The following is a 56437-nucleotide window of genomic DNA, read 5'->3' on the forward strand; positions in this document are numbered from 1 at the left end:
GCCGGCAGGCCAGAGGGGGGCGCTGTCCCGCATGCGTTTCCAGCTGGCACACGGGAACGACTCACCAAATTTGACCATGTGGACAAAAGTCGGACGCCGTTCCATAGTCCAGGCGTCTGACATTTCTTGAACGGCCGGCTCGACACGGCCGTCGAACAGAGGGGAATTTCAATGGAAAAAGATCACAAGTCGCAACGCGCCGGCTTGTCGCGGCGCAACGTGCTGGAACTCGGCGCGCTGGGGCTGGCGGCGGCCGTGCTGCCCAGTGCCGCCTTCGCCAAGGACAAGAAGCTGAAGGTGGCGGCGATCTTCGCCACGCCGATCGAGGAGCCGTGGGACAACCAGATCCATGTCGCGCTGCAGAAGGCCGAGAAGGAACTGGGCATCGAATATAAATGGTCGGAAAAGGTCCAGACCGCCGACTTCAGCCGCGTGATGCGCGAATATGCGAAGGGCGGCTACCAGCTCGTGCTGGGCGATGCCTTCGCCGCCGAGCGCGAATCGCGCCGCACGGCAAAACAGTTCCCGAAGACGGCCTGGCTGTTCGGCTCCGGGGCCGGGCCGGCCGAACCCAATTTCGGCGTTTTCGACAACTGGATCCACGAGCCCGCTTATCTCTCCGGCATGATCGCCGGCAAGATGTCGAAGTCGGGCACTGTCGGCGCCGTGGCGGCCATGGGCATCCCGGAAGTGAACCGGCTGGTCAACGCCTTCTTTGCCGGCGCCAAGGAGGTCAACCCGAACATCAAGAAGAAGGTCGCTTTCATCGGCTCCTTCTTCGATCCACCCAAGGCCAAGGAAGCGGCGGTGGCGCAGATCGATGCCGGCGTCGACGTCATCTATGCCGAGCGCTTCGGCGTCATCGAGGCGGCGGTGGAGAAGAAGATTCTTGCCATCTCCAACATGTCCGACCAGTCGAGCCTCGGCCCGGACACGGTCATCACCGGCCCGGTGTGGGACATGTATCCGACGGTCGAGCAGGCGATCAAGCTGGTCAAGGCCGGCGTTTTTACCGCGCAGGACTATGGCGACTTCTCGCGCATGGCCAAGGGCGGCTCCTATCTCGCGCCCTACCACAAGTTCGACAAGACGCTGCCGGCCGAGGTCAAGGACTTGGTCGAGAAGAAGAAGGCGGAGATCCTGGAAGGCAATTTCCGCGTCGACGTCGACGAGAACACGCCGGTTTCGGATTGAAGCCAGGGTTTCCCTCCCCCTTGAGGTCCCTTGAGGGGAGGGTGGCCCGCAGGGCCGGGAGGGGTCGCCCGCGACGCGCTTCATCCTTGTTAATCACAGGTCGAGGCGGCTGAGGCGACCCCTCCCGCCTCGCTTCGCTCGGCACCCTCCCCTCGAGGGGGAGGGGTATCCTGGAGTCTCCTTTGTCCGCCCCTCTGATCGAAATGCGCGGCATCACCAAGAGCTTCGGCGCCGTCAAGGCGAACGAGGGCGTCGATCTTAGCGTGGCACCCGGCGAGATCCTCGGCCTGCTGGGCGAGAACGGCGCCGGCAAGACGACGCTGATGAACGTGCTGTTCGGCGCCTATGCGCCGGATGCCGGCGAGATCCTGGTCGAGGGCCGACAGGTCGCCATCCACAGCTCGGCCGATGCTTTAGCCGCCGGCATCGGCATGGTGCACCAGCATTTCCATCTGGCGCCGCGGCTGACGGTGCTGGAGAACCTGTTGATAGGCATTCCCGGCAAGTCCGGCCGCATCGACCGCGCCAGCGGGCTGGCGCGGTTCAAGGAGATCGGCCGCCAGCACGGCTTAAACCTCAATCCGGAGCTGCCGGTCTCATCACTATCGGTCGGCGAGCAGCAGCGGCTGGAAATCATTAAGGCGTTGTTTCGCGGCGCAAGGCTTCTGATCCTCGACGAGCCGACGGCGGTGCTGGCGCCAACCGAGGTCGACGGCCTGTTCGCCGCTCTGCGTTCAATGGCTGCCCAGGGGCTTGGCATCATCTTCATCTCGCATAAGCTCAACGAAGTGCGGGCGCTCACCCATCGTTGCGTGGTGCTCAGGCATGGCAAGGTCGCCGGCCGCGTCGACCGTCCGGCAAGCACCACCTCGGCCGAAATGGCGAAGCTGATGTGCGGCCATGAGATCGTGCCGCCGGCAAAGGGGGCGTCGACGGCCGGCGCCTCCGTGCTGACTCTCGACGGCATTTCCACCTTCGGCCATGGCGGAACGCCGCTGCGCGATGTTTCGCTGTTCGTCCGTTCGGGCGAGATCCTCGGCATTGCCGGCGTCTCGGGCAATGGCCAGCGGGCGCTCGCCGATGTGATCTCCGGCATGCTGCCACCGCAGACCGGCACGATGACGATAGCCGGCAAAGCGGTTGCGCAGTTCTCGCCGCGCGAGCTACAGGCGCTCGGCCTCGGCCGCATTCCGGAAGACCGGATGACGACCGGCTTGGTAACCAATCTGCCGCTAGCCGATTCCATGGTGCTGCCGCGCATCGGCACGGAAGCCTTCAGCCGCAAGGGGCTGCTCAATCCGGCTGCGATCCGCACGTTCGCGGAAGCGCAGATCAAGGCTTATGACATTCGGTGTCCGGGGCCGATGATCCGGGCGGGCGCGCTCTCCGGCGGCAATCTGCAGAAGGCGCTTTTGGCGCGCGAGCTTGCTTTCGATCCCAAGGTGCTGATCGTCTCGCAGCCGACGCGCGGCCTCGACATCGGCGCCGCACGCTTCATCCACGAGAAGTTCCTGGCCATGCGCGGCAAGGGCTGCGGCATCATCGTGATTGGCGAAGACATCGAGGAATTGCTGATGCTCTCGGACCGCATCGCGGTGATGTATGAGGGCCGCATCGCCGGCACGCTTTCCGGCGCGGAGGCGACTGTAGCGAGGCTCGGCCTGATGATGACCGGCGCGGAGGGGCACGCCTGATGTTTCGCCTGGAAGCCCGGAGCTCGACGCCCGCCTGGTTCAATCTCGCGCTGCCGCTGCTGGCAATCGCCGTCGCGCTGGTGCTGTGCAGCGGCCTGATCGCGGTGGCCGGCGCCGGCGTGATCGACGCCTATGGTGTCATGTTCTCGGCCTCGCTCGGCGACAGCTACGCCATTACCGAAACGCTGGTGCGCGCCGCCCCGATGATCTTCACCGGCCTTGCGGTTGCGATCGCCTTCCGAGCCAAATTCTGGAACATCGGCGCCGAGGGCCAGTTGCTGGCCGGCGCGGTGGCAAGCTGCGCCATCGGCGCGATTCCGATGCCGGGGTACCTCGCCATGCTCCTGATGGCGCTGGCGGGCGCCGCGGCCGGCGCTCTCGTCGCGCTGGTGCCGGCGACGCTGCGTGTCAAATTCAAGGTCGACGACGTGGTCAGCTCGCTGCTGCTCAACTCGGTCATCTACTATGCGCTGATGGCGCTGATCGAGGGGCCGTGGAAGGATTCGTTCAGCGGCTATCCGATCTCGCCGCCGATCGAGGATTCGGCCAATTTCCCGGTGCTGATCGAAGGCACGCGGCTGCATCTCGGCGTCGTGGTGGCACTGATCGCAGCACCCCTTTGCTGGTTCCTGATCGCGCGAACCACGCTCGGCTTCAGGATACGCGTCACCGGTGAGAACCCGGAGGCGGCCCGCTATGGCGGCATCAACGTGCAGCGCGTGCTGCTCTCCACCGCGCTGCTGTCAGGTGCGCTGGCCGGGCTCGCAGGCGTCGGCGAGGTCGGCGGCGTGCATTTCCAGGTGATGAGCGACATCTCGCCGGGCTATGGCTATTCCGGCATCGTGGTCGCCATGCTGGCGCGGCTCAACCCGCTCGGCGTGGTACCGGCGGCGATCTTCCTGGCCGCGGTCATGACCGGCGCCGAGGCGATGTCGCGCGCGACCGGCGTGCCGGCGTTCCTGAGCGACGTCATCCAGGGCACGGCGCTGCTTACCATGCTGGTGGCGCTGCTCTTCACCGCCTACCGCATCCGCCGCGTGGGAGCGACGGCATGAGCGCGGTGTTCGAGCAGATTTTTCAGGTCGGCTTCCTTGCCGCCATCATCCGCATCGCGACGCCGCTTGCCTTCGCCACGCTCGGCGAGATGTTTTCGGAGCGCGCCGGCGTGCTCAATCTCGGCATCGAAGGCATCATGCTGTTGTCGGCCATGGCCGGGTTCACCGCGACCAGCCTCAGCGGCAGCTTGTGGCTGGGCGTGCTGATCGCCGTGCTGACCGGCGCGCTGATGGGCGCGATGCATGCGCTGTTCACGGTGGCGCTGGGCTTGAGCCAACATGTCTGCGGCATCGGCGTGACATTGTTCTCTTCCGGCCTTGCCTATTTCCTCTACCGGCTGATCTTCGGCCAGCAGTCGGTGCCGCCGAGCATCAAGGGCTTCCAGCCGGTGCCGATCCCGCTGCTGTCGGACATTCCGATCCTGGGACCGGCAGTGTTCAACCAGTTCACGCTGGTCTATCTGGCGATCATCGCCATCCCGCTCGCCGCCTTCGTGCTCTACCGCACGCCCTGGGGGCTGTCGGTGCGCATGGTCGGCGAGAACCCGCGCGCGGCGGATTCGGCCGGTGTCAGCGTGATCGCCACGCGCTTCCAGGCGGTGATCCTCGGCGGCGCGCTGATGGGGCTCGCCGGCGCGTTCCTCACCATGGCGCAGTTCAACGCCTTCACCTTCGGCGTGGTGTCGGGGCGCGGCTGGGTGGCGATCGCGCTGGTCGTGTTCGGCCGCTGGGACCCGTGGCGCTCGGCGGGCGCTGCACTGCTCTTTGCCTTCGTCGACGCGCTGCAGCTCAGGATGCAGGCGAGCGGCCTCGGCCACATCCCCTATGAAGCCTTCCTGATGCTGCCCTTCATCTTCACCATCATTGCCATGGCGGTGATGTCGCGCAACGCGGTGGCGCCTTCGGCGCTGCTGAAGCCGTTCCGCAGAGAGGAGCGGTAGGCTCGTCCGCCGCCAGCGCGCCGCCTCAGATGGCCGTAAAGGCGTTGTCGACGAAGAGATGCGCGCCGTTGACGAAGCTCGATTCGTCGCTGGCCAGGAACAGCGCCGCCTTCGCCACCTCTTCCGGCTCGCCGATGCGGCCCTGCTGCGCGGCCATGGCGGCGTCGGAAACATCGACGCCGAGCTTGCCGAGATCGGCCACCTCGCGCAGGCCATGCGGGGTGCGGATGAAGCCGGGGCAGACGGCATTGCAGCGGATGTTGCGGTCGCGGAATTCCACGGCGATGGCGCGCGCGAACATGTGGCAGGCGCCCTTGGTGGTGTCGTAGAGCACTTCATTCGGCGTCGCCGCCACCGCCGAGATCGACGAGGTGCAGACGATCGAGCCGCCGCCGGCGGCGATCATGCCGGGCAGCACCGCGCGCGTCATCAGGAACATCGAGCGGACGTTGACGGCATGCAGCCAGTCCCATTCATGCAAGGTCGTCTCCAGGAAGGGTTTGATGACGATGGTGCCGGCATGATTGAACAGCACTGTGACCGGTCCGAATTTTTCCGCCGCCGCCTTCGCGGCCGCTTCGACCTGGGCTTCATCCGAAACATCGGCCACGAAATGCTCGGCCGCATGGCCGCGCGCGCGGATCGCCGCGGCGGTCGCGGCCGCCGCCTCGCCGTTGCGGTCGACGATCGCCACCTTGGCGCCCTCGGCGGCAAACAGGTCGGAGGCCGCCCCGCCCATGCCCGTCGCGCCGCCCGAGATGATGGCGACCTTGCCCGCCAGCCTTCCAGCCATGTCTTTTCTCCGTTCTGTTCTGAAGGTCTCGTCTGCTCGGCCTAATGCTATCCTTGCCGCTCCAGATGGCCAAGCTCTGCCGGACACAGGACTTTTCGGTTTGGGAAGGCCGCTCCGATCGGCCGATTCCAAATCGTTCGGAGGCAGTGTCGCGCGCGCAGGCAGCCAGAATACCGGCCCTGCTAGAAGCATGAAAAACTACTGACTGCCAGAATCCGAGAACGTTTTCCCAAAAATGCCGCGAAAATAGCAATCGACAAAGTCTACTAACTTTATAGATTAATGGCCGAGACGGAGGCTCGACCATGTCCTACATCCAGAACGCTCAGCGCAAAGGCCAAAGGCTGACCGCCGACCAGAGCTGGAGGCCCGCCTATGGCGGCACCTTCGCCTATCTCGTCTTCGCGCTGGCGTTCGTGTTCACCGGCGCGGTGGTGCTGGGTCTCATTCCGTGACAATCGGGCCCTGACAATCGGGCCCTGACAGTCGGGTCCAGCAAATCAGGCACTTGCCGCATCGGGACCAAGGCCCCGCTGCCAACAATCCGAGTTGAGTAGCCAAAGCAGATGACTGGCCGAGCGCCGGGCGCGTTCGCGCGCCTGCGCGCTGGATCTTGTTCGAAGGTATGGAGCGGGGCAACCCAACGTGATGGAGGCGATGGCAATGCCGATCGAGTTCACGCATGTTCCCGGTAAGCCTGCCAATGGCAGCTTCTTCTACGATTTCGCCGAGACCGCGACCAAGCTGTCGCTGATCGAGGACGCCGGTTTCCGCAAGCTAGTGGTCGACGATCCGGCCGGCGTGCTCACCAATATGGACATCGCCGCCCAGACGCTCGACCGCACGGCGTCGCTGGAGGTCGTGCTGACGCATTGGGCCGGCGTGATCGAGCCGAACGTGGCGGCAAGACAGCTCGCCGCGCTCGACGCCAAGAGCGGCGGCCGCCTGTCGCTCCGGATGCTGAGCGAGCCGCTGGAGGACAGCGACGCCGAGGCCCGTCCCTTCGGCCACAGCGTGGTCTGGCAGCGCATCGACGAATATCTAGTGCTGTTGAAGCGCCTTTGGTCGAACGACAAGCCCTTCGATCACGAAGGCGCCTTCTACAGCGTGAGAGGCGGTTATGTGCCGCGCAAGGGCCCGCATGGCGCCGACCTCACCATCCGTCTCGGCGGGCAGTCCGGCACCGCGCTGAAGGTCGCCGGCCGGCATGCCGCCATCTTCGAGCTGGCGGCCGGCTCGCCCGAGGAGATCGGACAGCTTATGCAGCGCGTGCGAGGTGCTGCCGCCGAACACGGCCGCGCCGGCAAGCTGCGCTTCGCGCTGCCCGTCCGCATTCGCCCCGAGGGCTGGTCTGGCGCCTCCGACCACAAGGCGGTCGAGGTTGCAGGACCGCCGGCGCGGCTTGCGCTGACGCTGCTGCCCTATGCCGCCATGGGCATCGAGGAATTCATGATCACCGGCATCGACCGCCCCGGCGAGATTGCCCGGATCGGGCGCGAGACCGTCACGCTGATCGCGAATTCGCTGGCGCGGCGCGAAGCCGACACTCCACCGCCAGGAACGTTTGCGTCGCGCTCTTTCACCGCGGCACACGTCCGCTGACATTGCAGATCGATGTGAGACCGGTTCGGCGGCCGCCGGTCTTCATCGAGGATCGACGGGCGACGGCAGCTGCGAGACATAGTCGACGCCGTCCATGACATAGTCCGCGAAGAGGAAGTCGCGGATGCCGGCGATCCGGCCATTCTCCAAATGGATGAGGATGAAGTAGCGCGGCGATCCATCCGGACGATCCGGACTGGTGACCAGGATGGCGGGCCGGCCTTCGACCAGGCCGATGGTGAAATGCCAATGCGTCTCGTCGGAATAGCGGCCGAAATAATTGCCGACATATTCCTTGCCTTCGGCGCGAAGCCGATTGACCAGCTCCAGCTTCACGTCGTCGGCGAGCAGGCCGCGCAAGGCGTCGAAGTCCCGGGCGTTGAAGGCGGCGACATAGTCGCCGAGGCGCCGCATGTCATGCTGGTTGAGGGTCGGTCGCGGCAATGCCGCCCGCGGCGCGTCGGCGAGCTTGCGCAGGCTCTCACGGCCGCGTTGCAGCGCGCCCTTGATCGCCGTTTCGGTGGTTTCGAGGATCTCGCCGATCTCCTCAAGGCTGTGGCCCAGCACGTCCTTCAGCACGACGATGCATCTTTGCGCCGGGGGCAATTGCATCAGCTCGGCAAGGCTGGCCTCGGCGGCAATCCGCGCATCGATGGGGGAGCCTTCGTCGGCGATCGTATCGATCTCGACCTCGCTCTCCCTCGTCCGCGAGCGGGCCCGTTTGCGCAGGAAATCTAGCGCTGAATTGTGCGTGATGCGAAACAGCCAGGGCTCGGTCTTTTCGGGCATGTCGCCATTCCTGATCGCCACGAAAGCTTTGGCCAAGGCTTCCTGAACGATGTCCTCGCCATCGATGACCGATCCCACCATCCGTGAGCAATAACGGTGCAACCGGGCTCTCAAGCCGGCGGCTTCGCGCTCGAAGGCGCGAAGTCTGGCCTCGGTCGGCGCAACGGCATGGTCATGCGAACCGGTCACGCAGTCTCCATCTCTTTCTGACGCAATTCCGGACGGAAAACCGTTTCACACTTTTCCTGGAATTGCTTTAGTCTTCGATCCCGCCAGTGTGGGAATAGCTGGTGTGGCCCATCACGGTCTCGCCGGTTCCAAGCTCGAGAATCGTCTTCATATACTCGGCGAAGCGGGGGTCGCTGCGGAAGGCAGCGATGTCTTCGGCCGAGCGCCATTGCGAGATGTTGACCACCTTGCCGCCGTCGCCGCCGACGACCACGGACGAGGACAGCGAGCCTGGCTGCTTGCTGAAGAAGTTGCGCGTCCCTTCGGCCAGCGCCTCCGCGAGGTCCTGCTGCTTGCCGGGCTTGGCGGTGAAGACGTTGATCAAGGTCACTGCGGTCGACATGGCTTGGCTCCGTTTGTCCTGGTGGCGGAGGCCGTTGTGGCTTCCGCAATCGTCACAACCGTCAAGACGAACGCGATGCCGGAAACGGAACGGTGAATAGAGAAAAAGTCTCTGCGGTCGAGTGGTCCCGCGTCAATCCTTTTCCGCCGCTAAAGCATGTCTCCCGAAAATGTACAGCGGTTTCGGGACAAAGACATGCTTGAAATCAAAGACCTAAAGCAGGTCCCGTGAATCCTTTTTCACGCGACCTGCTTTGGCCGCGAGAGCGCGGCGATGACGGCCTCCGAGTCCGCCAGCGCGCCGAAGACGCCGTCCTCGACCGTCACCATGTGCAGAGCGGCTTCGTGCGCCCGGCTGTCGCCGCTGGCGGAGGCGTCCGCGATCGTCAGGCACTGGAAATTGCGGTCGCAGGCCTCGCGCAAGGTGGTGTGCACGCAGACGTCCGTGGTGCAGCCAGTGAACAGCAGGTGCGTTATGTCCCGCGCGCGCAGCACCAGTTCCAGATCGGTATAGGTGAAGGCGCCGTTGCAGGTCTTGTCGACGACGATATCGTCGGGCCTGACCTCTATGTCGGCGACAATCTGGAAGCCCGGGCTGGAGCGCAGCAGGATGTCGGTGCCTTCCAGTCCTGCCCGCTGGCGGCGCCATTTCTCGTAGGGCGTCATGCCGGCCATGTCGGCGCGGTAGCCTTGCCTGGTGTGGATGATGGTCAGGCCGGCGGCGCGGGCGGCCGCAATCAGCCGGTTCACGGCCGGCAGAATCGCCCTCAGAGGCGAGGGGTCGTAGCCTTTCCTGGCGAAGTAACCCGTCGGCGACAGGAAATCCTCCTGCAGGTCGATGACGAGCAAGGCGGTGTTCTGCGGCACTAACCTGCCGTCATAGGGGAAGTCGAATGGTCTCGCCTTGATCATCGTCTGCTGCCTCGATTGCCGACTGGCATGGTGGCTCAGCGACGGCGTTGCAGTCCAGACCTCATTGCGCCCCAGGCTGGCGGCCGGAGTGTCACCGCGATTTGTTGATCGGCAAAGTCACCTTTAGAGTTGACTAGTAAGCTCATGTTTTTTAGTCAACCGGCGTTGGCCGCCCGGCGACAGCCTGAGGCAGCGGCCGCTTGGAGACGGATGTTGACAGCAGCAGCTACCCAGACAGCCTTTCATGTCGACGCGGTGCGCTTTGCCGTTGGCGAGCGCACGCTGCTCGGGCCGGTCTCCCTCGAGCTTCAACGCTCGCGCGTCTATGGGCTGATCGGTCACAACGGTTCCGGCAAGTCGACGCTGGTCAAGCTCCTGGCGCGACAGCAGCCGGCAAGCTCAGGCGACATCCGCTTCGCCGAACGCCCGCTCGCAGGCTGGGGCGCGCGCGAGCTGGCGCGTGCGCTTGCCTACCTGCCGCAGACCACTCCGGCTGCGACCGGCCTCACCGTGCGCGAGCTCGCGGCGCTCGGGCGCTATCCCTGGCATGGCGCGCTTGGCCGTTTCGGACCGCAAGACAGAAGCCATATCGAGGAGGCGCTGGCATTGACCGACATGAGCGCGTTCGCCGACCGGCTGGTGGACGAGCTTTCCGGCGGCGAGCGGCAGCGCGCCTGGCTTGCCATGCTGGTGGCGCAGAATGCCGGCGTCATGCTGCTCGACGAGCCGATCTCGGCGCTCGACATCGCGCATCAGGTCGAGGTGCTCGGCCTGGTCAGGGACCTCAGCCGCAAGCGCGACCTTTGCGTCGTCGTGGTACTGCACGATCCCAATATGGCGGCGCGCTATTGCGACGAGTTGATCGCGCTGAAGCAGGGCCGGCTACTCACGCGCGGCACGCCCGCCGAGATCATGCAGGTCGAGGTGCTCAAGGACATTTTCGGCGTCGAGATGGGGGTGCTCAAGCATCCCGTCAGCGGCCAGCCCATCGGTTACGTGCAATGATGAAGCGAGGACGAGCCTTGTCCCGGAACAGATTGCTTGCGGCGCTGGCCGCGTTCGTCATTCTTGCGGCCGGCCCCATTTCTTCAGCCAGTATCGCATTGGCGCAGGAGCAGCCGGCAGCGCCGCCGGCGCCGGCCGCACAGCCGCCGGTGATACCGCCGGCAGCCGCGCAGGTGCCGGTCGAGCCACGCCCTCAGGCTCCGACCGCGGCGGCAAAGGCCCCCGCGACCCAGGCGCCAACCGCGACCGCGCCAACCGAGCCGCGCGTGCAGCCGGCTGCGGACAGCGCCGAGGGCGAAGCCGACATAGCGCTGGCGCTGCCGCATGACCTGTCGCCCTGGGGCATGTTCATGGCCGCCGACATCGTGGTGAAGGCGGTCATGGTCGGGCTTGCCTTCGCCTCGCTGGTCACCTGGACGATCTGGCTCGCCAAGTCGCTGGAGATCCTGGGCGGCAAGCTGAGGGCGCGCCGCGCGGCCACCGCGATCGGCAACGCCGCGACGCTGATGCAGGCCGGCCGCGCGCTTGGCCATGGCGGCGGACCGGGCGCGCTGCTGGTGCGCGCGGCGGAGGAAGAGCGCGCGCTTTCGGCGGGCGCGCTCGATCATGCCTCGGGCGACGGCCTGAAGGAGCGCGTCACCTCGCGGCTTTTGCGCATCGAGGCGGCCGCGGCGCGGCGCATGTCGCACGGCACCGGCCTGCTCGCCACCATCGGCTCGACGGCGCCCTTCGTCGGCCTGTTCGGCACCGTCTGGGGCATCATGAACGCCTTCATCGGCATCTCGCAGGCGCAGACCACCAATCTGGCGGTGGTGGCGCCCGGCATCGCCGAAGCGCTGCTTGCCACCGCGATGGGCCTGGTGGCGGCAATCCCGGCGGTCGTCATCTACAACGTCTTCGCGCGCTCCATAGCCGGCTACAGGCAGATCCTGGCCGACGCTTCCGCCGGCGTCGAGCGGCTGGTCAGCCGCGACCTCGATTTCCGAACGGTGCCGCCGGCAACCGCGATGGCGGCGGAGTGAGCGGCGATGGCGGCGCGGATTCGTGAGGCGGCCGGCGACGATCTCGAGGAAAGCCACGAGATCAATGTCACGCCGTTCATCGACGTCATCCTGGTGCTGCTGATCATCTTCATGGTCGCCGCCCCGCTGGCGACCGTCGACGTCAATGTCGACCTGCCGGGCTCGACGGCAACGCCGGCGCCGCGACCCGAGACGCCGCTGTTCCTGACGCTGAAAAGCGATCTCACGCTGGCAATAGGCAATGACAGCGTGCCGCGTGCCCTCTTTGCCGCCGTGCTCGATTCCAGGACCAAGGGCGACAAGCAGACGCGCATCTTCCTGCGCGCCGACAGAAATGTCGGCTATGGCGAGTTGATGGAGGTGATGAACCTGCTGCGCGCCGCCGGCTACCTCAAGGTCGCGCTGGTCGGGCTGGAGGCGGCATCGGGCGCCGGTGGCGCGGCCCCGGCCACCGGTGGAACCCTCGCACCGGCGACAAGCGGAAGCCCGGCGCCATGACACAAGCAATCGCCGCCTTGTCCTACCGGCCGCGTCTCGGCATACGCGAAGCCGGTCTGTGGACAAGTGCGGCCGCGATCATTCTCGCCGCGCATGTGGCGGTCGCCTATGCAGTGCAGGATCTCAGCTTCGCCGAGGTGCCGGACGGCGGCCCGCCACCGGCGCTGGCGGTCGAAATGGCGCCGCTGGCGATCCCGCCTGCCGTGCCGGAAGAAATAGCCATGCTGGACACGGTGACACCCGATCGGCCGGATTCGGTCGAGCAGATGGAAACACTGAGCGAAGCGAAGCCGGTGACCGACCCGGCGCCGGTCGTGGAAAAGGTCGAGCCCGTCGCCGAGCCGCCGGTCGATGCCGACAAGGCGGAGGAGGCCGAACCGTCGGAGACAGTGGCGGCGCTGAGCGAGCAGCCGCCGGTGGAAGAGGTTGTGCCCGACCCTGTCGAGACGGTCGCGCCCGACGTCGTCATTCCACTGCCGCGGCCGAAGCCTGTGGAGACCGAAATCAAAGCAAGCAAGCCCGTCGAGGCGAAGAAAAAAGCGGAAAAGAAGCCGGTCGAAAAGCCGAAGCAGAGGAAAAAGGAAAGGGCGGAGCCGCCGAAGGCGGTGACGACGGCCAGCATCGACGCCAAGGCCGGCGCGAAGCCCGCCGCGCCGCAGTCCTCCGACGCGGCGCCGCGATCCAGCGTCAGCCCATCGCGGTGGAATGCCAGCCTGCAGGCATGGATCAGGCGTCACACGCGCTATCCGAGCGCGGCGAAGTCAAGGCGGGCCGAAGGCACGCCCAACGTGACTTTCACGGTGGATGCATCGGGTCGGGTGGTCTCCGCCCGGCTAGCGCGGTCGTCGGGCGACGCGGACCTCGACCGCGCGGCGCTGGGCGCCTTGCAGGGTGCATCGGTGCCCACCCCGCCGGCGGAGCTCGGCGCCCGCGTCACCCGCACGGCGCCATTCGTCTTCAGCCTGCGGGACTAGGCCAGCGAGACGGATGGTGATAGGCGGCTGAACGTTCAGCTTTATTCTGGGATGCAGCGGGATCGTGCCCGCCGAAGAAGCATATGACGGTATTCACGCGCCGCACTCTTCTCAAAACCGCCGCTGCTGCCGGTATCGCCGGCGTCGGTGCTTCGACCATCGGCAGGTTGGCCGGCCTCGCTGCACCCGCGCCCGATCCGGTGGTACTGAAGACGGCCAGCATCGAGGCGAAGCTGACGGGGGCCGGTCCGACAAGGAACGTCCTCACCTATGGCAAAGCAGGCCCGCCGCCGGTCGTCAGGATGCGCAAAGGCGAGCCCTTCGCCGCGCGGCTCATCAACGGCATCGACGATCCGACCACCATCCACTGGCATGGCATGCGCGTTCCGAACAGAATGGACGGCGTGCCGTTCCTGGTGCAGCCCTATGTTTATCAGGGCGATCATTTCGACTACTCCTTCACGCCGCCCGACGCAGGCACCTTCTGGTATCACCCGCACTGCAACACGCTCGAGCAGATGGGGCACGGGCTGACCGGCGTGATCGTGGTGGAGAACCGAAACGATCCGGTCTTCGATTCCGAAGCGGTGATCAATCTGCGCGACTGGCGCCTCGGCGACGATGGTCAGTTCATCGAGCAGTTGCTGCCGCGCGATGCGGCGAAGACCGGCACCTATGGCACGGTGCGCACCGCCAACTGGCTCGACCAGCCGCAATATGACGCGCCCGCCGGCGGGCTGGCGCGGCTGCGGGCCGCCATCACCGACGTCACCCGCATCTATGCCTTCCGCGTCGACGGCGCGGAGGCCGCGGTCATAGCGCTGGACGGCAATCCGGTGCCGCAGCGTTTTACGCCCGACGCCTTACAGCTTGGGCCCGGGCAGCGGCTGGAGCTTGCCATCCGCATGCCCGACAGCGAAGGCGCGATCGTCAGCCTGCGCGACGTCCGGGGCACCAGGCCCAAAGTCCTGGCGACGCTGCGCGCCGTCGGCAAATCGTTCAAGCGCGATCTTCGCGATCTCGGCCCGCTGGAAGCCAATCCGGTGGCCGAAGTGGATCTCGGCAGCGCCAAGCGCATCGCGCTGGCGCTGAGCGCCACGGCCGAAAACGTGTCCGGCGACGGCATCTGCGGCTCGCTCGGCTACAGTTTCTGGGCGATCAACAAGGTGCCGTGGCCGGGCGACACGCCGGACCCGACCGCGCCGCTGGCGGAACTCAAGCTCGGCAAGAGCTACGTCATCGACATGGAAAACCTCACGCCGCATTCGCACCCGATCCACCTGCACGGAATGAGTTTCAAGGTGATGTCGTCCTCGACGCGCGCGGTACAGCCGCTCGTGTCCGACACCTATCTCATCCAGCCAGACGAGAAGGTTCAGCTGGGTTTCGTCGCCGACAACCTCGGCGACTGGTTGCTCCACTGCCACGTCGTCGAGCACCAGAAGACCGGCATGACGAGCTATTTCCGGGTGGCGTGAGCGCATGCAGCGGAAGGCGCTCTCGCCTTCGACTGGAATTCGCTGACTTCCTCGGGTTGACGCCTTTGCCCGCTTGCCTAGGTAGGAGGAGGGCGCTGGGGCGGCACGCAACTCCGACCGACGGCATGACATCCTCGCGCATTCGAAAACTTGCCCTTGTCGCGGCAGGCATCTCCGTCCTGTCGTCCTGCGTCATCCCCGACGATACGTCGCGGGTCGCGAAAGTGGACGTCACCACCGTTGCCGCCCGCAGGGAGATGGTCGGTCTCAGCGAGGCCGATGTCCGCATGTGCGCCGGCTTTCCGACCGCGACGGCCGATGCGGGATCGTCCGGCCAGATCTGGACCTATCAGCGCACCGTGCAGCGCGGCAATCTCAGCATCGCGGTGCCGACCATGGCCGTTGGCGCGATCCCCGCGGTCGGAGGGTCCGTCAACGTCGCGCCCGGAGGCTATTGCAACACGCAGATTCGCATGGTCGGCGGCCATGTGGCGGAAGTGGTCTATGCCGGCGACAACAATCTGCCTAACAGCGTCGATGCGCTCTGCGTCAGCACGGTGGACGCCTGCGTGGCCTATGCCCGCCAGCGCAATCACAAAGCGACGGCCGTCTCCCGGTGAGTGCGGTCAGGTCGGCCACGGAGTCTCCATGCCTTTGTGAGCCGCTTCGAAGCCCGCGAACTCCGATCTCATCCAAGCTGACGAGAAGACTGTCGGCCTCGGCAAACAACCGCGGGAACCCGTGGAGCAGCCCATTGCCGATTGCCGGTCTGCCGATGGCGCCGGCCGATCCCGTGGATTTCAGGCCTAAGGGGGCTGACAGACAGGCCCGAGCATGCCGGCAGAAAAATATGATCTAACGCTCATATGTGCAGCGGAAAATCAAAGTGATCGCCGGCCGCCCCAAATCGTCCCCAATCCGGAGGTTCTTCCGTCTCAACCCGGAGATGATGGAGAGCTCGATGAAATTGTCTGTTCTTGCCCTTGCCGGCGCCGTACTAGCACCTATGCCTGCGGTCCAGGCAGCGCCGATGATCGCGGTGCCGGATAGAGACATCCTCGTTCAAGAGGCGCATGTGACATGCGCGTACCTGACCGAAGACGGCTACTGCGTGCGATCGCACAAGAAGCACGAATACTGGAAGCCCAAACACCACTACCGGCAAATCTACCGCACCTATGAGCCGCAGCCGGACGAGTATTATTGGCGCTATCAGCGTCCGCAGCCGATCATCCGGGTTGTTCCCAGCTATCCGCCGCAGGATGAAGACAATTGGGACGATTGGGACGATTGAAGCGATCGGACGGACCGCCGTCCACGTAGCTCGCAACCCGGCGAGTTCTCGCCTACCAGCCGAACAGCACGGCCGCTCCGTTCTGCCCGTCGCCGGCCTGCGCGACGTCGGCGTCGGTATTTCTGCCGAACTGGAAAATGCCGAAGGAATTATCGTTGCCGTCCTGCCGCAAGGCAGCGGAGTGTCCGCTGCCCTCCTGTCGGATTATGCCGAGGTTGCCGGAACCGTCCTGACCTATGCCGGCACGGTTGTTCCGCCCGAACTGCCTGATATGGGCGCCGCTGCGCAGCCCGTTGTACAATGAATAGGCGCGCAGACCGAGATCCAGCGTTCGCGCATCTCGGGTCGTCCGAGGCGAGTAGTAAAACCCGATCGAACCGCCTGCTTTTGCCGGAGCGGAACCAAGGGGCACGCCGATGGCTGCGGCGAGCGCAGTGGCGTAGATGAGCTTTGTGATCTGGCGGTTCATGTTACGTCTCCTTGCGGGTTCGACCGTTGGTGAGGAACAGTCGCACAGCCAAGCTGAACCGCGACGGAAGGGATCGTTCAGCAGCCGTTCAAGACCTGGAGCGGTTCAGCCTTCGATAGATCGATGACGGCGCGAGACATGGCGGAAACGGCCGAGGGCCCCGGTTGCCCGAAGCCCTCCTTTCGATCGGCCGGGGACAGCCGGCGCTCAGGTCGCGCCAGGCACCTGCTTGACGCAACTGATGCTCGTCCCGCCCGCGGTCACTATCAGCTCGACGTCGTAGGCAGCGCCATTCGCCCCTACGCTTATCCGGCTGAGCGCCGCGGGATTGCCCGGACCGGCTTCGAAGGCGCCGCCCTGCCGGATGTCGGCGGAGCCGGACGTGCCGCCTCCGGAGACGCTGACCGTGTAGGTGCCGCTGGTGCCCTTGTCGGCATATACTATGGGCTCAAGCAGGATGGCGTCGCCCTGAATCGTATCTCGTATCTCGCATCGCAGCGGCCCGGAATACGAGCCGTCCTTGCCGGCCGTCGCGCCGGTCGCGCCGGCGGCAAGCACAGCCAGGAGCGCGGCCGATGCCGCTGCCGTTCGCTTGTCCAGTCTGGTCATGGATGATCTCCTCGCTATGTCAGGATGGTCGCCGGCAACGCCATTGCCGGCCGTCCATGGTTCAGGGGCAGTCCTGAACGAAGGCGGCGACATTGACGCTGCCGCCCTGGCTGATGTCGGCGTTGCACCCGTGGCCGACCTGGACGCCGGCGGCGATGTTGCCGTTGCCGTCCTGCGTTAGGATTGCCGTGTGGTTCGAGCCGAACTGGCCGATGCCTGCGGCGTTGCGGTTGCCGTACTGATAGGTCGCGCCGTGGTTGTTGACGCCCTGCTGCCCGATCACCGACAGGTTGCGATGACCATATTGCTGGCCGATCGCCGTGTTGAAGCGGCCATCCTGGTGGAAATGGATGCGGTTGCGGTAGCCATGCTGGGCGCCGCCGGCGGAATTGCGCCAGCCATATTGTTCGATGTTCACGTCGTTGGCCATGGCGGGTGCGACGGCTGCGTAGCCGACGGCGGCGGCAAAGGCTGCGGCGATGATTGATGAGCGGGTCATGGGACTTCTCCTTCGATGCGGCAGGGGACCGCGGGTTGAACGGCCCTTTGTAGGGAAGTCGTCCGGAACGGAGGCTGAAGGCTCCATTCAGCAAAAATTCATGACCGATTGGTTCGGACGTTTCGCAGCCGACGCAGCCCGCCATTCGGTTTGGCGAGGTCGCAATGCGTGAATACCTTGCCCGCCGAGGAGCCAGCCACAGGGGTGGAGGCGTCCGCTGGCACCGGACTCGGGCGCGGAAAAGCACGGTGACTTTCGGGCCACCTCAATTGCCAAAAAATGCTGGGTTTTCCTGTCCGCCGCGGCGGGCGCCGGCGGCGCGGCTCGCAAAATTCCGCTGGTGGAGCTGAGGGGGATCGAACCCCTGACCTCATCATTGCGAACGATGCGCTCTCCCAGCTGAGCTACAGCCCCGTTCCAGCGGATGGGCTTGTATCGGTCGCGGCGGTTTGATGTCAAGGCGAAACGGCTGCCTGGCGTCGAGGCGCAGAAACCGCCGGGCCTTGCCGGTTCCGCGCGCAATGGCTACATGTCGGCGACAATTTGGAGACCGGCATGATCGCCCTTATTCAAACCATCGTCATGGCGCTTGATATCTACTGGTGGATCATCATCGCCTCGGCGATCTTTTCCTGGCTTTATGCCTTCAATGTCGTCAACTCGCGCAACCAGTTCGTGGGCACGATCGGCAATATGCTCTACCGCCTGACCGATCCGGCGCTGCGCCCGATTCGGCGATTCATGCCCGATCTCGGCGGCATCGACATCTCGCCGATCATCCTTCTGCTAATCATCTTCTTCATCCGGCAGTTTTTGATCACCACCGTCTGGTCTTGGGTCGCCTGAACCGGGCCTGATGAGCACGCCGTTCCGTGCGCGCGATGACGGCATCGACCTTTACGTGCGGCTGACGCCGAAAGCGGCGGTGGATCGAATCGAAGGGGTCGAGACGGCGGCCGACGGACGCAGCCATCTCAAGGCGCGCGTGCGCGCCGTGCCGGAGAAGGGCGCGGCCAATGCCGCGCTGGAACGGCTGGTGGCAAAGGCGCTTGGCGTTCCGGGGTCGGCGGTGTCTGTCGTCGCCGGCGGCACATCGAGGCTGAAGACGCTGCGGATCTTGGGTGATGCGGCGGTATTGGTGAAGGGCGTCGAGGCTCTTTCCGATAGCTGAGATGACTCGCGCTACGGCGGCCGGTTCAACCGCATCGATCAGATATCGCCGGTCGGCGCTGCCCCTTGCCCTGCCGGGCATTTCTCCCCGTATAGTGACGGGGAGAAAGACACTGTCGCGTGTGATTTCGCCAATCGCCAGCGTTGCAGGAAAAGCGCCGAGATTGCGGCCCGCTCACTTCTCCCCGTTTACGGGGAGAAGGTGCCGGCAGGCGGATGAGGGGCAGCGCCGCGGTTCGAAATTGAGCAGCTTGTGGCCGAGCCACTTTGCCAGCCGCAGACAAAAACAAGACCGCTCAATCGCCCAGCGGCAGCCTTGGATCATCGACCTTCAGCGTGTTCACGCTCTGCTTGATGCGGCGAAGGTTCTCCAGGACTTTCGGCCCTCGCGATTCGGCAACCGCGGTGGCGATCATGTCTAGGATGGCGAGCAGGGCGTAGCGCGACGAGGTCGGCTTGTAGATGTTGCCGTCCTCGAATGACTGCAACAGGATGACCGTGTCGGCGACCTTGGCCAATGCGGAGTCCGGCGCGGTGATGGCGACGGTCGCCGCGCCATATTGCTGCGCGACCTCGACCGCCTCGATCACCGAGCGCGCATAGCCCGAAACCGAGAAGGCGATCAGCGTCGTCTCGGGCGTCGCGACGGCGGCGTACATGCGCTGCAACTGGCCGTCGATCTGCGCGAGCGCCGACAGGCCGAGGCGGAACAGCCGGTTCTGCATCTCCGTCGCCATCATCGAGGAAATGCCGCCAGAGCCGATGCAAAGCACATTGCCGGAACTGGCGATCCTCGCGGCAACGCTCACCAACACGCCCATGTCGAGGTTCTCGCTGGCACGCTGGATCGCCGCGATCGCCGCTTCGGTGATGGCCGAAGCGATGCGTTGCTCGCGCGCGTCGCGGCTCAGCGGTTCCGGCGACAGATACTGGCCGCCGATGGCGATCGCCTGCGCCAGATAGAACTTGAAATCGCGAAGGCCCTCGCAGCCGAGATTGCGGCAGAAGCGGGTGACGGTCGGCTCGCTGACGCCGACGCGCGCGGCAATCTCCGAGATCGCCGCCTTGGAGGCGAAGTCGAGATCGGAAAGCACGAGCCCGGCCAGCCGGCGGTCCGACTTGGTGCCGTCCTGCGAGATCAATTGCAGGCGGGTGATGATGTCGGCCGGCGTCTTCATGGCGTCATCTCATGTCTTCATCATCACAGGGGCAGGCCGGTCGCCTTGTCGAAGAGATGGATGTTGCGTGGGTCGACGGTCACCGGCAGGCGGTCGCCCGGCTTCACCTGAAGCCGGTCGCGGAACACGGCGCGCACCGTATCAGTGCCGACCGAGCCATAGACATGCGTTTCCGACCCGGTCGGCTCGACGACGTCGACATCGATCGCGATGGCGTCCTCGGCGGCGCCGATGACGAAATGCTCCGGGCGGATGCCGGCTTCGACCGTGTCCGCGGCGGAAGCGGCCTTGCCGGCCAGCGCCAAACGGCCGCCGCCCTTGGTCTCGAACCAGGACTTGGCGTCGGCGGTCCTCAGCGCGCCGGAAACAAAGCTCATCGAGGGCGAGCCGATGAAGGCGGCGACGAATTTGTTGGCCGGCCGGTCATAGAGTTCCAGCGGCTGCCCGACCTGCTGGATGCGGCCGCGGTCCATCACCACGATGCGGTCGGCCATGGTCATGGCCTCGATCTGGTCGTGGGTGACATAGACGATGGTCGATTTCAGCCGCTGATGCAGCGCCTTGATCTCGGTGCGCATCTGCACGCGCAACTGCGCGTCGAGATTGGAAAGCGGCTCGTCGAACAGGAAGACGGAAGGCTCGCGCACGATGGCGCGGCCCATGGCGACGCGCTGGCGCTGGCCGCCCGACAATTGCCTTGGGTAGCGGTCGAGATAGGAGAAGAGGTTGAGCACACCGGAGGCCTTCTTCACCTTGTCGTCGATCGCGGCACGCGTCTCGCCACGTATCTTCGGGCCGAAGCCGATATTGTCGGCGGCCTTCAGATGCGGAAACAGCGCGTAGGACTGGAAGACCATGGCGATGTTGCGCTTCTGCGGCGGCAGGTCGTTGGCGCGCACGCCGCCGATAATGAGATCGCCGGAGGTGATCGTCTCCAGCCCGGCCAGCATGCGCAGCAGGGTCGACTTGCCGCAGCCGGACGGGCCGACCAGCACGACGAACTCGCCGCTGTGGATCTCCAGGTTGATGTCCTCGAGGATCCCGTGCTGGCCGAAGGATTTCGACAGGTTGCGAAACAGGACATCGGTCATGGTCACGCTCCCAATATATCGTCGATGAAAGGCAGGTAGCCGGCCGTCAGCCCGGCGTCCACCGGCACCACCGCGCCAGTTATGCCGGAAGCCCGGTCGGAGGCAAGGAAAGCAACGGCTTCAGCCACCTCCAATGCGTTGACGATGCGGCCGAGCGGATAGAGCCGCTTCAGCCGGCCGAGGATATCAGGGTTCTTGGCCAGGCGATGGTTCCAGGCGGCGGTGCGGATCGAGCCCGGGCACACGACATTGGCGCGCACGCCGCAGCGGCCGAGCTCGACGGCGATCGACTTGGCATAGGCGTTGATGCCGGCCTTGGCCGCGGCATAGGCTGGATTGCCGAAATGCGCGATGGCGTTGACCGAGGAGATGAAGACGACGCTGCCCGAGCCGCGCGCGGCCATCGCCTTGACGATCGGATCGGCGAAAGTCATCACGCCGGTCAGGTTGAGGTCGAGCTCCTGCTCTATTCTGTCCGCCGTCAGCGCCTTCAAGGTCTCGGCGCGCGTCCAGCCGGCATTGTTGATCAGGATGTCCGGGACGCCGTCTTTGTCGAGCAAAGCGGGGATCGCCGCCTCGATCGAGGCGCGGTCGAGCAGGTTGAAGACGTGGCGCGACGCGATATGCGAGCTGGCCAGCGCTTCGGCCGACTGGTCGCAGCCGACGACGCGCGCACCGCGTTCGGCCACAAGCTGCACGATCGCCGAGCCTAGGCCGCCGCCGGCGCCGGTGACGACAACGGTCCTGCCCTCGAAATCGGCCTTCGACGCCACGATGCGCGCTCCTCCGCCCGTCAAATAGCGAAAGAACGCTACCCAACGAAATGTAATTAAGCAACATGATAAACTGCTTGCATCACGGAAAGCCATCGATAATGTAGGAAAGTCACATAAATACTGCGCCCCATCCGGCCAGGCGCGAATGCGCATCAACGGGAGAGATCAGATGAACCTTGCGAGATGGACTGTCGGCCTGTTGGCCGGAATGAGCATGCTGGCGCTTGCCGCGCCGGCGGACGCCGGCGAGGTGCGGGTCACCGTCGCCGAATACAGCGCCAAGACCGGCCCCTATTTCGCAGAGGTGAAGAAGGAGTTCGAGGCGGCCAATCCGGGCATCACCATCAAGTATGAAGTGGTGCCGTGGGATGTGCTGCTGCAAAAGCTCACCACCGACATCACCGCCGGCACCAATGCCGACCTTTCGATCATCGGCACGCGCTGGCTGATCGACTTTGTTCAGCAGGACGTCGCCGAGCCGCTCGACGGCTACATCACGCCCGAGTTCAAGGATCGCTTCATCGACACCTTCCTGCAGCCCTCGATCATGGAGGGCAAGACCTACGGCCTGCCGATCGCGGCTTCGGCGCGCGCCATGTATTACAACAAGGAACTGTTCGAGAAGGCCGGCATCGCCAAGCCGCCGGCGACCTGGACCGAGCTGCAGGAAGACGCGCGCAAGATCAAGGCGCAGGGTGCCTTCGGATTCGGCCTGCAGGGCAAGGAGATCGAAACCGACGTCTACTATTATTATGCGATGTGGTCGCAGGGCACCGAGATCCTCAACAAGGACGGCACGTCCGGCTTGAGCACGCCGGGGGCGCTCGAAGCCGCCAAGCTCTACAAGTCGATGATCGATGAGGGCCTGACGGAGCCCGGCGTCACCTCCAACAACCGCGAGGACGTGCAGAACCTGTTCAAGCAGGGCAAGGTCGGCATGATGATCACCGCGCCCTTCCTGTCCAACCAGATCAAGGAAGAGGCGCCTAGCCTGAAATACGGCGTCGCCGCCATTCCGGCCGGGCCGACCGGCGCGCGCGGCACCTATGGCGTCACCGATTCCATCATCATGTTCAAGAACTCCAAGAACAAGGACGAGGCCTGGAAGCTGCTCGACTTCCTGTTCACCAAGGAGCAGCGCGCCAAGTTCACGCAGGGCGAAGGCTTCCTGCCGGTGAACAAGGAAGAGGCGAAGATGGATTATTACGTCAACAACGCCGACCTCGCCGCCTTCACCGCGCTGTTGCCCGACGCGCGTTTCGCGCCGGTCATCCCGGGCTGGGAAGAGATTGCACAGATCACCTCGGACGCCATGCAGAAGATCTATCTCGGCAGCGCCGAGCCCGAAGCCGCTCTGAAGGATGCCGCTGCCAAGGCCAACGGCGTGCTGAAGAAATAGCGCGTATCTCCCTGCGCCCGTGGCGCGCCCCACCCCGTCGGGGCGCGCCACACATCTCCCGGCCTTTGAGCGTTAGAAGAAGTCCGTGTGCAATCATTTCGGGACAAGCGACAGATCGTTGACCTCGGCGCCGCCCATTGCCCTGCCGGGCATTTCTTCCCGTATAGTGACGGGGAGAAAGGGCTGGCCGCAATCTCGGCGCCGTTCTTGCAACGCTGGAGATTGGCGAAGTCATTGATGAGAGCGCCCCTCTCCCCGTCACTATACGGGGAGAGGATGCCGGCAAGCAGGTGAGGGGCAGCGCAAAACGTGCGTAAGGAATTCGAGGCCATTCAAGGTCCACCACAAAACGGTCCTAGTCAGCCAACGCAAAGCCGTATCCTGCCCTATCTGCTGACGCTTCCCAGCCTGTTTTTGGCGGCCGTGGTGATCTTCTGGCCGGTCTGGGACCTTGTCCAGATCTCGACGCATGATGTGAACCGCTTTGGCCAGCTGCGCGACTTCAGCGGCCTGACCAATTTCTGGGCGCTCGCCGCCGATCCCGATTTCGTCGCCGCCCTCTGGCGCACCGGCTTGTGGACCGTGCTGGTGGTCGGCGGCGCGCTGCTGTTGTCGATCCCCGTGGCGATCATCCTCAATACCGACTTCTACGGCCGCGGAATTGCGCGCGTCATCATCATGCTGCCCTGGGCGGTGTCGCTCACCATGACCGCGGTGGTCTGGCGCTGGGCGCTCAACGGCGAAAGCGGCATGCTGAATTCGGCGCTGATGAAGCTTGGTATCATCAGCCAGAACATCCAGTGGCTGGCGAGCGCCGAGACCGCTTTTCCGATGCAGGTGCTGATCGGCATCCTGGTGACGGTGCCGTTCACCACCACGATCTTCCTCGGCGGCCTGTCGTCTATCCCGGACGATCTTTACGAGGCCGCGGCGCTGGAAGGCGCAACGCCCCTCCAGCAGTTCCGCGAGGTCACCTTTCCGCTCTTGAAGCCGTTCATCAACATCGCGATCGTGCTGAACACCATCTACGTCTTCAACTCCTTCCCGATCATCTGGGTGATGACGCAGGGCGGGCCGGCGAACTCGACCGACATCCTGGTCACGCATCTCTACAAGCTCGCTTTCCGCATCGGCAAGCTCGGCGAGGCCTCGGCGGTGTCGCTGGTGATGTTCGCCATCCTGCTCGTCTTCACGATGATCTATGTGCGGCTCGCCATGCGGGAGCAACGCGCATGAGGAACGGCAAGCTGAGACGCTCCATCATCGCCTGGCTGCTGCTTGCGCCGCTGATCGTGGTGACGATCTTCCCCTTCGCGGTGATGTTGCTGACAGCGGTCAAACCGCGGACCGAAGTGCTCGCGCCCACCTGGTGGCCGAGCGAATTCCGCTGGTCGAATTTTGCCGACATGTGGGTGGCGACCGGCTTCGGCCAGGCGCTTCTCAATTCGCTCTATGTCTCGGCGCTGGCAACCGTCGGCGCCATCCTGATCTCGGTGCCGGCGGCCTATGCCATGTCGCGCTTCCGCTTTGCCGGCTATGGCGGCTTCCGCCAGTTCCTTCTGATCTCGCAGATGATCTCGCCGATCGTGCTGGTGCTCGGCTTATTCCGGCTGATGGCCACCTGGGGCCTGGTCGAGAGCACGACGGCGCTCGGCTTCATCTACATGGCCTTCAACGTCGCCTTCACGGTGTGGATGCTGCAGAGCTATTTCGACACGATCCCGCGCGACCTCGAGGAGGCGGCCTGGATGGAAGGTGCCGGCCGCTGGCTGACCTTGCGAAAAGTGTTCCTGCCGCTCTGCCTGCCGGCCATCGCGGTGACGGCGATCTTCACCTTCATCAATGCCTGGAACGAGTTCGTCGTGGCGCTCACCATGCTGCGCAGCCAGGAAAGCTACACGCTGCCGATCCAGGTTTTCTCCCTGGTCGCGGGCCGCTATACGATCGAATGGCACCATGTCATGGCGGCCACGCTGCTTGCGACCCTGCCGGTGGCGATCCTCTTCATCTGGCTGCAGCGCTACCTCGTCCGCGGGCTGGCGCTCGGGGCAGTCAAATAGCAATTCCAGGAAAAGTGTGTAGCGGTTTTTCGTCTGGAATTGCGAAAACAAATAGTTAGTCCACTGCACGGAGCGTTCATGCGCGTCTTCACCGCCTCGCTGGCGACGGAAACCAACACCTTCTCGCCGGTGCCGACCGACCGCGCCTCCTTCGAGATGGCCTTCTACGCCGGTCCGGGAAAGCATCCGGAGACGCCGACGCTGTGCTCCTCGCCGATCGTGGCGCTGCGCCGGCGCGCGGCAGGCGAGGGGCTGACCGTCATCGAAGGCACCGCCACCTGGGCGGAGCCCGGCGGCCTGGTGCAGCGGCAGACCTATGAGGCGCTGCGCGACGAGATCCTCGATCAGCTCAAGGCCGCCTTGCCGGTCGATGCGGTGATCCTCGGTCTGCACGGCGCGATGGTGGCGCAGGGCTATGACGATTGCGAAGGCGATCTGCTGGAACGCGTGCGTAACATCGTCGGGCCGAAGGTCGTGATCGCCTCGGAGTTCGATCCGCATAGCCATCTGACGCCGAAGCGCGTCGCGGCCTCCGACATCATGGCCTACTTCCTCGAATTCCCGCACACCGATTTCTACGAGCGCGGCGAGCATGTCGTCGACCTCGGCCTAGCCGCGGCACGCGGCGACATCAAGCCGGTGATCTCGACCTTCGACTGCCGCATGATCCAGGTGCTGCCGACGAGCCGCGAGCCGATGCGCTCCTTCGTCGACCGCATCAAGGCGTTGCACGGCAAGGACGGCGTGCTGTCGGTCTCGGTGGTCCATGGCTTCATGGCCGCCGACGTGCCGGAGATGGGCACGCGCATCTTGGTCGTCACCGACAACGACAAGGACAAGGGCGATGCACTGGCGCAGAAGCTGGGGCGCGAACTCTATGCCCTGCGCGAAAAGACCGCGATGACGATGCTCTCCGCCTCCGCCGGCATCGAGCGGGCGCTTGCCGTGCGCGCGGAACGCCGGGACAAGCCGGCGGTGATCGCCGACATCTGGGACAATCCGGGCGGCGGCGTGCCGGGCGACGGCACCATCGTTCTGCGCGAGCTTTTGGCGCGCGGCGTCAAGAGTGTCGGCGTGGCGACGATCTGGGACCCGATCGCGGTGACCTTCTGCCACGCCGCCGGCGAGGGTGCCGTCATCGACCTGCGCTTCGGCGGCAAGGCCGGCCCACAGGCCGGCGAGCCGATCGACGCGCGCGTTACGGTGCTCAAGGCCGTCAGCGAAGGCTGGCAGAGTTTCGGACCGAGCCGGGTGACGCTGGGGCCGTCAGCGGTGGTGCGCATCGAAGGGACGGAGGCCGACGTCATCCTCAACACCAACCGCACGCAGACCTTCGAGCCGGACATTTTTTCGAACATCGGCATCGATCCGTTGTCGAAGGATATCCTGCTGGTCAAGTCGACCAACCATTTCTACGCCGGCTTCGCGCCCATCGCCGCCGAGATCATCTATGTGACGGCGCCGAGCTCCTATCCGAGCAATCCGGCGGTCACGGACTACAAGAAGCTGAAGCGGCCGATGTGGCCAAGGGTGGCGGATCCGTGGCGCTGATAATCTCCCCCCTTGAAGGGGAGATGTCGCCGAAGGCGACAGAGGGGGTCGTCTCGCGTAGGGCGCCAACCTCCTTCGCCTGCGATAAGGGGTCGAGCCCAGTCGGACCGACCCCGTCTGGCCGTTTTGCGGCCATCTCCCCCTCAAGGGGGGAGATTTATCCGTGCTACACCAGCCCTCGCTTCACCATCATCGCCTCGGGCGACGGCATTTTGCCGCGGAAGGCGGTGTAGAGCTCTTCGGGGTCCTTCGAGCCGCCGGCGGCGTAGATGCTTTTCTTCAGCCGCACGGCGAGTTCCGGATTGAAGGGGTCGCCCGTCTCCTCGAAAGCCGAGAAGGCGTCGGCGTCGAGCACTTCCGACCACATGTAGGAATAATAGCCGGCCGAATAGCCGTCACCGGCAAAGACATGGCCGAAATGCGGGGTGCGGTGGCGCATGGCGATGGTGTCCGGCATGTGCAGCTTTTCGAGCGTTTCGGTCTCGAAATGAAGCGGCAATTGCGGCGCATCCGGGCGCGCATGGTAGGCCATGTCGATCAGCGCCGAGGCGGTGAACTCGACGGTGGCGAAACCGGCGCCGAAGGTGCGGGCGGAGAGCATCTTGTCGAGCAGCTCCTTCGGCATCGGCTTGCCGGTCTTGACGTGCAGCGCGTGCTTTTCCAGCACCGCCGGCACCGTCAGCCAGTGCTCGTAAAGCTGCGAGGGCAGCTCGACGAAATCACGGCTGACCGAGGTGCCGGAGACTGACGGCCAGGTGACGTCGGTTAGCATGCCATGCAGCGCATGGCCGAATTCGTGGAACAGGGTCTTCGCCTCGTCGACCGACAGCAGCGCGGACTCGCCGGCCGGCGGTTTGGCGAAGTTCATGATGTTGTAGATGACCGGCTTGGCGCCTTCCCCAAGCTTGTAGCCGGATTTCAGCGCGCTCATCCAGGCGCCGGAGCGTTTCGACGGCCGCGCGAAATAATCGGCGAGGAAAAGGCCGCGCTCGCTGCCATCGGCGTTCTTGACCACGAAGACGCGGGCATCAGGATGCCAAACGGTGACACCCTTCTTCTCCTCGAAGCTGATGCCGAACAATCTCGTCGCGACGTCGAAGCAGGCATCGATGACGCGCTCCAACTGGAGGTACGGCTTCAGCTCCGCCTCGTCGAAGGCGAATTTCTCGGCGCGCAGCTTCTCCTGGTAGAAGCGCCAGTCCCAGGCGGCGAATTTTTCGTTGCTGCCGGCTTCCGTCGCCAGCCGCTGCAGTTCCTTCTGGTCGGCGGCCGCTTTCTCCAGGGCCTTTTCCCAGACCGGATCGAGCAACTCGTGCACGGCGTCCGGTGTCTTCGCCATCGTGTCGTCGAGCTTCAGCGCCGCGAAAGACTCGTAGCCGAGCAGCTTTGCCTTCTCGGCGCGCAGCTTCAGCATATCGCGCACCACATCGGTGTTGTCGGTGGCGCCGCCGTTCTGGCCGCGCATGGTGAAGGCGCGGAAGGCGGTCTCGCGCAGGTCGCGGCGCTCGGAAAAGGTCGAGAACGGCTCGTAGATCGAGCGCGACAGCGTCACGGCATACCTGCCCTTCTGGCCGCGCATCTCGGCGGCCTCGGCCATGGCGCTTTTCAGGAAGTCCGGCAGGCCCGCAAGGTCCGCTTCGTCGAGGAACAGCGCCCAGTCGCGCTCGTCGGCCAGCACGTTCTGGCCGAATTTGGTGCCGAGCGAGGAGAGCTCCTCGTTGATGGCCGCCAGGCGCTTCTTGCCATCGGCATCGAGCTTGGCGCCGGACCGTACAAAACCTTTCCAGGTCTTTTCCAGAACGCGCAGCGTTTCGGGATCGAGGTTCAGACTCTCGCTGCGCTGATAGAGGTCGTCGATGCGGGCAAACAGCTTCTCGTTCATCGAGATCGCCGAGAAATGCCTGGACATCTTCGGCGAGATGTCGCGCTCCAGGGCCTGGATGGCGTCGTTGGTGTGGGCGCCGGCCCGGCACCAGAAGATCGACGAGACATGGTCGAGCGGCTCGCCGGCAAGTTCCAGCGCGGCCATCGTGTTTTCGACGGTCGGCGCCTCTGTGTTGCCGGCGATGGCGTCGATCTCGGCCTGATGCGCCTTGAGCGCCGCGTCGAAGACGGGGCCGAAATCATTGTCGCCAATACGGGTGAAATCCGGCAGGCCGAGCGGCCTCTGCCAGAACGTCAGTGGATGGGCGGCGAGGTCGACGGTTTTCGAGGATGACATGAGCGGTTCCGGGGGGCTGATTTGGAGGCGGGCTGCCTCGGATGTAGGGCGGTGCCGCGCACCGCGCAACAAACTGTTTGCGCAATTCCGGACGGAAGACCGCCATGCGCTTTTCCTGAAATTGCTCGGTGCTCAGTAGGCGCTGCAGTCCTGCGCGATCGCGGTCTGGGTGCTGGCGGTGATGCGGCCGCCGGCGACGGTGAAGGTCTCGCGCATCAGCGTGTCGTTCTCGGGGAAGTCGTAGCAGGCGAGCACCGTAGTCTTGCCGTCCTCGCTCTTCTCGATGCGGTGACGGATCGCGGCACCCGCGACCGCGTCCTGCCACTGGTCAATCGAGTCGATGAATTCCTGCTTGCTCTGGACGACGCCAAGGTCCTCGAGCGTCATGCGCGCGTCGTCGGCGAGCAGGGCCGACAATTCGGTGCGGTCGGCCGCCAGCAGCGCCGAATACCACCGGTCGATGACGGCGCTATCGTCGGCGCTGGCGCACACGATCGAGGTCAGCAGCAAAGCAGTCGCGAGAAGGAAATTCCGGCAGTTCCGACGCATTATCCCTCCATCAAAGCTCCGGCCGCTCGAAATCGCCGGTCTCCTTGTTCATCACCCAGAGCTCGCCGGTCGAGATGTCGAACCAGGCGCCGTGCAGGGAGAGCTTGCCCTTGCCCTCGAGGATCGAAACACAGGGGAAGGTCCTGAGGTTGGCGATGGAATAACGGATCGAGATGCGCTCCAGCGCCGTCTGGCGCTCGGTCGCCGTCATGAAGGTGCTGGACGACACGGTCTCGGCGGCCGGCGCGATCAGGCTCATCCATTTGCCGATGAAATCGCCGGGCGACAGCGGCGCAAAATTGGTGTCGAGCGCGGCGCGGATGCCGCCGCAGCGGCCATGGCCCATCACCACGATGTTCTTGACCTTCAGGCTCTGCACGGCGAATTCGAGCGCGGCCGAAGTCGAATGGTACTCGCCGTCCGGCGCATAGGGCGGCACCAGATTGCCGACATTGCGCAGCACGAAAAGCTCGCCCGGCCCGGCATCGAAGATCGCCTCGGGTGCCGAGCGCGAATCGCAGCAGGCGACGATCATGGTCTCGGGCGCCTGGCCTTCGCGCGCCAGCGAGCGGTAGCGGCCGCTTTCGGCGGGGTAGCGGCCGTTCATGAAATTGCGATAGCCGGCGAGGAGGTGCTCGGGGAGGTGAGGCATGGGCGGCTAGAGCCTTTCCGGGGGCTGGAGGCGGCAGCTCGTTGCGATCGAAAGGCTCTAGCGGCAAAAGCCAGTCGCGAGCAATGCCGAAATGCGGATGGCTCCGTCGCATTCGCGATGCGAGGGGCATGACTCGGTCACGCCCAGATCGCGACCTGGATGCCGAAACGGTCGATCAGTGGCGGATCCGGAGACGGTCTAGCCTCGCCGCTGACGATACGCCCGGCGATCAGCATCATGGCCGCCGCGTCGAGGAAGTCGACGCTCGCGGCACACCTTGGCGGCGGCCGGTCGAGAAAGCTCTTCTCGTAACCGTGCCGGCAAAGCAGCGCCTTGCGCTCCTCCATGCCGGCCGGGTTGACGGCGCCCTTGATCTTCTTCGGCAGCGTCATCGCTTTGCCGCCGTTCAGCCGGCAGAAGGCGACTTCCGGGTGCGATTCGAAGATGCGGCCGCGCAGATCCGGTCGAGCGATCAGCACAGCATCGATCTCGCGGATTTTCGCAAAGATGCCGAAGGCCTGGATGGAAACGCCGCGCGGCGGATCGGAGGTGGCAAACGCCACCGCGCTTGCCCGCCGGTGCGCCGCATACCAGGCCTCGACGGTCGTGAAGTCGCTGGTGTCGGCGTAGAGCGCCGCGCGCGACGGGATGGCAAAGACGCTCGATTGCCGCGCCCCGAGAAGCGGCCGCACCAGCGCCTCCGGCCCGCGTCCGCCTCGGCCGGAAAAATCCGGCAGGCCGATCGGCATGTCGACAGCGATCGTGGCGCCGGGCAAGGCGTCGAGCAGCGCCTGGAAGCTCGGAAAGACCGAGACCGACGGCGCAGCATCCGGCTCGCGATGGATGGCGATCCAGCCGGTCTTGCAGCCGTCGACGCCGGCCAGCACGCCGCCTGGCGTCACGCCCGCTTGTCCCGCCCGGGATGGAGGAGGTGGCGAAGCTGCACCATGGCCATCGGATGCGACAGGCTCTGCGCGTCGGTTTCGAGCTGCAGCTCGTCGCCGCCTCGCTTTGCCGTGCGCGCCAGGATCTCGTAGACGGCGGCCGTGGTCGACTGCAGCGCCTTGACCGGCGGCTGGCCGGCGAGGATGCGGGCGAGATAGACGGCAGCCGTCAGGTCGCCCAGGCCGTTCGGCGGCTTCTCGATCACGCGGTGCTCGGCCAGCAGCGCCTGGCTGCCGTCGAGCAGGAAATTGCCGGTGCCGCCCGCCATCATCGACGGCGCCGAGGTGACCAGCATGGTCGAGGGACCGGCGTGCAGGGCTGCCGCCGTCACCGATTTGATATCCGGCAGCGGCGCGCCGGCCATCCATTCCAGTTCGTAACGGTTGGGCGTGGCGATGTCGGCGATCGGCATCAGCCTGTCGCGCATGGCGATGGCGGTCCGCTCCGGCACATAAAGCCCGCCCGAATCGCCCATCACCGGGTCGCAGACATAGAGGGCGCCAGGGGTCTTGGCCTTGACGGCGGCGACCAGTGAGGCGACGGCCTCGGCCTGGCCGGCCTCGCCGAGATAGCCCGATAGCACCGCCCTGACCTCGCCCAGCCATGGCGCGTGCTCGAGATCGGCCATCAGCGCCTTGAACTGGTCGAGCGGCGGCACGATGCGGGTGGCGCGGCTGTGGCCGGGATGCCAGGGAAGGATGACGGTCGGCACCGCCCACACCGGAAAGCCGAGCGTCTCCAGCGCGAAGACCGCGGCGCGGTTGCCTACCGAGCCGCGGGCGACATGGCTGGAGATGACGATGACCGCGCGCGGCGCGTCGGTTCCTTCAGCATTCATGGAGTTTGATTCCTAGCCACCTTGCATGGCGGCATACACCAGCCAGGCGAGCAGCCCAATGGCAGCGACGAGGCCGAGCGTTCGGCCAATGCGGGTACCCCAATATTCGATCGGATCGGAACGGTCGACGTCCGCCGCGGTGACGCGGTCGCGCGCTGCCTTCGCGGAGCGGGCGACGAACGATGCGCCGGGCGTCGTCTCACGCGCGACGCGCTCCAGGATGCGGTGCGATTCGTTCTCGTCGTCCCGGCGCTCAGCCATGGCAAATGTCCTTTCGGGGCGGGAGCTTAGCCTGTTCGCGCGCGCATTCACAGAGGTGGGCGGCAAGACCAAGGCTGCGGCGTCACCGGTCATTTTCTTGCGCGCAGATTGTGGTAATGCTTCGCACGCAACTTTGATCCGAGGGGACCAATCATGTTCGCCGCGCGCCTTTTTCTGCCCTCCGCTTTCCGCAACTTGCCCGCCTTGCTGATGATGGCTTTCGTCCTGCCGCTGCTTGCAGGCTGCGGCTACAACACCATCCCGACGGCCGAGGAGAACGCCAGGGCGGCCTGGAGCGAGGTGCTCAACCAGTATCAACGCCGCGCCGACCTGATCCCGAACCTGGTCGAGACGGTCAAGGGCTACGCCTCGCATGAGAAGGACACGCTCGACGCGGTGGTCCAGGCGCGCGCCAAGGCAACCCAGATCACGGTCACGCCGGATACGCTGAAGGACCCCGAAGCGCTGAAGAAGTTCCAGGACGCCCAGGCCGGGCTGACAGGCGCGCTGTCGCGGCTGATCGCGGTGTCTGAGAACTATCCAGACCTCAAGGCCAACCAGAATTTCCTCGCCCTGCAGGCGCAGCTCGAAGGTACCGAGAACCGCATCGCCGTGTCGCGCCGCGACTACATCCAGGCGGTCAGGGACTACAATCTGACGCTGAGGACCTTCCCGTCGGTGCTGTGGGCGACCCTCTGGTTCCGCGGCAACGAGCCGTTCGCCAATTTCACCGTCGAGGAAGACAAGCTGCAGGTGCCGAAGGTGAATTTCGGCACCAAGCAGGGCGGGTGAGCGTCACTGAATCCTATCGAGCCTGTCAACCTTGAGTTCCGTCACACTCCTCTCTGTCCTGCCGGACATCTCCCCCGCAAGGGGGGAGATGGGACGTCATCTGCCCTTTCGCCAATTTTCGGCGTCTGAAGGAGATGGCCGGCAACGAAGCTGCCAATCTCCCCCCTTGCGGGGGAGATGGCCGGTAGGCCAGAGGGGGGTGGGCCGGAGTGCCTTCGTCGGCGTTTTGCTTATTCTCTTCTGCCTCCTTCTCCCCCTCGCCGCCCCTGCCGCCGATCTCCCCGCCCTCACCGGCCGCGTCGTCGACAATGCCGGCATCATCGATGCCGGCACGCGCGCGGCGCTGACGCAGAAACTCGCCGACTTCGAGACGAAAGGCTCCGACCAGATCGTCGTCGCCACCATCCCCAGCCTCGGCGGCGAGGAGATCGAGCCTTACGCCAACCGGCTGTTCCGGTTCTGGAAGCTCGGCCAGGCCAAGGAGAACAACGGTGTCCTGCTCTTGGTCGCGCCCAACGACCGCAAGATGCGCATCGAGGTCGGCTATGGGCTGGAAGGCACGCTGACCGACCTGCACACCAAGCTGATCATCGAAAACGACATGGTGCCGGCCTTCCGCGCCGGCGACTTCGCCGGCGGCATCAGCAAGGCCGTCGACGACATGATCATGGTGCTGGAGGGCAATCCGGAGGAGTTGGAGGCGCGCGGCAAGCGCAACGAGCAGGCGCCGTTCAACTCCGACGACCTGTTCTTCGCCATCTTCATCACCATCTGGGTGCTCATCTTCTTCGGCAGCATCGCGCTGACGGTGCTGCCCCCGATCTTCGGCCAGAAGATCGGCCCGGGCCGCTACCGCTGGCTCGGCATGACCTTCGGGCCAAGCCGGCGATCCTCCGGAGGAGGTGGCGGCTGGTCGTCGGGCGGCGGAGGCTGGTCGTCCGGTGGCGGCGGTGGCGGGTTTTCCGGTGGCGGCGGCTCGTCGGGCGGCGGCGGCTCCTCGGGAAGCTGGTGAGGGACAATGGCAACGCGACCGATCAGCCCTGAGGACCATGACCGCATCGCCGCGGCGATCCGCGTTGTGGAAGCAAAGACCGACGGCGAGGTATACTGCGTCGTGGCGCAATCCAGCGACGGCTATTTCTTCCCGGCCGCGTTCGCGGGTGCGCTCGCCACGCTTATCGTTAGCCTCGCGGTGGCCTACGGGCTGGAAGCCTCGTGGCTGACCATCCGTCTGCCGCATTTCGTGCTTGCCCAGCTTCTGGCGCTTGGCTCCGTGCTGGTGCTTCTATGGGCGCTGCCCGGCTGGCGCATCCATCTTGTGCCGAGACGGCTGCGCTACCAGGCGGCGCACGCCAATGCGATGAAGCAGTTCCTCGCCCGCAACGTCCATCGCACGAGCGCGCGCACCGGCGTGCTGATCTTTGTCTCCATCGCAGAGCGCTATGCCGAGGTGGTCGCCGATAGCGGCATCAATTCAAAGGTCGGGCAGCATGTCTGGGACGGCGTGGTGCGCGAGCTGACCCGGCACGCCGGCGACGACCGTCTCGCCGACGGCTTCGTCCAGGCGATCGAATCGGTCGGCGCGGTGCTCGCCGAGCATTTCCCGGTCACCGCCGGCGACACCAACGAGCTTGACGACCACCTCGTCGAAATCTGAGAGCCAGCCTGTAAACGCTACTCTGCCGGACGCCTGACGCGATTTTCTGCGCTTCCGATGCTCACGGACCCGAAAGTCCGCTGCGCTTCGATTCTCGAAAATCACGTCATCCGCCTCGGCAGAACGCATTTCCAGGCCGGCTCTACCTAGTCTCACCAGCGTGTCGTCTCCTTGTGCGAAAGCGCCGGCGCGACAGAGCGGACTCTTTGCAAGCGGACGAAGCGGGTCTATGGTTAACAAATCATGAACACGCTGACGATCGACATCCGGAAAGCCGACCCTCGCGATGCAAGCGCCATCGCGGAAGTGCATCAGGAGGCTTGGCGCGGAGCCTATTCCGGCATCATCCCGCACCGCACGCTGACGGCCATGATCAATCGCCGCGGCCCCGACTGGTGGGCGAACGCGATTCGCAAGGCGGCAACGGTGCTGGTGATCGAGATCGGCGGCACGGTCGCCGGCTATGCCACGATCGGCAAGAACCGCGCCCGCGAGCTCAGGCAGCAGGGCGAGATCTACGAGCTTTACCTGCGCCCGGAATATCAGGGCATCGGGCTCGGCAGCCGGCTGTTCAAGGCGGCGCGGGCGCGCCTTGCCGACCATGGTCTCCGGGGCCTGGTGGTGTGGGCGCTGGAAGACAACTACAATGCTTTAGCCTTCTATGCCGGCAATGGCGGCCGCGACATCGCCGAAGGCGTCGAGATCTTCGAGCAGAAGGCGCTGAAGAAGGTGGCCTTCGTCTGGGAATGACGGGCCCCGGCTAAGTTGCGTCGCGGCAGGCGACGCTCCTTAGGTCTTTGTTTTGATGCATGTGGCCCTCCCAAAACCGCTGCGCACTTTTGGGCGACATGCATCAGGTTACAGGCCATCACAAAGTGTGCGGTCCCATTGGCGCTCCGCACCATTCGCCGCATTGCACCATGACGCTTCGCCCGCTATCGGTTTCCGAAATCGAGAGAGGATTTGAGCCATGCGTATCGAAGCGATAGCCACCGGAAAGAATCCGCCCGAGGACGTCAACGTCATCATCGAGGTGCCGATCGGCGGCGAGCCGATCAAGTACGAGATGGACAAGGAGGCCGGCACGCTGTTCGTCGACCGCTTCTTGCACACCTCGATGCGCTATCCCGGCAATTACGGCTTCGTGCCGCATACCCTGTCGGGCGACGGCGACCCGATCGACGTGCTGGTCTGCAACACGCGCGCGCTGGTGCCGGGCTGCGTCATCAATGTGCGGCCGATCGGCGTGCTGATCATGGAAGACAATGCCGGCCAGGACGAGAAGGTGATCGCGGTTCCCTCGCCCAAGCTCACGCTGCGATACGAGAACGTCACCGAATACACGCACCTACCGGAAATCACCCGCCAGCAGGTGCAGCACTTCTTCGAGCACTACAAGGATCTTGAGCCCGGCAAATGGGTCAAGATCGAGGGCTGGCACGATTCCAAATATGCCAAGAAGATGATCGTCGACGCAATCGAGCGGGCGAAGGCAGCTAAGTAGTCAGTTATCCACCCGTCCAAAGTCCGGCACCTTGCCGATAACCTCGCGCTTGTCCTTGCCGCAAGCGGAGCTCTTCGCTTTTTCGTCGGCGAGCTTGCGCGCCTGGTCGTTGGCCTGAGGGTTGCCGGTGGCGAGCACCAGGCCGACGGTGCAGCCCTCACGCTCCTCCGGCTGCGCCACCTTGGCGACGACTAGCACCTCGGTTGGCTTGTTCTCGTTCTCGGGATTGCTGATCTCGCGGCGGTGAATGACGGCAAAGGGTACCGCCTTATCGCCGCTGGTTTCGATGCGCCACTCGACTTTCGGACCCGCGGTATTGAGCCCGGAAAAACTCTCCCACACCGCGGTCATGTCGTCGGAGGGAAAGCCGTAATAGACGGATTCGCGGGCGTCGTCGTAGCCGACCAGCACCGGATAGCCGCGATAGCCGGCGCAGGCGAGGCTCGCCCAGTCGCCGTCGCCTTCTTGCGCCTGCGCATAGGTGACGCAGTCCTTCTTCCAGTCGAGATCGGTGTAGGCGCTGGAAATGTCGCCGGCACAGGCTGCCTGGGAGAGACCAGCGAGAGCAAGCGGAACCAAAAGAACACGCATCGCTGACAACTCCGTTTCAAGCTGCCGGAGCGTAGCGCCAATCGTTATTTCTTCAAGCTGGCTTCGATCAGCAGATCGGCGTTGCGGGCGACCGACGCCGCTGGCCCGCCGAGGCCGAACAACTGGCCGCTGATATAGGCGCCCTCGATCAGGAGCAGCAGCCCGTCGCCGAGCGTGTCGGCATCCGCCGCGCCCATCGCCGCGGCCATGGCGCGCAGGCGCCGGCGCAACTCCACTTTGTTGTTCTCGCTCACCACCCGCGCGGGATGCCCGTGCTCGGGATATTCGACCGCGGCGTTGGTCATGCCGCAGCCGCGGTAGTCCGGCTTCTGCGCGCGTTTGCCGACGCGGGTGAGGAAGGCGATGATCTGGGCGCGCGGGTCGCCCGGATGCGCGTCGACGGCTTCGTCGAAACGCTCCCAGAATTCGAGGTCGTATTGGCGCAGATAAGAGGCGGCGAGCTCGTCCTTCGACGGAAAGCTGCGGTAGAGGCTGGGCTTGGTAACGCCGGCGCGCTTGACGATCTCGTCGACTCCGATCGCCCGGATGCCCTCGCGGTAGAACAGGTCGCGCGCGACGCCAAGGATCTTGTCGGCGGCCTTGGGTGCTGGCGTGGCGTGGGTGTCGCTGATCGACGCTTCAATTTTATTGTCCGATGACATTCACCAAACTCGCTTGACAATGTTACTGACCGGTACGTATGTATGGTGCAACTCCATTGCAACGTACCGGTCAGTAACATGATAGCTCAGTCCCGCCCGTTTGGCCAGCGCTACGCCTTTGTCGTCGTCGCCGTCATCTTCTTCTGCCTGCTCATAGCGGCCGGCCTTCGCTCCGCACCGGCGGTCATGATGCTGCCATTGGAAGAGAGCTTCGGCTGGCGCCGCGATGTCGTTTCTCTAGCGGCAGCGGTCGGCATCTTCCTCTACGGCCTGACCGGGCCGTTTGCCGCGGCGTTGATGGAGAGGATCGGGCTGCGCCGCACGCTGCTTGCCTCGCTCCTGATGATGTCGGGCTCTACCGCGCTCAGCCTGCTGATGACAAAGCCGTGGCATCTGCTGATCACATGGGGGGTGTTTTCAGGCATCGGTTCGGGCGCGGTCGCGACCGTGCTCGGCGCCACCATCGTCAATCGCTGGTTCAAGACCAATCGCGGCCTGGTGATGGGATTGATGTCTGCCTCCAGCGCCACCGGCCTGCTGGTGTTCCTGCCACTGCTCGCCTCGCTAGCCCAGTCGGGAGGTTGGAAGCCGGTCGCCATTGCCATCGCGATCGCCACCGCTGCTCTCGTGCCGCTGGTCTTTCTGCTGGTGCCCGAGCGCCCGGCCTCTATCGGCCAGGTGCGCTATGGCGCCGAGGCCGACGACGTGCCGCCGACATCGCCGGCATCGCAGGGCAATTTCCTGGCGCACACGCTGAACACGTTGCGCCGCGCCGCGGGTACCAGGGTGTTCTGGTACCTGTTCGCGACCTTCTTCATCTGCGGCTTCACCACCAACGGTCTGGTCGGCACGCATCTGATCGCCTTCTGCGGCGACATGGGCATCGGCGAGGTGCAGGCCGCGGGCCTGCTGTCGATGATGGGCATCTTCGATCTGATCGGCACGACGCTGTCGGGCTGGCTCACCGACCGCTTCGACCCGCGCAAGCTGCTTGGCGTCTATTACGGCATTCGCGGCCTGTCGCTTATCTACCTGCCCTATTCCGGCTTCTCCGCGGTCAGCCTCATCATCTTCGCCGTGCTCTACGGGCTCGACTGGATCGCCACCGTGCCGCCGACGCTGAGGCTCGCCAACGAAGCCTTCGGCGACCGCAGCGGCCCGATCGTCTTCGGCTGGATCGTCGCCGGCCACCAGGTGGGCGCGGCCGCGGCTGCTGCCTTCGGCGGCACGATGCGGGAATTGCAGGGCAATTACGAGCTCGCCTTCCTCATCGCCGGCATGACCGGCATCGCGGCGGCCTGTATCTCGCTGCTGATCAATACGAGCAAGCCGGCATTCGAGCCGGAGCCGCAGGCGGCGTAGGCGCCAATCTCCCCCCTCGAGGGGGAGATGGCCGCGAAGCGGCCAGAGGGGGTCGCCTCGCGTGAAGCTCCAACACCTTCCGCTACGAGAGATGACGCCGGCGCTCTACGCGAGACGACCCCCCCTCTGTTGCCTTCGGCGACATCTCCCCCTCAAGGGGGGAGATAGCCTTGTTCACTGTTATCAAAACTTCATGATTCCGAGATGCGCCTGAAACATTGAGGCCGGAGTTTGGCGGTCCCGTTCAACGCCATCCGGAGACAGCCATGAACAAGCTTTCGTTGACCCGCCGCGCTTTCGTCACCTCGGCCAGCGCCTTTGGCCTGGTCGGCGCCTCCGGTCTCGCGCTGCCTTACTATTCCCGCGCCAGCCAGCGCCCGGCCTTCACCCATGGCGTCCAGTCCGGCGATGTCGACGCCACCTCCGGCATGGTCTGGACCCGCACCGACCGCCCGGCGCGCGTGATGTACGAAGTCTCGACGACGGAAAGCTTCGCCGACGCCGTCAAGCTGGCGCCGCTCGATACCTCGCCTGCGAGCGATTACACGGTCAAGCGGCTGCTCACCGACCTCGCCTCCGACCAGGACATCTTCTACCGCATGGTCGCGGCCGATCTTTCCGACATCAATGCCGTCTCCGAGCCGATCGTCGGCCGCTTCCGCACCGCGCCGGCCTCGAAGCGCGACGTACGCTTCGCCTGGTCGGGCGACACCGCTGGCCAGGGCTGGGGCATCGACGAGACCGGCATGAAGACCTATTCCACCATCGCCAGGCACACGCCGGACTTCTTCCTGCATTCCGGCGACACGATCTATGGCGACGGCGCCATGAAGGACGAAGTCGACCTGCCGGGCGGCGGCAAGTGGAAGAACGTCGTCATGATCGACGGCAAGCGCAAGGTCGCCGAGACGCTGGATGAGTACCGCGACCAGTGGAAGTACAACATGATGGACAAGCACGTGCTTGGCCTATCCGCCATCTGCCCGACCTTCTATCAGTGGGACGACCACGAGGTGCTGAACAACTGGTCGGATTCGAAGGATCTGACCGCCGACAACCGCTACACGGAAAAATCCATCCATGTGCTGGCGGCCCGCGCGGCGCGGGCCTTCCATGAGATGACCACCATCCGCTACGAGCCGTCCGAGCCCGGCCGCGTCTACCGCAAGATCGCCCACGGGCCGCTGCTCGACGTGTTCTTCCTCGACATGCGCGCCTATCGCGGGCCGAACGGCCCCGGCATGGAAGAGACATTGACGCCGAAGTCGCGCATGCTCGGCGAGCAGCAGACGCAGTGGCTGAAGCGCGAGCTCGCGAACTCCAAGGCGACCTGGAAGATCATCGCCGCCGACATGCCGCTCGGCCTCGTCGTCTGGAACGATAGTGTCAAGAAGGCCGGCGCCGAAGCGGTCAGCAATGGCGACAATGGCGCGCCGAAGGGCCGCGAGCTCGAATTCGCCGATCTGCTGCGCTACATCAAGAACGCCGGCATCACCAACACGGTGTGGCTCACCGCCGACGTCCACTACACGGCGGCGCATTATTACAACCCCGACAAGGCGCAGTTCCAGGATTTCAATCCGTTCTGGGAGTTCGTCTCCGGCCCGATCCACGCCGGCACTTTCGGCCCCAACGATCTCGACAAGACCTTCGGTCCGGAGCTGAAGTTCATCAAGGCGCCGACCGCCGAGGAGGGCCAGAACCTGCCGCCGTCAGCCGGTCTTCAGTTCTTCGGGCTGGTGGATATTTCCGGCGCCACCGAGCAGCTCACCGTGCGGCTGATGGATCGCGACGACAACCAGCTCTACAAGATCACGCTCGATCCGGTACGGTCGGCGTAGGGAGAATGCTTCGATAATAGGCGAACGCCGGCGGGAAGGATCGCTACGCTTGCCGCATTCCTATGGCTTTGGTTCAATCCGGATAGCAGGCCGCGGGAACGTTCGGCCACACCGCGCTGTCGCAGTTGTTCGCCTTCTGGCGCTGCTTGAAAGCGGCGCTGACCGGGCCGGTGACGATCGGGTCGACACCGTCGGGGGCGTCGGCGAACATCTGCTGCGCGGTCTTGGCTTCAGGCGGCTGGATGGAATCGGTCTCTCTCAGCGCCGTCGCCGACTGCGCTACGCCGGCTGCAAGCAGCAGACCAAGCGCCGTCCATGCCAAAACCGGGCGCAATCTGGACATCTGATCGGTCATGAACATCGAACTGCCCGGCCCCTCAAAGGTTCCGCCTTGGTTAACGGAATCATTTCACACCAAGACGTTTAAGAATCAGTGACCATGTATTTGGGGCGCGGCCTCCCCTTTCGCAAATGCGAAAAACCTTGTATGAGCCGCGCAACCGAAAAAGGCAGCGCCCTTTGGGCCTGCTGCCTGCAACGCTCCCGAGACCAGATCATGAACATCCGCAATATCGCGATCATCGCGCATGTCGACCATGGGAAAACCACCCTCGTTGACCAGCTTCTGAAACAGTCCGGCGCCTTCCGCGACAACCAGCGCGTCGCCGAGCGCGCCATGGATTCCAACGACCTCGAGAAGGAACGCGGCATCACCATCCTCGCCAAGGCGACCTCGGTCGACTGGCACGGCATCCGCATCAATATCGTCGACACGCCCGGACACGCCGACTTCGGCGGCGAGGTCGAACGCATCCTGTCGATGGTGGATTCGGCGATCGTGCTCGTCGATGCCGCCGAAGGGCCGATGCCGCAGACCAAGTTCGTCGTCGGCAAGGCGCTCAAGGTGGGGCTGCGACCGATCGTCGTCATCAACAAGATCGACCGTCCGGACGCCCGCCACATCGAGGTGGTCAACGAAGTGTTCGACCTGTTCGCGGCGCTCGACGCCACCGACGAGCAGCTCGACTTCCCGATCCTCTACGGCTCGGGCCGCGACGGCTGGGTCTCGGAAAACCCGGAAGGCCCGAAGGACCAGGGCCTGGCGCCGCTGTTCGACCTCGTCGTCAAGCATGTGCCGGCGCCGACCGTGCATCCCGGTCCGTTCCGCATGATCGGCACCATCCTGGAGGCCAATCCGTTCCTCGGCCGCATCATCACCGGCCGCATCGAGTCCGGCTCGCTGAAGTCCAACCAGGCGGTCAAGGTGCTGCATCATGACGGCACCCAGATCGAGACAGGCCGCATTTCCAAGATCCTCGCCTTCCGCGGGCTCGAGCGCCAGCCGATCGAGGAAGCGCAAGCAGGCGACATCGTGGCGATCGCCGGCCTGTCGAAAGGCACCGTCGCCGACACATTCTGCGATCCGGCCGTGACCGAGCCGCTGCACGCGCAGCCGATCGACCCGCCGACCGTGACGATGTCCTTCCTGGTCAATGACAGCCCGCTCGCCGGCACCGAGGGCGACAAGGTGACCAGCCGCGTCATCCGCGACCGCCTGCTGCGCGAGGCCGAGGGCAACGTCGCGCTCAAGATCGAGGAATCGCCGGAGAAGGATTCCTTCTTCGTCTCCGGCCGCGGCGAGCTGCAGCTTGCGGTGCTGATCGAGACGATGCGCCGCGAAGGTTTCGAAATCGCCGTGTCGCGGCCGCGCGTCGTCATGCAGAAGGGCGAGAACGGCGAACTGCTGGAACCCGTCGAGGAAGTCGTCATCGACGTCGACGAGGAGCATGCCGGCGTCGTCGTGCAGAAAATGTCGGAGCGCAAGGCCGAGATGGTGGAACTGCGCCCCTCCGGCGGCAACCGCCAGCGCCTCGTCTTCCATGCGCCGACGCGTGGGCTGATCGGCTACCAGTCGGAGCTGTTGACCGACACGCGCGGCACCGCCGTGATGAACCGGCTGTTTCATGCCTACGAGCCGTACAAGGGCGAATTGCCCGGTCGCACCAACGGCGTGCTGATCTCCAACGAGCAGGGCGAGTCCGTCGCCTATGCGATGTGGAACCTGGAGGACCGCGGCCCGATGGTCATCGATCCGGGCGTCAAGGTCTATCAGGGCATGATCATCGGCATCCACTCGCGCGACAACGACCTCGAGGTCAATGTGCTCAAGGGCAAGAAGCTCACCAACATCCGCGCCGCCGGCAAGGACGAGGCGGTCAAGCTGACGCCGCCGGTCCGCATGACGCTGGAACGCGCGCTGGCCTGGATCCAGGACGACGAGCTGGTCGAGGTGACGCCGAAGACCATCCGGCTGCGCAAGCTCTATCTCGACCCCAACGAGCGCAAGCGCTTCGAGAAATCGGCCAAGGTGATGGGCGCGGCGTAAGGCGCCTTTCCCGTAGCAGTCATCAAAGGAGGGAGCACGGGCGTGCTCCCTCCTTTCTTTTATCCGCCGGCGGCCGAGATGACGATGTCCCGATCGGGCTCGCCAACCAGATCGATGCGGATTGCGGTTCCTGTCCGGGCCGGCTTGCGTAGCGCCCTGGCGCCGTCAGGTGCCACAACCAACAATCGCCGCTCCTCCCAGGTCTGAAGCCTCAATCTGGAGATGCCGAACTCGCGGGCGAGCAAGCGGTCGAGGCGCAAGCACGTTGTCGTTTCGAGCCAAAGCTGGAGTTCCACCATGGTGTTTTCCATGCTGCCATCCAGCACCTGTTTTTGAACGGCTACGTCGGGAAATTCCTCGACGCGCCCGATCCAGGTTCTCAGCGCAGGGGCATCGAACGCGTGGCAGCGCACCAGCGCAGGGTCGTTGTTTTCGAGGGACGCCAGCAGCGCCGGCGCGATGTCGCGGCGGCTGCGGCGCTCCAGTATGGTCCGGTTCCAGGAGTTGTCGCAGTCGACGCAGCGGTAGATCAGCCAGGCGTCGATGCGCTTGCCGTTGGCGTTCACACGGAATTTACCGCTGCATCGATAGGGTCTGACGCCGCCGCAGCGATTGCAGTTGATGAGAGGCCGAGGCGCGATTTTCGGCGCGATCGCCCAGCGGATACGCAACAGTCCAGACATGCCGGTAGGCCCTTCCCGTCGGGAAGTCCGTCAGGCCGGCGATGTCCGAGATGCCTGCGAGGGCACGGCGTGGCGAAAGGCTGCGGCGGATGGAAGTCAGGCGTCGGCGGTAGAGCCTGTTCCATCCCGATGAAATCGGGATGGGGCTCTATCTGTTTGTTTGAGCATGATCTTTTCCGAAAACCGGATCCCACTTTTCGGGATCATGCTCTAGCTGCGCGACGGCGGCTCAGCAATGCCAAACCGGTCTCGAAACCGCCGCCTGAAGAACACGTGAAAATGATGCAGGGGCCGCCAATGCTGCGCCTGCGGTGCTTTCGGGGGGTAGGCGAGACCGGCGGTTACTGAGGCAAAGTGAAGCTCGAAATGGATAAAGGTCGGCTCTTCTAGCCGTGCGGCGGCGAGCAGGCAAGGGGTCTGCTGTCGGCCGACAGGACGGCGGCTCGGCTCATTTTCGAACGCTGGCGCTGCCCCTCATCCGCCTGCCGGCGCTATTTCGATGAGGATCGCCAAAACGCGTCTGCGCCGCGACAATGGCAGGCACTGCCGCGGCGATCTCAACACACCTCTGGTGTCACATCATCTCGATAATCGGCGCGATCTCGACGCTGAAGGCCGGGTCCATCAGGATCGGGCAATCCTTGGCCTTGGCGACGGCATCATCGATGTCCGCGGCTTCGACGATGGTGTAGCCGGCGGTCGGATTGCTGCCGCCGTTGTTCTCGACCGCGCCTCCGGGCAGCACCGTCTTCGACATGCCGACAGGATTGCCGCCGTCGACGACAGCCGAGCCGAGCTTGTCATACCAGCCGGTCCAGGCGTCCATCGCCGCCTGCCGCTCGGCCTCGTCGGTCGGCATCTTGCCGGAGCCATGATAGACATAGAGAAATTTCGCCATGTTCTCCTCCCTTGTTGGCGGCGTCGAACCGGCATGCGGCCACGCCGCTTGCAGATATGCAGCATGCCGCAATCGTCGATATGCGGCGATGCCGCAATCCGATACGCGGCCATGCCGCAATCGTTGATCATCGGCCCAAAACGGCGGACAAGCAACGAGAATGCGCAACGGCTAATATAATGTGACCGCTACCTTGCCATGGCGTGATATTCATCATTCGGCCGCATGTCGACGGCGGCCGCCACCCGGTTCGACATGTTGAAGAAGGCGGCGGTCGAGGCGATGTCCCAGATGTCGCGGTCGCTGAAGCCGGCCTTGCGCAAGGCGGCGCGGTCGGCCTCGACGATCTTGGCCGGCTCCTCGGTCAGCTTGACCGCGAATTCGAGCATCGCGCGCTGGCGAGGGGAGAGGTATCGGCGGCGCGGAAGTTCATCGCCATCATCTCGCCGAGCGCAGGCTCGCCCGACAGCTGACGCACCGCCGCGCCATGCGCGGTCAGGCAGTAGTAGCAATGGTTGATCGAGGAGACGGCGACCGCGATCATCTCGCGCTCCAGCTTCGACAGCCCGGACTCGCCCAGCATCAGGTCGTTGTACATGTCGGTGAAGGCGCGCAGCTTCTTCTCGTCGAAGGCGTAGGCCAGAAGCACGTTGGGCACGAGGCCGAGCTTTCTCCTCGCATTTGGCGAAATAGGCCCTTGTCGCCTCGCTGAGCTCCGCCTGGACAAGGTCGAGCGCGGTAATCCTGCCGGTCATGGTCGTTCTCCTTCGCGGGGCGAGCGTCGGTTCGATTTTCTTAAAGCGTCGTCAAACCTTTGTCGCCAAATAGCGCTCATCTGCTACCATAGTCGCAAAAGCATATGACGGGAGGGACTTCACATCATGGCCAGCCTGAAAACCGCAAGCCAGCCGAAAAAGACCAGTCCGGCAAAGGGAGGCGCGGCAAAGGCGGGCGAAAAGCCCGGCAGGCTCGCCGACTATCTTCTGGCCCGCACGCCGGCCGAAGACATCGCCGCCTATGACGTCGCCGACCTCGAACGCGCCGCCGATCTCGCCGGCCGCGCGGTCGCCAGGCACAAAACGGGCGATTGCATCATCGCCATAGACGTGGAGTCCGGCGTGACGCGCCAGGGCCGGCCGATGACGGTCATCACCGTCGTCAACGACAACATGCCGTTCCTGTTCGATTCCATCCTCGGCGAGATCACCGAGAGCGCCGGCGAGCCGCTGCTGGTCACCCACCCGGTCATCGTCGTCCGGCACGGCAAGAGCGGCGTCGAGGAGATCCTCGGCGACGGCGGCTCCGTCAAGGACGAAACCGGCCATGACCGGCTGAGCGTCGTCCACGTCCATATCGGCCGCCTTTCGGCCGATCAGGCCGAAGGCCTTGCCGGCCGCTTGAAAAAGCTTCTGGACCAGGTGCGCGCCGCCGTCACCGACTGGAAGCCGATGCTTGCCCGCCTCGACCAGGCCATCTCGGAATTCCGCTATTCGCCGGTGCCGCTCGACAAGGCGCATGTCACCGAGGCGATCGCCTTCCTCGAATGGCTGCGCGACGACAATTTCACCTTCCTCGGCATGCGCGAGTTCAACTACACCGGCGGCGAGAAGAGCGGCATGCTGGAGCGCGCCGAAAAGCCCGGCCTCGGCATCCTCGCCGATCCCGACGTCCTGGTTCTCAGGCGCGGCACCGAAGCGGTGTCGACGACGCCGGAAATCCGCGCTTTTCTGCATGGACCGGAACCGCTGATCGTCACCAAGGCCAATGCCAAGTCCTTGGTGCACCGGCGCATCTATCTCGACTATGTCGGCGTCAAGACCTACACCGCCAAGGGCGTGCTTTCGGGCGAACTGCGCATCGTCGGCCTGTTCACCTCGACCGCCTACACGCGTTCGGTGATGAAGATTCCCTACCTGCGCTCGAAGGCCGAGACCATCATCGCCAAGTCCGGCTTCAATCCGCACGACCATTCCGGCAAGGCGCTGATCAACGTGCTGGAGAGCTATCCGCGCGACGAGCTGTTCCAGGTTCCGGTGCCGATCCTGAGGAAGCACGCCGAAGCCATCCTCGGGCTGATCGAGCGGCCGCGCGTCAGGGCGCTGGTGCGGGCCGACCAGTTCGACCGTTTCGTCTCGATCCTCGTCTTCGTGCCGCGCGACCGCTACGACAGCGTCGTGCGCGAGAAGATCGGCACCTATCTCAAGACCGTGTTCGAGGGCCGGCTGTCGGCCTATTACCCGGCCTTCCCGGAAGGCGGGCTGGCGCGCGTGCATTTCATCATCGGCCGCTCCGGCGGCAAGACGCCGAAGGTCGAGCCGGCGACGATCGAGGCGGCGATCCGCGACATCGTGCGCACCTGGGACGACGCGCTACGCGAAGCAGTGTCGGAATCCGGTGCCGATGCAACGCTCTCGGCCATTGCGTCGCGCTTTTCGGAAAGCTATCGCGACTCCTTTTCGCCGGCCGTGGCGCTGGCGGATGCCGGACGCATCGCCAGGATCGATGCTGCCAATCCCATCGCCATCGACTATTATCGCCATGCCGACCAGAAGCCGCACCAGGCGGCGCTGAAGATCTATCATTTCGGCAGCCCGGTGGCGCTGTCGCGGCGCGTGCCGGTGCTGGAAAACATCGGCTTCCGCGTCATCAGCGAGCGCACCTTCGAGGTCGGCGACGAAGCCTCCGGCATGGTCTTCATCCACGACATGGAGCTGGAGAACAGCTACGGAAAGCCGATCGACCTCGCCGACGGCGGGGCGCTGTTCCAGGATGCCTTCCTCGCTGTCTGGCGCGGCGACGTCGACAATGACGCCTATAACGGCCTTGCCCAGACCGCCGGCCTGTGGTCGGGCGAGATCACCATCCTGCGCGCCTACGGCCGCTACCTGCAGCAGGCCGGCATTCCGCAAAGCCAGGATTTCATCGCCGCCGCGCTCAACCGCTATCCCGAGATCGCGCGCGGCCTGCACGCGCTCTTTGTCGCTCGCCTAGGGCCGACAGTCGAGACCGAAGGCGTGGTCGCCGCCAAGCATCTCAAGGCCAAGATCAAGGACGAGCTCGACGCGGTGCCCAACATCGATGACGACACCATAATCCGCCGCTACCTCAACCTGATCGAAGCCTCGCTGCGAACCAATCATTTCGTTGCCGATACGAAGGAGAAAGGCCAGTCGCTGGCGATCAAGCTCGACTCGCAGGCGGTCGACGGTCTGCCGGCGCCGCGGCCCTGGCGCGAGATCTTCGTCTATGGCTCGGAGGTCGAGGGCGTCCACCTGCGCTTCGGTCCGGTGGCGCGCGGCGGCCTGCGCTGGTCGGACCGCGCCCAGGACTACCGCACCGAGGTGCTGGGCCTGGTCAAGGCACAGCAGGTCAAGAACGCGGTCATCGTGCCGGTCGGCGCCAAGGGCGGCTTCTATCCGAAGAAACTGCCGATGAGCGCCGGCCGCGACGCCATCTTCGAAGCCGGCACCTCGGCCTACAAGAATTTCGTCTCCAGCCTGCTCTCGATCACCGACAATATCGGCGTCGACGGCGTCATCCCGCCGGCCGGCGTGGTGCGGCGCGACCAGGACGATCCCTATTTCGTCGTCGCCGCCGACAAGGGCACGGCGACCTTCTCCGACACCGCCAACGCCATTTCCGAGAAGCATGGCTTCTGGCTGGACGACGCCTTCGCCAGCGGCGGCTCGGCCGGTTACGACCACAAGAAGATGGGCATCACCGCCAAGGGCGCCTGGGAAGCGGTCAAGCGGCATTTCCGCGAGATGAACCACGACATCCAGGCCTCGCCCTTCACCGTCGTCGGCGTCGGCGACATGTCGGGCGACGTGTTCGGCAACGGCATGCTGTTGTCGCCGCAGACCAGGCTGATCGCCGCCTTCGACCATCGCGACATCTTCATCGATCCCGATCCCGACATGGCGGCTTCGATGGCCGAGCGCCAGCGCATGTTCGCCCTGCCGCGCTCGTCCTGGCAGGATTACGACAAGTCGAAGCTGTCGGAAGGCGGCGTCATCGTCTCGCGCAGCCAGAAGTCGATCACGCTGCCGCCGGAGGCGGCCGCCGCGATCGGGCTTGCGAAGACCACGGCGACGCCGGTCGAGATCATGAACGCCATTCTCAAGGCGCCGGTCGACCTTCTGTGGTTCGGCGGCATCGGCACTTATGTGAAGGCCTCCGGCGAAACCAACCAGGATGTCGGCGACCGCGCCAACGACGCCGTCCGCGTCACCGCGATCGACGTGCGCGCCAAGGTCATCGGCGAGGGCGCCAATCTCGGCGTCACGCAGCGGGCACGCATCGAGTTCGGCATGAACGGCGGCCGCTGCAACTCCGACGCCATCGACAATTCGGGCGGCGTCAACTGTTCCGACGTCGAGGTCAACATCAAGATCGCGCTGGCGTCGGCCATGCGCAAAGGCTCGCTGGCGAGGCCGGCGCGCAACAAGCTGCTGGCCGAGATGACCGACGAGGTGAGCGCGCTTGTCTTGTCCAACAACTACCAGCAGACGCTGGCACTCTCGATGGCGCGCAAGCGCGGGCTGGCCGACATCGCGCACCAGGCCCGCTTCATGACGGCGCTGGAAGCCCGCGGCCTGCTCGACCGCGCGGTCGAGACACTGCCCTCGCCGACCGCCCTTGCCGAGCGCGAGGCGCGCGGCGAGCCGCTGACCCGGGCCGAGCTCGGCGTGCTGCTCGCCTATGCCAAGATCGTTCTGTTCTCCGACATCGTCGCCAGCGACGTGCCGGACGATCCGCATTTCGATCGCGACCTGATGGGCTATTTCCCGGAGCGGATGGCGAAGAAATTCGCCGGCGAAATCCGCGACCACCGGCTGCGGCGCGAGATCATCGCGCGCGTCGTCGCCAACGACCTCGTCAACCGCGGCGGGCCGTCCTTCGTCAACCGGCTGCAGGAAGCGACTGGGCGCACCGCTGCCGACGTGGTGCGCACCTTCGCCGTGGTGCGCGACGGCTTCGCGCTGCCTTGGCTCTACAAGGAGATCGACGCGCTCGACAACCAGATCGACGGCCAGACGCAGCTCGATCTCTACCAGTCGGTCAGCCGGCTCATCTTCGTGACCAGCGGCTGGTACCTGAAGAACGACCTGGGCTCGGCGCCGCTCGGCCAGCGCATTGCCGAGCTGCAGGAGGCGCGCAAGGCTTTGGAGCCGAAATTCGCCTCGTTGCTGCCGGCCTTCTCGCGCGAGTGGATCGAGGATCGGCGGCATGGCCTGTTCAAGGGCGGCGCGCCCGAGAAACTGGCCGAGAAGCTCGCGCTCGCCGAGGTGGGTGAGCTGATCCCGGACATCGCGCTCACCGCGCGCACGGCCAATGCCGACATCGTCAGCGCGGCCAAGGCCTTCTTCGCGGTCAGCGACGCCTTCCGCATCCCGCGCGTCGAGGAGGCCGCCCGCTCGATCATGCCGTCGGACTATTACGACCAGCTGGCGCTGTCGCGCGCGACCGACACGATCGGCGCCGCAAGGCGCGGCATCACGGTCGCGGCGCTGACCGCCCATGGCAAGGCAGCGGACCCGGTGGCGGCCTGGCTCGAAGCCGGCGGCGAGCGCGTCGGGCGCATCCGCGAGCGGCTGCAGGCGCTGACCGAAGGCGGCGAGATTACAGTGTCGAGGCTTTCGGTGGCGTCGGGACTGATGAGCGACCTGACGGGGATGTGAGCTGAATCAGGCTGGCGCGGCCCCTCATCCGGCTGCCGCCACCTTCTCCCCGTATAGTGACGGGGAGAAGGGAGACTGCTGCGGCGCCGCGCCCTTTCTGCGACGCTGGTTAGAGGCGAAACCGTCGATGACGGCGTCTTTCTCCCCGTCACTATACGGGGAGAAATGTCCGGCAGGACAATGAGGGGCGGCGCGACGCTTGTCATTTGCATGAGCATCGGAAACATGCAGACATGGCGCGGATCGCGGGCGGAGCGGGTGCCGGGGGAATCAGCATGGCGGTAGAGACAGTGCAGCGGGCAACGGGGCGCGGCATCTGGGGCTGGATGCTCTTCGACTGGGCGGCGCAGCCTTTCTTCACCGTCGTCACCACGTTCATCTTCGGGCCGTATTTCGTCTCGCGCATGGCGAGCGATCCGACCACGGGGCAGGCCGCCTGGGGCTACGGCATCGCCGCGGCGGGCCTCGTCATCGCGGTGCTTTCGCCCGTGCTCGGCTCGATCGCCGACCAGACCGGGCCGCGCAAGCCGTGGATCGCCTTCTTCGCGGCGATCAAGATCACCAGTCTTATCCTTTTGTGGCTCGCCGCACCCGGATCGAACCTGTTCCTGGTCGTGCTTTTGTTCTCGCTCGCGTCGGTGGCGGCGGAATTCTCGACCGTCTTCAACGATTCCATGATGCCGCGCCTGGTGCCGAAGAGCGAAATCGGCAGGATTTCCAACATCGCCTGGGGGCTCGGCTATCTCGGCGGCATGGTGGCGCTGATCTTCGTCGTGCTGTTCCTGGCCGGCTCGCCGGAGACCGGCAAGACGATCATCGGCATCGACCCGCTTTTCGGGCTGGATCCGAAGCTTGGCGAGGACGCGCGCTTCACCGGGCCCATGTCGGCCGGCTGGTATTTTCTGTTCATCCTGCCGATGTTCTTCTTCACGCCGGATGCCATCAGGGGGCTTTCGATGGGCCCGGCGGTGCGCGAAGGCCTGTCGGAGTTGAAGTCCACTCTCTTCGAGGTGCGCAAGCGCGTCGGCATCTTCCGCTTCCTCGTCGCCCGCATGATCTATCAGGACGGCGTCAACGCGCTCTTGGCGCTCGGCGGCACCTTTGCCGCTGGCATGTTCAGCTGGTCGATCACCGAGATCGGCATGTTCGGCATCATCCTCAACGTCGTCGCCATCCTCGGCTGCTGGATCGCCGCCCGGCTCGACTCCGCGCTCGGCTCCAAGGCCGTGGTGATGATCGCGCTGGTCCTGCTTCTGCTCGCGACGGCCGGCGTCGTGTCGACCGGGCCGGGCTTCACGCTGCTCGGCCTGATACAGCTGCCGACCACCGATTCCGGCGGCCTGTTCGGCACCGCGGCCGAAAAGGCTTACATTCTCTACGGCCTGCTGATCGGCCTTGCCTTCGGGCCGGTTCAGGCTTCGTCGCGCTCCTACATGGCGCGCAGCGTCACGGCGGCCGAATCCGGCCGCTATTTCGGCATCTACGCGCTGGCCGGACGGGCAACGAGCTTCCTGGCGCCGTTCCTGGTGTCGACGATCACGCTCGCCAGCGGTTCGGCGCGGCTCGGCATGGCGGTGATCGCGCTGTTCCTCGGCCTCGGCGTCGCGATCCTGCTCAGGACGCCGTATCCGGCAGACAAGCCGATGGAGTGAGAGACGTTCGATAATTCTACTCCGCTGGCCGCCTGACGCGGTTTTCTGCGCTTCCGGTGCTCACGGACTTGAATGTCCGCTCCGCTCCGGTTCTCGAAAACCACGCCATCCGACTCAGCGGAGCGAATTCTCGGAACGTCTCTCTGCCGGCACTCAGTGCCGAAAGTGCCTGATGCCCGTGAACACCATGGCGATGCCGTGCTCGTCGGCGGCGGCGATCACATCGTCGTCGCGCATTGAGCCGCCGGGCTGGATCACGGCCGTGGCGCCGGCCTCGATCGCCGACAACAGGCCGTCGGCGAAGGGGAAGAAGGCGTCGGAGGCAACAACTGAACCCTTGGTCAGCGGTTCGGCAAGCCGTGCCGCTTGCGCGGCATCGAGTGCCTTGCGGGCGGCGATGCGCGAGGAATCGACGCGGCTCATCTGGCCGGCGCCGATGCCGACGGTCGCGCCGTCCTTCGCATAGACGATGGCGTTCGACTTGACGTGCTTGGCGACGCGGAAGGCGAATTTGAGGTCGGCCATCTCGGCCGGCGTCGGCGTGCGTTTCGTCACCACCTTCAGCTCAAGATCGTCGACCACCGCATTGTCGCGGCTTTGCGCCAAGAGCCCGCCGGCCACCGATTTCGCAACCGTGCCGGCCGCGCGCGGATCGGGCAGGCCGCCAGTGACCAGCAGGCGCAGGTTCTTCTTCGCCGCCACAATCGCCGCGGCCTCGTCGGTCGCTTCGGGCGCGATGATCACCTCGGTGAAGGTCTTCACGATCTCTTCCGCCGCTTCGGCGTCGAGGATGCGGTTCATGGCGACGATGCCGCCATAGGCCGAGACCGGATCGCAGGCCAGCGCCTTGGCATAGGCCGCCTTCAGCGTCGCGCCTTCCGCGACGCCGCACGGGTTGGCGTGCTTGATGATGGCGATCGCCGCCGAACGGTCCGGATCGAATTCGCCGACCAGCTCGAAGGCGGCATCGGTGTCGTTGATGTTGTTGTAGGAAAGCTGCTTGCCCTGCACCTGCCTGGCGGTCGCGACGCCCGGCCGCCCGTCACCGGAGAGATAGAAGCCGGCGCCCTGGTGCGGGTTCTCGCCATAGCGCATCACCTGGTCGAGGCGCCCGCCGAAGGCGCGCCAGGTCGGATGCTCGATCTCGAGCGCCTCGGCGAACCAGCCGGAGATTGCCGCGTCATAGGTGGCGGTGCGGGCAAAAGCCTTGGCCGCCAGCTTCTTGCGGAAATCGAGCGATAGCGAGCCGAGGTTCATCTCCAGCGCGTTGAGCACCGAGGCGTAGTCGGCAGGGTCGGTGACGATGGCGACATAGGCATGGTTCTTGGCCGAGGCGCGGATCATCGCCGGACCGCCGATGTCGATATTCTCGACGATCGAGGCGTAGCCGGCGCCCGAGCGGCGGACTTCTTCGAACGGGTAGAGGTTGGAGACAACGAGGTCGATCGGCTCGATGTGGTGGTCGTGCATGGCTTTCGCGTGCTCGGGATCGTCGCGCACGCCGAGCAGCGCGCCATGCACCGACGGATGCAGGGTCTTGACGCGGCCGTCCATAATCTCGGGAAAGCCGGTCAGTTCCGAAACATCGCGCACGCCAAGGCCGGCCCCGGCGATTGCCTTGGCCGTGCCGCCGGTGGAGACCAGCTCGACGCCGGCGGCGGCAAGCGCTTTGGCAAAGTCGGTCAGGCCCGTCTTGTCGAAAACGGAAAGCAGCGCGCGGCGAACCGGAACGAGGTCGGGCGCCGGAATGTTCTTGGCGGGGACGGCCATGGCTGACGCCTTTCGAGGCTGGTTGGGAACCGTTCGCGGGCCGTAGCACATGAGGCCCGGAAATCAAGCGCGCAGCGCAGGTTCTGCTGCCGCGGTTCAGTTGTTTTCGGGATAGCCGGCGATGCGGGTCCGCGTCAGCTGCCAGCGCACCTCGGCGATCTCCGAGGCCTTGAAGGCAAGCACGATCTGCCGACTGCGGCGCGGCCCGCCAAGCCCGGCGAAATAGATCGATTCCTCGATCTCCGGCGCCACTTCCACGCAGGTGAACACCCAGGTGTCGCCTTGCGTGGCGGTCAGCATGAGGCGGTCCTGCTCGTCCTGCAGCAGGTCGATGTCGGGATGGATGTGAAAGCGCACCGTGACGAAGTCGCGGCCGTTGTTGGGGATCGCGGCATTCCCGGGGCGCAGGAAGCGATCGCGGCCGGTCAGCACATTGCCGTTGGTCGTCAGCTTCAGCTCGCGCTCGTGCAGGAAACCGAAGCGCGCGGCATAGCCGTCGTGGCGCGCGACAAAGCCGTGCACGCCCTTCTGGTCGATGCGCTTGCAGGGCACGTGCTGCGGACCGGCGATCAGCGGGGAGCCGAGCAGGTCGCTGACCCGCAGCGAATGGCTGAAGCGGGCAGACGACGTGTCGTTGACGGTGGCGGTCGAATGCGCGGCGGTGGCGCGGGCGAGGGGCCGGAACTCGGCGGCGCCATAGGTGTCGATGCCGGCATTGACGATGAAGTGCTGACGTCCGGAAGAAAGCTCGAAGGCGAGGCATCCGGCATGCGCAGCGTTGGAGACATCGAGGGGCGGCGGCGCGCCGGTGTCGGCGATCACCGTGACGCCGCCCATCGACAGTCGCTCATAGCCGGAATGCGGCGCATGCAGCAGCGGCGCGCCGGCCGTGTCATCGTGGCGCAGGATGGTGGCGATGCGGTCGTGGATGGTGGCGCCCATGCCGTTGAAGCGGGCGAGGCTGCCGTCCTGGTGGCGGAAGAAGCGCAGCGCGGGCAGCATACGGTCGATGGCGTTGATCAAAGCAGGCGGCGGCGCCTCGGCTTGGTTGGCATAGGTCTGGCGCAGCGGCAAAAGGTCGGCCAGCAATTCCAGCACCGTCATCGGGTTGCGCGAGGTATGGCCGCCGTCGGGCAGGATCTGGCGGTCGAGCTCCTCGGCCAGGTTGCGCGTGGCGCTGCGCAGCGCCGAGGCCGGCGCGGGCAGCGACAGGGCGGCGAAGGCAAGCGCGATGCGGGCGCGCAGCCTGTCCTTACCTTCGGGCATCTCGCGCGCCATCGATCTGAGATAGCGGATCTGCATGGCGAGCGATTTGAGGAAGGCGCGGTAGAAGGCAAACTCGGCGCCTTGCAGCACGACGGAAGAATGCTGCAGCCAAGCGATCACCCGCTTGGCGGTCGTGCCGGGCTCCCAGGCGACGCCAGATATCTGGTTGCCGTGCATGGCGATCCAGTCCGAAACCAGCGCTCGTGCATTGGCGGCGGCAAGCTCGGTGCCGGCGGCGCGCATGTGGCGCAGCCAGCGGAAGCCGTGCAGCGACTTCCGCCAGCCGCGGTTGGGCACGTCGATCTGGAAGGGCGATTTGCCGCCGGTCTCGACCAGGTGGCCGGACAGCGGATAGCGGCCATAATAGATTTCGAGCGCGATCTGCGGATCGGCGAGCCTGAGATCCGGCGGCGCGATGAGGACGCGCTCGGGCGTACGGCCGGAATAACGCCAGCGATAGATAGGACCGGCACGAAGGCGCCGGCGCGTCTTGCGCCAGAACTCCCTCGCGACAAGCGTCCAAAGACGCGTCGTGCTGACGGCAACAAGTGCCAAAACCCCTCCTGCTCGTCCGCCTACCCAAGCACAAGCTTATATGATTCAAGAACTTATGCGAAGGCGGATTTCGCCAAAGTGAACCATCTCACGCGGCCACGGCCGGGTCGTCCCTAAAAAGGTCGACAAGTTTTATGCAATAACGCTCTAAATCGCCCTTCTCATCCGGGCGGCAAAGAAGCCGTCCAGACCTGAAATTGCCGGCGCGCCCAGCGCCATGTCGGCAGGCGTGGTCCGCAGCGTGCCCTCAGGCGTGAGGAACGGATCGAGGCCGGCAAGCTCGCCGGGGCGGATCGGATCGGCGGCCACGTCGGAAACTTCGGCAAGGAAAGCGCGGTAGAGGTCCTCGCCTTCGAGCGGGTCGAGCGAACAGTTGGAAAAGACGATCCGGCCACCCGGTTTGACGAGGCCGACGGCGTGGGCGAGCAGTTTGCGCTGGAGCGCTGCGAGCTTCTCGACATCGGCCTCGGTCTTGGTCCACGGCACGTCGGGATGCCGGCGCACGGTGCCGGTCGATGAGCAGGGCGTATCGAGAAGCACGGCGTCGAACAGGTCCGCCGGCCGGTAGTCGAGCAGGTCCGTCTGCACCAGCTCCGCCGACAGGCCGAGGCGCTCGAGATTCTGTGCCAGCCTGGCCAGCCGGTTCTTCGAGGTGTCGACGGCGGTGACATTGGCGCCGGCGAGGATGAGCTGCGCCGTCTTGCCGCCGGGCGCGGCGCAAAGGTCGGCGATGCGCTGCCCCTCGAAGTCGCCGAACAGGCGTGCCGGCAAGCTCGCCGCCGCATCCTGCACCCACCAGGCGCCCTCAGCGAAGCCGGGCAGGTCGGTCACGCCGGCCTGCAGCTTCTCGACCCGCACCGTGCCGGTCGGCAGCACGATCCCGCCCAGCTTCTCGGCCCAAAGCGCCGGGTCGGATTTGACCGTGAAATCGACCGGCGCCTCGTGGCGATGGGCGGCAAGGATGGCGCTCGCCCTGTCGGCGCCATAGGCCGCGGTCAGCCGGTCCGCAAACCACTGCGGCGCCTCGCTCGTCGCGGCAAGCGCCGGC

Annotated in this window: 53 protein-coding genes, 1 tRNA gene and 1 pseudogene (1 of these 55 cut by a window edge); 29 read left to right on the top strand and 26 right to left on the bottom strand. The window is 65.2% G+C overall.

Annotated features, from left to right (window positions below; translation table 11 throughout):
* Positions 1 to 171: 171 nt before the first annotated feature.
* From EH240_RS26540 to EH240_RS26555, 4 genes are all read left to right on the top strand, one after another.
* Entirely contained in the window at positions 172 to 1194 is a 1023-nt protein-coding gene (locus EH240_RS26540) for a BMP family protein (protein ID WP_125004166.1), read from the top strand.
* Between the two features lie 182 nt (positions 1195 to 1376).
* Positions 1377 to 2888, top strand: a complete 1512-nt coding sequence (locus EH240_RS26545; protein ID WP_125004168.1) for an ABC transporter ATP-binding protein — start codon at positions 1377 to 1379, stop codon at positions 2886 to 2888.
* Positions 2888 to 3943, top strand: coding sequence for an ABC transporter permease (locus EH240_RS26550; protein WP_125004170.1), 1056 nt, complete (start codon positions 2888 to 2890; stop codon positions 3941 to 3943). Before EH240_RS26545 ends, EH240_RS26550 begins: the two co-directional genes overlap by 1 nt.
* Positions 3940 to 4884: an ABC transporter permease gene (locus EH240_RS26555; RefSeq protein WP_125004172.1), complete on the top strand. Its 945-nt coding sequence runs from the start codon at positions 3940 to 3942 to the stop codon at positions 4882 to 4884. Before EH240_RS26550 ends, EH240_RS26555 begins: the two co-directional genes overlap by 4 nt.
* 25 nt (positions 4885 to 4909) lie before the next feature.
* On the opposite strand, the gene EH240_RS26560 is transcribed toward EH240_RS26555, so the two are convergent.
* Entirely contained in the window at positions 4910 to 5677 is a 768-nt protein-coding gene (locus tag EH240_RS26560; protein ID WP_125004174.1) for an SDR family NAD(P)-dependent oxidoreductase, read from the bottom strand.
* Positions 5678 to 5982: 305 nt separating this feature from the next.
* Between EH240_RS26560 and EH240_RS26565 the strand changes: the two genes are divergently transcribed.
* Positions 5983 to 6132 carry a hypothetical protein gene (locus EH240_RS26565; protein ID WP_125004176.1) on the top strand — a complete coding sequence of 50 codons (150 nt, stop codon included), beginning with the start codon at positions 5983 to 5985 and terminating at the stop codon, positions 6130 to 6132.
* A gap of 208 nt (positions 6133 to 6340) precedes the next feature.
* Positions 6341 to 7279, top strand: a complete 939-nt coding sequence (locus tag EH240_RS26570) for an LLM class flavin-dependent oxidoreductase (RefSeq protein ID WP_125004178.1) — start codon at positions 6341 to 6343, stop codon at positions 7277 to 7279.
* A gap of 42 nt (positions 7280 to 7321) precedes the next feature.
* On the opposite strand, the gene EH240_RS26575 is transcribed toward EH240_RS26570, so the two are convergent.
* The 3 genes from EH240_RS26575 to EH240_RS26585 all read right to left on the bottom strand — a co-directional run bounded on the left by EH240_RS26575 (position 7322) and on the right by EH240_RS26585 (position 9550).
* The gene (locus EH240_RS26575; RefSeq protein WP_245436401.1) at positions 7322 to 8257 is read right to left on the bottom strand and encodes a sigma-70 family RNA polymerase sigma factor; all 936 of its coding nucleotides are present in this window, start codon (positions 8255 to 8257) and stop codon (positions 7322 to 7324) included.
* A 67-nt stretch (positions 8258 to 8324) separates the two neighbouring features.
* Positions 8325 to 8639 (bottom strand): antibiotic biosynthesis monooxygenase family protein, encoded by a 315-nt coding sequence (locus EH240_RS26580; protein WP_125004182.1) that lies wholly within the window; start codon positions 8637 to 8639, stop codon positions 8325 to 8327.
* Positions 8640 to 8878: 239 nt separating this feature from the next.
* Positions 8879 to 9550: a cysteine hydrolase family protein gene (locus EH240_RS26585; RefSeq protein WP_125004184.1), complete on the bottom strand. Its 672-nt coding sequence runs from the start codon at positions 9548 to 9550 to the stop codon at positions 8879 to 8881.
* A gap of 210 nt (positions 9551 to 9760) precedes the next feature.
* On the opposite strand from EH240_RS26585, the gene EH240_RS26590 reads away from it, so the two are divergent.
* The 7 genes from EH240_RS26590 (at position 9761) to EH240_RS26620 (ending at position 15821) form a co-directional block, all read left to right on the top strand.
* The gene (locus EH240_RS26590; RefSeq protein WP_125004186.1) at positions 9761 to 10555 is read left to right on the top strand and encodes an ATP-binding cassette domain-containing protein; all 795 of its coding nucleotides are present in this window, start codon (positions 9761 to 9763) and stop codon (positions 10553 to 10555) included.
* A gap of 17 nt (positions 10556 to 10572) precedes the next feature.
* A complete protein-coding gene (gene exbB / locus EH240_RS26595) occupies positions 10573 to 11577 on the top strand; it encodes a tonB-system energizer ExbB (RefSeq protein WP_125004188.1) in 1005 nt (334 codons plus the stop codon).
* 6 nt (positions 11578 to 11583) lie between these two features.
* The gene (gene exbD, locus EH240_RS26600; protein WP_125004190.1) at positions 11584 to 12075 is read left to right on the top strand and encodes a TonB system transport protein ExbD; all 492 of its coding nucleotides are present in this window, start codon (positions 11584 to 11586) and stop codon (positions 12073 to 12075) included.
* Positions 12072 to 13049, top strand: coding sequence for an energy transducer TonB family protein (locus tag EH240_RS26605; RefSeq protein ID WP_125004192.1), 978 nt, complete (start codon positions 12072 to 12074; stop codon positions 13047 to 13049). Before exbD ends, EH240_RS26605 begins: the two co-directional genes overlap by 4 nt.
* 83 nt (positions 13050 to 13132) lie before the next feature.
* Entirely contained in the window at positions 13133 to 14527 is a 1395-nt protein-coding gene (locus EH240_RS26610) for a multicopper oxidase family protein (RefSeq protein WP_125004194.1), read from the top strand.
* Positions 14528 to 14652: 125 nt separating this feature from the next.
* A complete protein-coding gene (locus EH240_RS26615) occupies positions 14653 to 15147 on the top strand; it encodes a hypothetical protein (protein ID WP_125004196.1) in 495 nt (164 codons plus the stop codon).
* 266 nt (positions 15148 to 15413) lie between these two features.
* A complete protein-coding gene (locus tag EH240_RS26620) occupies positions 15414 to 15821 on the top strand; it encodes a hypothetical protein (RefSeq protein ID WP_125004198.1) in 408 nt (135 codons plus the stop codon).
* A gap of 52 nt (positions 15822 to 15873) precedes the next feature.
* Here the strand turns inward: EH240_RS26620 and EH240_RS26625 are convergent, their stop codons facing one another.
* The 4 genes from EH240_RS26625 to EH240_RS26640 all read right to left on the bottom strand — a co-directional run bounded on the left by EH240_RS26625 (position 15874) and on the right by EH240_RS26640 (position 17812).
* Complete coding sequence (locus tag EH240_RS26625) at positions 15874 to 16290, bottom strand: curlin (protein ID WP_125004200.1); 417 nt, start codon at positions 16288 to 16290, stop codon at positions 15874 to 15876.
* 207 nt (positions 16291 to 16497) lie between these two features.
* The gene (gene csgH, locus EH240_RS26630; protein WP_125004202.1) at positions 16498 to 16899 is read right to left on the bottom strand and encodes a curli-like amyloid fiber formation chaperone CsgH; all 402 of its coding nucleotides are present in this window, start codon (positions 16897 to 16899) and stop codon (positions 16498 to 16500) included.
* 61 nt (positions 16900 to 16960) lie between these two features.
* The gene (locus tag EH240_RS26635) at positions 16961 to 17398 is read right to left on the bottom strand and encodes a curlin (RefSeq protein WP_125004204.1); all 438 of its coding nucleotides are present in this window, start codon (positions 17396 to 17398) and stop codon (positions 16961 to 16963) included.
* A gap of 338 nt (positions 17399 to 17736) precedes the next feature.
* A tRNA-Ala gene (locus tag EH240_RS26640) sits at positions 17737 to 17812 on the bottom strand.
* A 141-nt stretch (positions 17813 to 17953) separates the two neighbouring features.
* On the opposite strand from EH240_RS26640, the gene EH240_RS26645 reads away from it, so the two are divergent.
* Together EH240_RS26645 and EH240_RS26650 are read left to right on the top strand one after the other, a co-directional pair.
* Positions 17954 to 18244, top strand: a complete 291-nt coding sequence (locus EH240_RS26645; protein WP_125004205.1) for a YggT family protein — start codon at positions 17954 to 17956, stop codon at positions 18242 to 18244.
* A 10-nt stretch (positions 18245 to 18254) separates the two neighbouring features.
* Positions 18255 to 18569 (top strand): DUF167 family protein, encoded by a 315-nt coding sequence (locus tag EH240_RS26650; protein ID WP_125004207.1) that lies wholly within the window; start codon positions 18255 to 18257, stop codon positions 18567 to 18569.
* 295 nt (positions 18570 to 18864) lie between these two features.
* On the opposite strand, the gene EH240_RS26660 is transcribed toward EH240_RS26650, so the two are convergent.
* Genes EH240_RS26660 through EH240_RS26670 form a run of 3 tightly spaced genes read right to left on the bottom strand, consistent with a single transcriptional unit; the run spans position 18865 to position 21610 of the window.
* A complete protein-coding gene (locus EH240_RS26660; RefSeq protein WP_125004209.1) occupies positions 18865 to 19746 on the bottom strand; it encodes a MurR/RpiR family transcriptional regulator in 882 nt (293 codons plus the stop codon).
* Positions 19747 to 19769: 23 nt separating this feature from the next.
* Positions 19770 to 20837 carry an ABC transporter ATP-binding protein gene (locus EH240_RS26665; protein WP_125004211.1) on the bottom strand — a complete coding sequence of 356 codons (1068 nt, stop codon included), beginning with the start codon at positions 20835 to 20837 and terminating at the stop codon, positions 19770 to 19772.
* A 2-nt stretch (positions 20838 to 20839) separates the two neighbouring features.
* Positions 20840 to 21610, bottom strand: coding sequence for an SDR family NAD(P)-dependent oxidoreductase (locus EH240_RS26670; RefSeq protein WP_167484171.1), 771 nt, complete (start codon positions 21608 to 21610; stop codon positions 20840 to 20842).
* Positions 21611 to 21782: 172 nt separating this feature from the next.
* Between EH240_RS26670 and EH240_RS26675 the strand changes: the two genes are divergently transcribed.
* The 4 genes from EH240_RS26675 (at position 21783) to EH240_RS26695 (ending at position 26623) form a co-directional block, all read left to right on the top strand.
* Complete coding sequence (locus EH240_RS26675; protein WP_125004215.1) at positions 21783 to 23012, top strand: ABC transporter substrate-binding protein; 1230 nt, start codon at positions 21783 to 21785, stop codon at positions 23010 to 23012.
* A gap of 330 nt (positions 23013 to 23342) precedes the next feature.
* Positions 23343 to 24248 (top strand): carbohydrate ABC transporter permease, encoded by a 906-nt coding sequence (locus EH240_RS26685; RefSeq protein ID WP_125004282.1) that lies wholly within the window; start codon positions 23343 to 23345, stop codon positions 24246 to 24248.
* A complete protein-coding gene (locus EH240_RS26690; RefSeq protein WP_125004216.1) occupies positions 24245 to 25072 on the top strand; it encodes a carbohydrate ABC transporter permease in 828 nt (275 codons plus the stop codon). Before EH240_RS26685 ends, EH240_RS26690 begins: the two co-directional genes overlap by 4 nt.
* A 78-nt stretch (positions 25073 to 25150) precedes the next feature.
* Positions 25151 to 26623: a M81 family metallopeptidase gene (locus EH240_RS26695; RefSeq protein ID WP_125004218.1), complete on the top strand. Its 1473-nt coding sequence runs from the start codon at positions 25151 to 25153 to the stop codon at positions 26621 to 26623.
* A gap of 166 nt (positions 26624 to 26789) precedes the next feature.
* Here EH240_RS26695 and EH240_RS26700 read toward each other — a convergent pair whose 3' ends face one another.
* The 6 genes from EH240_RS26700 to EH240_RS26725 form a co-directional block, all read right to left on the bottom strand.
* Positions 26790 to 28844 carry a M3 family metallopeptidase gene (locus EH240_RS26700; RefSeq protein ID WP_125004220.1) on the bottom strand — a complete coding sequence of 685 codons (2055 nt, stop codon included), beginning with the start codon at positions 28842 to 28844 and terminating at the stop codon, positions 26790 to 26792.
* 132 nt (positions 28845 to 28976) lie between these two features.
* Positions 28977 to 29393, bottom strand: coding sequence for a DUF4440 domain-containing protein (locus EH240_RS26705; RefSeq protein WP_125004222.1), 417 nt, complete (start codon positions 29391 to 29393; stop codon positions 28977 to 28979).
* Between the two features lie 10 nt (positions 29394 to 29403).
* Positions 29404 to 30045: a carbonic anhydrase gene (locus EH240_RS26710; protein WP_125004224.1), complete on the bottom strand. Its 642-nt coding sequence runs from the start codon at positions 30043 to 30045 to the stop codon at positions 29404 to 29406.
* 137 nt (positions 30046 to 30182) lie between these two features.
* Entirely contained in the window at positions 30183 to 30947 is a 765-nt protein-coding gene (locus EH240_RS26715; protein WP_125004226.1) for a DUF429 domain-containing protein, read from the bottom strand.
* Positions 30944 to 31828 carry a pyridoxal kinase PdxY gene (pdxY, locus tag EH240_RS26720; RefSeq protein ID WP_125004228.1) on the bottom strand — a complete coding sequence of 295 codons (885 nt, stop codon included), beginning with the start codon at positions 31826 to 31828 and terminating at the stop codon, positions 30944 to 30946. The genes EH240_RS26715 and pdxY overlap by 4 nt, the downstream gene beginning before the upstream one ends.
* Positions 31829 to 31840: 12 nt before the next feature.
* Positions 31841 to 32089, bottom strand: a complete 249-nt coding sequence (locus EH240_RS26725; protein WP_125004230.1) for a hypothetical protein — start codon at positions 32087 to 32089, stop codon at positions 31841 to 31843.
* A gap of 153 nt (positions 32090 to 32242) precedes the next feature.
* Between EH240_RS26725 and EH240_RS26730 the strand changes: the two genes are divergently transcribed.
* From EH240_RS26730 to ppa, 5 genes are all read left to right on the top strand, one after another.
* Positions 32243 to 32881 carry a LemA family protein gene (locus tag EH240_RS26730; protein ID WP_125004232.1) on the top strand — a complete coding sequence of 213 codons (639 nt, stop codon included), beginning with the start codon at positions 32243 to 32245 and terminating at the stop codon, positions 32879 to 32881.
* A gap of 199 nt (positions 32882 to 33080) precedes the next feature.
* Complete coding sequence (locus tag EH240_RS26740) at positions 33081 to 33893, top strand: TPM domain-containing protein (protein ID WP_206075324.1); 813 nt, start codon at positions 33081 to 33083, stop codon at positions 33891 to 33893.
* A gap of 6 nt (positions 33894 to 33899) precedes the next feature.
* Positions 33900 to 34538: a TPM domain-containing protein gene (locus tag EH240_RS26745; protein WP_125004236.1), complete on the top strand. Its 639-nt coding sequence runs from the start codon at positions 33900 to 33902 to the stop codon at positions 34536 to 34538.
* 243 nt (positions 34539 to 34781) lie between these two features.
* Positions 34782 to 35288, top strand: a complete 507-nt coding sequence (locus EH240_RS26750) for a GNAT family N-acetyltransferase (protein WP_125004238.1) — start codon at positions 34782 to 34784, stop codon at positions 35286 to 35288.
* Positions 35289 to 35508: 220 nt separating this feature from the next.
* The gene (gene ppa / locus EH240_RS26755; RefSeq protein ID WP_125004240.1) at positions 35509 to 36042 is read left to right on the top strand and encodes an inorganic diphosphatase; all 534 of its coding nucleotides are present in this window, start codon (positions 35509 to 35511) and stop codon (positions 36040 to 36042) included.
* Here the strand turns inward: ppa and EH240_RS26760 are convergent, their stop codons facing one another.
* Positions 36043 to 36633 (bottom strand): hypothetical protein, encoded by a 591-nt coding sequence (locus EH240_RS26760; RefSeq protein WP_125004242.1) that lies wholly within the window; start codon positions 36631 to 36633, stop codon positions 36043 to 36045. It abuts the gene before it with no gap.
* 44 nt (positions 36634 to 36677) lie between these two features.
* Positions 36678 to 37295, bottom strand: coding sequence for a TetR/AcrR family transcriptional regulator (locus EH240_RS26765; RefSeq protein WP_125004244.1), 618 nt, complete (start codon positions 37293 to 37295; stop codon positions 36678 to 36680).
* Positions 37296 to 37373: 78 nt separating this feature from the next.
* Between EH240_RS26765 and EH240_RS26770 the strand changes: the two genes are divergently transcribed.
* Together EH240_RS26770 and EH240_RS26775 are read left to right on the top strand one after the other, a co-directional pair.
* Entirely contained in the window at positions 37374 to 38657 is a 1284-nt protein-coding gene (locus tag EH240_RS26770) for an MFS transporter (protein ID WP_167484172.1), read from the top strand.
* Positions 38658 to 38923: 266 nt separating this feature from the next.
* Complete coding sequence (locus tag EH240_RS26775) at positions 38924 to 40498, top strand: alkaline phosphatase D family protein (RefSeq protein ID WP_125004246.1); 1575 nt, start codon at positions 38924 to 38926, stop codon at positions 40496 to 40498.
* A 73-nt stretch (positions 40499 to 40571) separates the two neighbouring features.
* On the opposite strand, the gene EH240_RS26780 is transcribed toward EH240_RS26775, so the two are convergent.
* Positions 40572 to 40841, bottom strand: a complete 270-nt coding sequence (locus EH240_RS26780; RefSeq protein WP_245436402.1) for a hypothetical protein — start codon at positions 40839 to 40841, stop codon at positions 40572 to 40574.
* A 213-nt stretch (positions 40842 to 41054) separates the two neighbouring features.
* Here EH240_RS26780 and typA point away from each other — a divergent pair, with 213 nt between their 5' ends.
* Entirely contained in the window at positions 41055 to 42884 is a 1830-nt protein-coding gene (typA, locus tag EH240_RS26785; protein WP_125004248.1) for a translational GTPase TypA, read from the top strand.
* A 59-nt stretch (positions 42885 to 42943) separates the two neighbouring features.
* Here typA and EH240_RS26790 read toward each other — a convergent pair whose 3' ends face one another.
* The 3 genes and pseudogenes from EH240_RS26790 to EH240_RS26800 form a co-directional block, all read right to left on the bottom strand.
* Entirely contained in the window at positions 42944 to 43567 is a 624-nt protein-coding gene (locus EH240_RS26790) for a DUF1062 domain-containing protein (RefSeq protein WP_125004250.1), read from the bottom strand.
* A gap of 574 nt (positions 43568 to 44141) precedes the next feature.
* Complete coding sequence (locus EH240_RS26795) at positions 44142 to 44465, bottom strand: YciI family protein (RefSeq protein ID WP_125004252.1); 324 nt, start codon at positions 44463 to 44465, stop codon at positions 44142 to 44144.
* A gap of 188 nt (positions 44466 to 44653) precedes the next feature.
* Positions 44654 to 45220, bottom strand: a pseudogene (locus EH240_RS26800) (peroxidase-related enzyme).
* Positions 45221 to 45346: 126 nt separating this feature from the next.
* Between EH240_RS26800 and EH240_RS26805 the strand changes: the two are divergent.
* Both EH240_RS26805 and EH240_RS26815 read left to right on the top strand, forming a co-directional pair.
* Positions 45347 to 50146, top strand: coding sequence for an NAD-glutamate dehydrogenase (locus EH240_RS26805; RefSeq protein ID WP_125004254.1), 4800 nt, complete (start codon positions 45347 to 45349; stop codon positions 50144 to 50146).
* 275 nt (positions 50147 to 50421) lie between these two features.
* Positions 50422 to 51798, top strand: a complete 1377-nt coding sequence (locus EH240_RS26815; RefSeq protein ID WP_125004256.1) for an MFS transporter — start codon at positions 50422 to 50424, stop codon at positions 51796 to 51798.
* A 153-nt stretch (positions 51799 to 51951) separates the two neighbouring features.
* Here EH240_RS26815 and purH read toward each other — a convergent pair whose 3' ends face one another.
* From purH to EH240_RS26830, 3 genes are all read right to left on the bottom strand, one after another.
* Positions 51952 to 53568, bottom strand: coding sequence for a bifunctional phosphoribosylaminoimidazolecarboxamide formyltransferase/IMP cyclohydrolase (gene purH, locus EH240_RS26820; RefSeq protein ID WP_125004258.1), 1617 nt, complete (start codon positions 53566 to 53568; stop codon positions 51952 to 51954).
* 96 nt (positions 53569 to 53664) lie between these two features.
* A complete protein-coding gene (locus tag EH240_RS26825; protein ID WP_125004260.1) occupies positions 53665 to 55389 on the bottom strand; it encodes a heparinase II/III family protein in 1725 nt (574 codons plus the stop codon).
* Between the two features lie 147 nt (positions 55390 to 55536).
* A protein-coding gene (locus EH240_RS26830; RefSeq protein WP_167484173.1) for an RsmB/NOP family class I SAM-dependent RNA methyltransferase crosses the window boundary here: on the bottom strand, positions 55537 to 56437 show its 3' portion. It continues 485 nt past the right edge of the window; the window shows 901 of its 1386 coding nt (coding positions 486–1386); the start codon falls outside the window, past its right edge; its stop codon occupies positions 55537 to 55539.

Origin of the sequence: Mesorhizobium tamadayense (genome assembly GCF_003863365.1) — a bacterium.
GTDB classification, from domain to species: domain Bacteria; phylum Pseudomonadota; class Alphaproteobacteria; order Rhizobiales; family Rhizobiaceae; genus Mesorhizobium; species Mesorhizobium tamadayense.

What these genes read in the sequence shown, in the direction of transcription:
- EH240_RS26555 (WP_125004172.1), top strand. Translation starts at nt 3,940, where the DNA reads ATGAGCGCGGTGTTCGAGCAGATTTTTCAGGTCGGCTTCCTTGCCGCC.
- EH240_RS26760 (WP_125004242.1), bottom strand. Translation starts at nt 36,633, where the DNA reads ATGCGTGTTCTTTTGGTTCCGCTTGCTCTCGCTGGTCTCTCCCAGGCA.
- EH240_RS26625 (WP_125004200.1), bottom strand. Translation starts at nt 16,290, where the DNA reads ATGAACCGCCAGATCACAAAGCTCATCTACGCCACTGCGCTCGCCGCA.
- EH240_RS26645 (WP_125004205.1), top strand. Translation starts at nt 17,954, where the DNA reads ATGATCGCCCTTATTCAAACCATCGTCATGGCGCTTGATATCTACTGG.
- EH240_RS26660 (WP_125004209.1), bottom strand. Translation starts at nt 19,746, where the DNA reads ATGAAGACGCCGGCCGACATCATCACCCGCCTGCAATTGATCTCGCAG.
- EH240_RS26790 (WP_125004250.1), bottom strand. Translation starts at nt 43,567, where the DNA reads ATGTCTGGACTGTTGCGTATCCGCTGGGCGATCGCGCCGAAAATCGCG.
- ppa (WP_125004240.1), top strand. Translation starts at nt 35,509, where the DNA reads ATGCGTATCGAAGCGATAGCCACCGGAAAGAATCCGCCCGAGGACGTC.
- EH240_RS26550 (WP_125004170.1), top strand. Translation starts at nt 2,888, where the DNA reads ATGTTTCGCCTGGAAGCCCGGAGCTCGACGCCCGCCTGGTTCAATCTC.
- EH240_RS26665 (WP_125004211.1), bottom strand. Translation starts at nt 20,837, where the DNA reads ATGACCGATGTCCTGTTTCGCAACCTGTCGAAATCCTTCGGCCAGCAC.
- EH240_RS26780 (WP_245436402.1), bottom strand. Translation starts at nt 40,841, where the DNA reads ATGTCCAGATTGCGCCCGGTTTTGGCATGGACGGCGCTTGGTCTGCTG.
- EH240_RS26675 (WP_125004215.1), top strand. Translation starts at nt 21,783, where the DNA reads ATGAACCTTGCGAGATGGACTGTCGGCCTGTTGGCCGGAATGAGCATG.
- EH240_RS26795 (WP_125004252.1), bottom strand. Translation starts at nt 44,465, where the DNA reads ATGGCGAAATTTCTCTATGTCTATCATGGCTCCGGCAAGATGCCGACC.
- EH240_RS26580 (WP_125004182.1), bottom strand. Translation starts at nt 8,639, where the DNA reads ATGTCGACCGCAGTGACCTTGATCAACGTCTTCACCGCCAAGCCCGGC.
- EH240_RS26710 (WP_125004224.1), bottom strand. Translation starts at nt 30,045, where the DNA reads ATGCCTCACCTCCCCGAGCACCTCCTCGCCGGCTATCGCAATTTCATG.
- EH240_RS26590 (WP_125004186.1), top strand. Translation starts at nt 9,761, where the DNA reads ATGTTGACAGCAGCAGCTACCCAGACAGCCTTTCATGTCGACGCGGTG.
- EH240_RS26700 (WP_125004220.1), bottom strand. Translation starts at nt 28,844, where the DNA reads ATGTCATCCTCGAAAACCGTCGACCTCGCCGCCCATCCACTGACGTTC.
- EH240_RS26615 (WP_125004196.1), top strand. Translation starts at nt 14,653, where the DNA reads ATGACATCCTCGCGCATTCGAAAACTTGCCCTTGTCGCGGCAGGCATC.
- EH240_RS26805 (WP_125004254.1), top strand. Translation starts at nt 45,347, where the DNA reads ATGGCCAGCCTGAAAACCGCAAGCCAGCCGAAAAAGACCAGTCCGGCA.
- EH240_RS26725 (WP_125004230.1), bottom strand. Translation starts at nt 32,089, where the DNA reads ATGGCTGAGCGCCGGGACGACGAGAACGAATCGCACCGCATCCTGGAG.
- EH240_RS26775 (WP_125004246.1), top strand. Translation starts at nt 38,924, where the DNA reads ATGAACAAGCTTTCGTTGACCCGCCGCGCTTTCGTCACCTCGGCCAGC.
- exbD (WP_125004190.1), top strand. Translation starts at nt 11,584, where the DNA reads ATGGCGGCGCGGATTCGTGAGGCGGCCGGCGACGATCTCGAGGAAAGC.
- EH240_RS26565 (WP_125004176.1), top strand. Translation starts at nt 5,983, where the DNA reads ATGTCCTACATCCAGAACGCTCAGCGCAAAGGCCAAAGGCTGACCGCC.
- EH240_RS26730 (WP_125004232.1), top strand. Translation starts at nt 32,243, where the DNA reads ATGTTCGCCGCGCGCCTTTTTCTGCCCTCCGCTTTCCGCAACTTGCCC.
- pdxY (WP_125004228.1), bottom strand. Translation starts at nt 31,828, where the DNA reads ATGAATGCTGAAGGAACCGACGCGCCGCGCGCGGTCATCGTCATCTCC.
- EH240_RS26695 (WP_125004218.1), top strand. Translation starts at nt 25,151, where the DNA reads ATGCGCGTCTTCACCGCCTCGCTGGCGACGGAAACCAACACCTTCTCG.
- EH240_RS26750 (WP_125004238.1), top strand. Translation starts at nt 34,782, where the DNA reads ATGAACACGCTGACGATCGACATCCGGAAAGCCGACCCTCGCGATGCA.
- csgH (WP_125004202.1), bottom strand. Translation starts at nt 16,899, where the DNA reads ATGACCAGACTGGACAAGCGAACGGCAGCGGCATCGGCCGCGCTCCTG.
- EH240_RS26605 (WP_125004192.1), top strand. Translation starts at nt 12,072, where the DNA reads ATGACACAAGCAATCGCCGCCTTGTCCTACCGGCCGCGTCTCGGCATA.
- EH240_RS26815 (WP_125004256.1), top strand. Translation starts at nt 50,422, where the DNA reads ATGGCGGTAGAGACAGTGCAGCGGGCAACGGGGCGCGGCATCTGGGGC.
- EH240_RS26560 (WP_125004174.1), bottom strand. Translation starts at nt 5,677, where the DNA reads ATGGCTGGAAGGCTGGCGGGCAAGGTCGCCATCATCTCGGGCGGCGCG.
- EH240_RS26650 (WP_125004207.1), top strand. Translation starts at nt 18,255, where the DNA reads ATGAGCACGCCGTTCCGTGCGCGCGATGACGGCATCGACCTTTACGTG.
- EH240_RS26745 (WP_125004236.1), top strand. Translation starts at nt 33,900, where the DNA reads ATGGCAACGCGACCGATCAGCCCTGAGGACCATGACCGCATCGCCGCG.
- EH240_RS26765 (WP_125004244.1), bottom strand. Translation starts at nt 37,295, where the DNA reads ATGTCATCGGACAATAAAATTGAAGCGTCGATCAGCGACACCCACGCC.
- EH240_RS26610 (WP_125004194.1), top strand. Translation starts at nt 13,133, where the DNA reads ATGACGGTATTCACGCGCCGCACTCTTCTCAAAACCGCCGCTGCTGCC.
- EH240_RS26705 (WP_125004222.1), bottom strand. Translation starts at nt 29,393, where the DNA reads ATGCGTCGGAACTGCCGGAATTTCCTTCTCGCGACTGCTTTGCTGCTG.
- EH240_RS26540 (WP_125004166.1), top strand. Translation starts at nt 172, where the DNA reads ATGGAAAAAGATCACAAGTCGCAACGCGCCGGCTTGTCGCGGCGCAAC.
- EH240_RS26570 (WP_125004178.1), top strand. Translation starts at nt 6,341, where the DNA reads ATGCCGATCGAGTTCACGCATGTTCCCGGTAAGCCTGCCAATGGCAGC.
- EH240_RS26770 (WP_167484172.1), top strand. Translation starts at nt 37,374, where the DNA reads ATGATAGCTCAGTCCCGCCCGTTTGGCCAGCGCTACGCCTTTGTCGTC.
- EH240_RS26635 (WP_125004204.1), bottom strand. Translation starts at nt 17,398, where the DNA reads ATGACCCGCTCATCAATCATCGCCGCAGCCTTTGCCGCCGCCGTCGGC.
- purH (WP_125004258.1), bottom strand. Translation starts at nt 53,568, where the DNA reads ATGGCCGTCCCCGCCAAGAACATTCCGGCGCCCGACCTCGTTCCGGTT.
- EH240_RS26585 (WP_125004184.1), bottom strand. Translation starts at nt 9,550, where the DNA reads ATGATCAAGGCGAGACCATTCGACTTCCCCTATGACGGCAGGTTAGTG.
- EH240_RS26690 (WP_125004216.1), top strand. Translation starts at nt 24,245, where the DNA reads ATGAGGAACGGCAAGCTGAGACGCTCCATCATCGCCTGGCTGCTGCTT.
- typA (WP_125004248.1), top strand. Translation starts at nt 41,055, where the DNA reads ATGAACATCCGCAATATCGCGATCATCGCGCATGTCGACCATGGGAAA.